Genomic DNA, 57,671 nt, shown 5'->3' on the forward strand with positions numbered 1-57,671 from the left:
GCTTCTCTACCGTAGGCTTTTCCAACACTTCCTTAGATGCCACAACGATAGGGCCAAACATATCGTAAAGAGTATAAGCCACCATGCCGCGCACGCATCTTACTTCGGCCTCATACCTCTTCTTCTTGGCTTCGCTTAGGAACGAGCAGTCGGCAATCTGCGACAATGCAGATGTGCAATGGCTTACATCGTTAACCCAACCATCGCTATAGCCATCGGTATTGGTGTAATAGAAACGGGTTAGGTCGGCAGTAGTCGGAAAGTAATTAAGGTCCGACATATTCTTCTGGAATCCCGACTTAGCCGTTAATATCTCAGTAGTAAGGTCGTTAACAGGCATAACACCACGCTCGCTGGTAGAGAACAGTCCGTCAAACCAACTTGAACGAACGCTGTAATAGCACGAATTGACAATTGACTCTATATCCGATTCCGACTTAGGAAAGTTGGATGGATTGATGTCTGAATAGTCAATGGGGTCGAGGTCGCTACAACTGCTCATGGTGAACCCACCCAGCATTGTAGCCGCCAATATGAATAATTTGATAGTTCGTTTCATAATAGATGTATTTAGCATAGATTCTGGATGTTAGAATGAAATGTCAATTCCGAAACTGAATGTTCGTGCATTTGGGTAAGCCGCTGCATAAGCATCAGTCTCTGGGTCAAGACCATCGTACGGAGTGATGACAAACAAATTGTTGACCGACGCATAGAGACGTACATTTGTCAATACACGTGTCTTTGCCAGTAACGACTTAGGCAATGTATAGCCTAAATTGATGTTCTGCATACGTATGAACCACGCCTTCTGATAGAAGAAGTCGCCCGCTGTATAGTTGTGCCCCTCAAGATAGTAAGACGACGGATGCTTTGTAGACGGATTGTCGAATGTCCAACGATCGCGCACCGAACGCAGAGCATTGTAGCCATTCTTGGCTATACCTGTTGCTCCAATACCGTAATCCATGTAAGTAGGATCCTGCATAATGCGGTCGAACATACCAGTAAATGCAAAGCTGAGGTCAAAGTTCTTGTACTTAAATGTATTGACCATACCAGCCATCCAACCTGGGTCTTGTGTACCAATAAGCTCGGTATCGGCTTCGTCAATTATACCGTCAGCATGTCCAAGAAGCATAAAGCGACCATTTTCGTCAACCTTCGGATTGCCATTCTCATCGCGTACATAACCATTGAGGTCCTTAATAACTATCTGACCAGGCAACAAGTCGGGTTGTGCAGCAGGTGCCTGCTCGCCCACCTGTAGTATATGGTCGGCTCTACGAGCGTAGATAGGACGTATAGGGTCTGTTTCCTTCTCGTATACATTAGGCTTCCAGTCGGGAGTGCGCTCCTTCCACTTATCCTTGTATTTAGTGAAGGTAAGAGTTGTTCCCCAGTTGAAGTCCTTAGTAACAATGTTGCGTGTGTTCAATGTCACTTCCATACCACGGCTCTGAGTCTTGCCTACATTGGCTATTACCTGCTTAACCTCCTGATAAGAGTTGAGAGGCTTGAAGTTGAGAAGGTCGGACACTTCGCGCTGATACAACTCTATGCTACCATTAATACGGTTTCTCAAGAAGCCAAAGTCGATACCGATATTCCACTCGCTTGTTGTTTCCCACTTAAGGTCAGGATTATCAATACGATTCGGCATAACACCGATGAGTGTATTGTGCGAACCATTGACCCAACTGCCATTGGCAGCATAGCTTGCAAAAGCATTGGTAGTGATGTCGGCATTACCGGTCTGACCCCAGCTAAGTCGCAGCTTAAGGTTTGACAACCAATCGACATTACGCAGGAAGTTTTCCTCGTTCATACGCCATCCAAGTGCAACAGACGGGAAGTAGCCCCACTTATGGTTCTTGGCAAAAACAGATGCGCCATCGGCACGCAACGTAGCTGTAACCATATAACGATCGTTGAACTCGTAATTGGCACGGAAGAAGTAAGACATCATCTTGTTCTCTGTTGACGACGATTTGGTGATTCTGTTGCCAGTTCCCTTATCCATATTGTTATAAAGGAAAGCATCTGTAGGGAAGTTGTTGTTGCCAAGCTCGGATGTATCGTGGTTGAACTTCTCGTACGACGTACCAGCCAAAAGATTCAAATCGTGCTTCTTGCCAAACACACGGTGGTATGTAGCTGTGGCTTCCATAAGATACTGATTGTTGGCAGTATTGTATATGTAGGCCACGCCATTCATCGTACTGCCGTACAATGTGGTTCGAGGCTGATAAGTCTTACGGTCGATATTGGCATGGTCGATACCTGCATTGACACGCAACACAAGACCAGCTAAAGGACGAGCCTCAACAAACACATTGCCAAGTAGTCGGTCGGTACGACCCTTATCGACATTGGTAAGCAACGAGTAAGGATTTGGCTGCTGTCCGAGCAGCGGGTTGATGGGATATGTACCCGTTTCCTCGTCGTAAGCCTTAACATTTGGATTCATCTGAATAGCCGAACGTATGATGCCCGAATTCTCGTATCTGCCCGAACCAAGTTGTGTATTGTCGTTGTCTATACGTGTGAGTGTAAGATTGAGTCCGGCCTTGAATATATCCAGGAATTTCTGATCAACATTCACCTTACCGGTATAGCGTGTCATTCCCGAATTGCGTACTATACCCTTGTGGTTGTAATAGTTGAACGAAACCATATATTGTGTCAACTCACTACCACCCTGAAGACTTACATTGTGTTCCTGTATCTGACCATTGCGTGTGATAAGACCGAGCCAGTCGGTACCGGCACCAGCAGCAGCAATCTGTTCTGCAGTATAAGGTTGTCTGTAATTAATGCCCTGTGCAGGATTGGCCTTAGCTTCCTCAAGAGTCTTTGTACCCCATGGTGCCACCTTATTGTTCCACAACCAATCTTCCCACGAAGCAGCATTACTCTCTTGCATCCACTCGCCAAGCGAGAGAAGATCGAACTTGTCGGTGTACTTTTGGAACGAATAATTGTACGAATAGTTGACAACCGCCTTGCCTTGCTTGCCTCGTTTTGTAGTAACAATAACCACACCATTGGCAGCACGAGCACCGTAGATAGCCGTTGCTGAAGCATCCTTTAACACCTCTATACTCTCGATATCGTTAGGATTGAGGAAGTTGAGCACACCTTGTGTACCCGGATCCATACGGCTTGTAGAGCCAGAAGGCTGGTCTATCTTAGCGATAGGAAATCCATCGACAATATAAAGAGGATCGTTGGAAGCATTGACCGAACCTGCGCCACGGATAAGAATATCGAGACCTCCACCAGGTTGTGCCGAATTCTGACGTACATACATACCCGCAGCTTTTCCTGCAAGTGCATGAGCAGCAGAAGCAACACCGGCTTGTGCCACGTCCTCACCCTTGACACTAGATATAGCTCCTGTCAGGTCGCGCTTCTTCATCGTACCATAACCTACCACTACCACATCGTCGAGAGTTTGTGAGTCGGGCTGCATGCGGCATGTCATACCGTCTGAAGCATTAGCATGCAATGTGTTGTAACCAAGATAGGTAACAGTAAGCACGTTGCCTCTTGGAACATTAATGGTAAAGTTGCCGTCAATATCGGTTATAGTACCTGTATTTGATGTCTTGTCGTAGACAGTGGCTCCGATAACAGGATTTCCATTTTCATCCACAACACGACCAGATGTCTTTACTGGTTGGCGCTTATTGTTAGAAGGCTCGGCATCTTCACGAGAGTCGTATACAACAATCGACTTGTCGGATACAACCTTCCATGTGAGGTCCTTGCGTCCAAGCACAACTTTCAACACATTGGCAACAGTAGTGTTGCTGCCATTGTAGGTAATGTCGGCCTTACTGTCTATCGTCTTGTTCATAAACGAGAAACGATAAGATGTCTGCCTTTCAATCGACTTGAACACCTGCTCAAGTGTGGCATTCTTGACGTTAATGCTGACTTTTTGGTTTTGAGCCGTGGCAGAGAGTCCACCAAGACAGAGTGCCAACGTCAAAAGGGCCCGGTTAAGATTGGGTTTTTGTTTCATGTTCAGTACTCTTTTGTTAATAGTTATTGATATAGTTAATAGAAATTCTTCGTGATATTAGTTAAGGCAAATTAAATTTGAAAAAGTACTTTAGATATAAGAGTATTAACATTTCTTTAACATTTAAAGGAGAGACAGTACATTAATACCCGTCTCTCCTCTATATAATATATGTATATCATTTAGCCTTATCCACATACACTTTCTTGCCTACAATGCGCGAACTTAGTCCGCATGACAGGTCTATTATCTCGAGATTGTTGTTAAGGTCTACCGAACTTAAGGTACCAGTAAAAAGTTCGTGTTGGTCAACCTGGGTGTTCACAACAAAGTCCTTGCGGAATTGTTTGCGCATTTGAGCAAACACTATTGACAGTGGCGTATTGCGGAACACAAGCTCCTTGCGCTGCCATGCCATCTCCGTATCACAATCGTCAAGATTCTCGATACTCATACGGCCAGTTGTTTTGTCGAGCACTATCTTCTGATGTGGCTTCACGATTTGCGACTCTTTCAGCATAAGCGATGTAAACGACACGCTACCTTCTACAAGCACCAGTTCGGCACTCTTGTCTTTGTCACGAGCCTTGAGATTAAACTTTGTTCCAAGTACCTTAACACACAAACCATCAGCATCTACATAGAAAGGTCTGCTCTCGTCGCGCGACACACTATAAAAACCTTCACCATCCATACTCACACGTCGTTCGCTACCACGAAACTTGCTGGGCACATATGTGAGACGAGTGTTTTGATTTACCGACACTTTAGAGCCGTCGGGCAGTGTAACTGTAGCTTGCTCGCCATGACCAGTGCTTACAACAATGGCATCAGTCGCCATCTGCCTATTCTCATAATAAAGCATGCCTATTGCCACCAAAGCTACAGGCAACAGCAATGCAGCCGCCATCTGAACTATGCGCAAGAAACGTAGTTTAGCAGATTGACGTTGTGTTGACTTTACATCATACTGCCGATGTATAATACTATCGCCAAAGATCCTATTTGCCACATTATTATATAATGTCGCACAGTGAGATTCGTACCTCAAATAACCATTGTCGTCATTAGCATCGTTCCATTCGGATTCGAGCAAAGCAGACAATTGCTCATCGTCTTTTGCCAATAGTTCGTCACGCATCTGCTGCAATTCGTCAGGCGTTAGGCTGTCAGTCTTGTATTTATGTATTATGTTGTCTGTCATATCTGTCTTTAGCTATTATATATTTATATTAAACAACACCTATTGTTGACAATAAACCACAATTATATATAAGGTGTATTATATATATATGTATAGGCAATTGTTAGTAGTAAGAATACCGAATCGCTACACGAAATTAACATAAAATAAGAAGAGAAACACTATCGACTGCTCGGCAAGCAACTTCTTAAGTGCCTTCAAACCAATACTAAGATTGTTCTTTACCGTCTGTTCACTGAGCGACAGCGTCTTTGCAATATCGCGCACTGAAAGATTGTCGAAACGCGAAAGTTCGATAACTCGCCTTTGTGTCTGCGGCAACTTGTCAAGCTGCTGATGCACCACACGCATGAATTCAGTATAATCAAAATCAGAATCGGTTGCACGGTCGCTACTAAGATGGTCTCGATATGTAATAAAGTCTTCGTACACAGGTGCTTTAGCATTACGTCGCCAAGCATTTATCAACTGATGACGTACGCTGATAAATAGCAAAGCCTTAAGCGAATTGCGTTGACGCAACTCGGTACGATGGTTCCACAACCATATAAAGGCATCTTGCACTATCTCGTCGGTCTCGTTGCGGCTCTTTGTATATTGCAAGCAGAAAGCATAAAGACGAGAGGCGTAAAGATCGTAAATATGCCTGAATGCAAGTTCGGAACCTTCGACAAGCCTTTCTATCATGTCAGCTTCCGAAGATTCGTCCAAATGGATGCCTTGTTTGTCTATTCTCATAATTACGTTCCTATATTAAAAAAAATTACGGGGTATGCAGACACACCGATTAAGTATGTCGACATACCCCGTCATTATATTTCTTATTGACTTTATTACAGCTGAGCCAACTCAACTACCTTGTCTACAGCAGCTGACAGACCATCCTTGTTCTTGCCACCTGCCTGGGCAAAGTGAGGCTGACCACCACCACCACCTTGGATAAGCTTGGCAGCCTCGCGAACCATCTGACCTGCGTTGAGTGAGTGTTCCTTAACAAGGTCGTCGCTCATTGCTACGTTAAGCATTGGCTTGTCGTTAGCTACAGTACCGATAACGGCAAGCAAGTTCTCGGTTACAGCCTGACGGAGCTTGAACATCAAGTCCTTGGCAGCAGCCGGCTCCATAGGCAACACGGCTGTTATAACCTTAACACCGTTCACCTCGCGAGCCTTCTGTATAAGCTCTGCTTTGGTGCGCTCCACAGCCTGAGCCTGGAACTGCTCGATGTTCTTCTTCATTGCATCGTGCTCCTCGATATACTTACCGATGACAGCCTGCAAGTCCTTAGCGTTGTTGAACAATGCACGGATGGCCTTCAATGCGTCCTCTACATTATACATCAACTCCTCGCACTCCTTACCTGTCTTTGCCTCAATACGGCGGATGCCTGCTGCAACGCTGCTCTCAGAGATAATCTTGAAGAATCCTATGCGACCTGTTGACTTTGCGTGAATACCACCACAGAACTCACAGCTCGGACCAAAGCGTACAACACGCACCTTGTCGCCATACTTCTCACCGAAGAGGGCAATAGCACCAAGCTTCTTAGCCTCCTCGAATGGAGTATCGCGATGCTCGTCAAGCGGAAGATCCTGACGGATGAGGTCGTTGACAAGACGCTCTACCTTGCGAAGATCCTCGTCAGACACCTTAGTGAAATGAGAGAAGTCGAAACGCAATGTTGTTGGCGATACGAACGAACCCTTCTGCTCAACATGGTCGCCAAGCACCTGCTTCAAGGCATAGTCGAGCAAGTGGGTAGCAGTGTGGTTTGCTGAAGAAGCCTCACGAGCGTCTACGTCAACACAAGCCATGAAGTCTGCCTCCGGATTCTTAGGCAGAGCCTTAACGATATGGATTGACTGACCATTCTCGCGCTTTGTGTCGGTGATGGTCACTGTCTCGTCCTCGCTTACGAGAACACCATTGTCGCCTACCTGACCACCCATCTCACCATAGAAAGGAGTGTTGTCGAGTACAAGCTCGAAATATGTGTTCTTTTTCTGTGTAACCTTGCGATAGCGCAGGATATGGCACTCGTACTCAGTGTAATCGTAGCCTACAAACTGCTGCTCACCCTCACGGAGGATTACCCAGTCGCTATTCTCTACAGCCGCAGCATTGCGGGCACGGTCTTTCTGCTTCTGCATCTCAGCATTAAACTCAGCCTCGTCAACAGTGAAGCCATTCTCACGGCAGATAAGCTCTGTAAGGTCGAGTGGAAAACCGTAAGTATCGAACAAGCGGAATGCCTGAACACCGTCGAGCTGTGTCTTGTTCTGCTTCTTAAGCTCTTCCATTGCCGAAGAAAGGAGGTTGATACCCTTCTCAAGTGTGCGTAGGAATGAGTCTTCCTCTTCCTTGATAACATGTAGAATAAGGTCGTGCTGAGCCTTGAGTTCTGGGAAAGCCTCGCCCATCTCACGTGTCAATACGGGGATGAGTTTATAGATAAATGCCTCCTTCTGTCCGAGGAATGTGTAAGCATAGCGCACGGCACGACGAAGGATACGACGAATTACGTAGCCTGCCTTGGCGTTAGAAGGCAACTGGCCATCGGCGATAGAGAAGGCTACAGCACGCAAGTGGTCGGCACATACGCGCATTGCCACATCGGTTTCTTCGCTTACACCATACTTAAGACCTGTGATAGCCTCCTCTTCCTTGATGATTGGCTGGAAGATGTCGGTGTCGTAGTTGGAGTGCTTGTCCTGCATAGCACGAACAAGACGCTCGAAGCCCATACCGGTATCAATAACGTGCATAGGCAGCGGAACGAGAGAGCCATTGGCCTTGCGCTCGTACTGCATGAACACGATGTTCCAAATCTCGATAACCTGTGGGTCGTCCTTGTTTACGAGTTCACGTCCTGGAGTCTTAGCTTTCTCCTCAGGTGTACGCGAGTCGAGATGAATCTCAGAGCATGGACCACAAGGACCTGTATCGCCCATCTCCCAGAAGTTGTCGTGCTTGTTGCCATTGATGATATGATCGGCAGGCACGTGCTTTGCCCAATATGATGCAGCCTCATCGTCGCGTGAAAGACCTTCCTCCTCGCAACCCTCGAATACTGTAACGTAGAGGTCGGCAGGGTTGAGCTTCAAAACATCAACGAGATATTCCCATGCATAGTCGATAGCACCTTCCTTGAAGTAGTCGCCAAACGACCAGTTGCCGAGCATCTCGAACATGGTGTGGTGATATGTGTCGTGGCCTACCTCTTCGAGGTCGTTGTGCTTGCCGCTAACACGGAGGCACTTCTGTGTGTCGGCACGGCGGCGAGGTTCAGGCTCGCGTGTACCGAGAATGATGTCCTTCCACTGGTTCATACCAGCATTGGTGAACATCAAAGTTGGGTCATCCTTTATTACCATCGGAGCACTTGGCACGATGGTGTGTCCTTTCGACTCAAAAAACTTCTTGAACGAGTCGCGGATTTCATTAGCTGTCATCATATTATATAATATTATATATTTTGTTTATTTCTTTCTAAAACATTTGCAAAGGTACGCCGTTTTGGTTATTTTTGCAAATAAATTAAACATTAAATATGGCACTGAACACTAACAAGAACGTGAAACTATACTATTCCATAAAGGAAGTGGCTCAGATGTTTGATGTGCGCGAGTCAACTCTGCGCTATTGGGAGACCGAATTTCCACATCTTAAGCCTAAAACCGTGGGGCAGAATGTGCGCCAATATACGGAGAAGGACATCGAACAAATTCGCGTTATACACAATCTCGTAAAAGTGCGTGGTTTCAAGCTTGCCGCCGCGCGCAAGATGCTGAACAAGAACAGAGCCGGTGTAGACAAAAACGCCGACATACTTGCCACACTCATCAATGTGCGCAACGAGTTGAAAGAACTGAAGAAGCATATTGACGGATTGGTTTAATTGGCATCTATTAATTTAAACTATAATAAAAAAAACAAATGAAACGAATCTTACTACTATCTGCCGCCACTATTATTTCGGCTGCACTATCGGCTCAAACAGTCGCTAATATGAACGACCTTAAGCCGGAAAAGAAAGCTATGGCAGTAAGCCTTAAGCTTACAGGCGAACTGTCTACCAAGGGCAATTCAGACTATAGACAAATGCGCGACCTGTGTTTTCAGACACGCACTATCGACCTAAGCGATGCTAACAGTACCGAACTGCCAAACAACGCGTTCCACTCACGCCATCAATTAGAGCATATCACACTACCTAAGATACTGAAGTCGATTGGCACCCAGGCTTTCTTTGCTTGCGACAAACTACATGACATCACTATACCGGCATCGGTAGAGAAAATAGGCGCCGCTGCCTTCTCGGGATGTAAAAGTCTTACAGAACTTACTATTGAGGGCCAGCCAGTAATAGGCGAATACGCCTTTGCACGACTCTCAGTCTTGAAGACAGTAAAACTCAACTCGAAAGTACCACCTAAGGCAGATGTGTCTTCATTCTATGGCATAGCTCCGGGCAGCGTAAGACTTATTGTTCCAAAAGGCAGCGAGAAGGCTTATATGAAGGCTACAGGATGGAGCCGTTTCTATGCAGAGCCAAAGATGGGCAACGAGGTGAGCGACCCGACACTATGCCTAACTCCTATGCCACAGGTGCTTAATGTACAAAAAAGCGCAAAGGCACTTAACGTGCATACAGCTTGGAATATCGTTGTTGCACACATGGACGGAAAAGGCACAATATTGAACAACGAGGTGGAACAGGCTCGCGAGATGCTAAGCAACCGCATAGGAAACATCGTAAACAGCCGCCAACGTGGTCTGCAACTTGTGCTCGACATCGACTCTTCGCTCGAAGATAACGAGGCTTACACACTTACAGTCGACGCAAAAGGTGTAAACATAAAGGGCAAGACACCGAGTGGTGTGTTCTGGGGATTGATGACTTTAGACCAAATACTGCGTGGTTCGGGCAATAAGGAATGTGTGGACGCTATTCCACAACTCACGATAAAGGATACTCCACGCACTCACGTTCGCGAACTTATGGTTGACCCAGCCCGTACCTTTATCCCATTCAACGAACTTAAGGCTTTCATACCTGAGATGGCCCGTTATAAGCTCAACGCCTTGCACCTGCACTTGGTTGACGACCAGGCTTGGCGTATAGAGATAAAGAAGTATCCACAGCTTACAGAACAGGCTTCTTATCGCTGGGGACAGGACGATATCCAAATGCCATATAAGGGATATTACACACAGGAGCAGATGCGCGAACTGGTGGCTTACGCCGCCAAGTATCACATCGATATTGTGCCTGAGATAGAGATGCCTGGACATGAGGTTGCCGCTATCAGCGTATTTCCCGAACTTACATGCCATCAGCGTCAGGTGCCTATACGCACCACATGTGGCGTATCCAACGAACTGCTATGTCCTGGCAACGAGTTTACATACGAATTTTTGGGTAATGTGTTCAAAGAACTTGCCGACATCTTCCCATCTAAGTATATCCACCTTGGTGGCGACGAGGCAGGCAATCCGGCTCTTGATTGCTGGACCGACTGTCCTAAATGCCAGGCTCTAAAGAAGAAGATAGGCATAACAACTACCGACCGTTCGGAGAACTGGAAGCTACAAGGCTACCTCTTCGACCGCATCATCGAACTCTTGCGCGACACTTATCACAAGACACCGATGTTTTGGTACGAAACAGACTTCAAAAAGATACAGCCAGGTTGTGTAACCTTTGCTTGGCGTCAAGGACTCACAAAAAAGGCTCTTGATGCAGCAGTAGAGAACAACGCACGCATTATGCTCTGCCCTGGAGAGCACTGCTACTTCGATTATCCTATGGCTAAGGGTGACATGCCGGAGGTAAACTGGGGTATGCCTGTAACATCGCTTAAGGCCACCTATTCGTTAGATCCTTCGTGGGGCAAGGGTGCCGACTTTGAGAAGAATAATCTCTTTGGTGTTGCCGGTACGCTTTGGAGCGAGTGCATTACCACTCCTGAACGTATATACTACCAAGCTTATCCACGTGCCATAGCACTTGCAGAGGCAGGTTGGACCAAGAACAAGCCATCGTACGACAACTTCCTTGTTCGCCTTAAGTCAACAGCCAAGGATATGATGCGTCGCGGCATAACATTCTCAATGGAATACTAAACAGTAGTAATTGCAATCGAGTAGGAGGAAAACGAAGCAGTTTTCTTCCTACTTTCGTTTTCCGACCTCTCACACCACCGTACGTGCGGTTCCGCATACGGCGGTTCCTATTTTGGATACCATTCGAGATACGCCTCCATTAAAGTAGCATACCCTGCGGAGCGTAGTTTATTGTTATCTATCGCCCTTTTTAGAACAGGGCTGTCAGCTATTCGCCAATAGCCCTTGCGAGTGTTACCCCATTCGTATGCTTGGTATTTATTGATACCGCATCTAATGAGGTTTGCCACTTTTGTCTTGACTTTCTTCCAAGCTTTCCATATACACATGCGTATTCTACGTCTTAACCATTCGTCTGTTACAAGCAAGAGACGCTTCATATTGGCAAAGTGATAATAGCCGACCCAACCTCGTATGTATTCTTTCAGCTTCTGCTTTCTCTTGGCATATCCCCATCCATTGCTGCGGTTTGTCAGTTCTTTCAACCTTGACTTCATCTTGGCTTTGGACTTTGGGTGCACCGTGAGTTGGCATTCGCCTTTCATCACATAAAAGGAGTAGCCGAGGTATTTCACTCCGCGCACATACGACACTACGGTCTTTTCCTTGTTGACTTTGAGATATAGAGTATTCTCTATAAATCGGGTTATAGACTCCTTCACTCGCATTGCAGCCCTTTTGGACTTGCAGAATATCATCGAGTCATCGGCATAGCGCACAAAGGGGAGTTCTCTGCGTTCAAGTTCCTTGTCCAATTCGTTGAGCATTATGTTACTCAACAATGGACTTAGCGGACCGCCTTGGGGAGTTCCTTCCTCGCTCGCTTCAAACAAACCTTTGTTCATTACACCACTTCGGAGATATTTGTGTATAAGACTGACCACTCTGCCGTCTTTTATCGTACGGCTGAGGATTTCTATGAGTTTGCTATGGCTCACCGTGTCGAAGAAGCGTTCAAGGTCAAGGTCGACTACATATATGTAGCCTTCGTTGACTATCCTTCGCGCTCCTCGTAGTGCGTCATGGCATCCTCTTCTCGGACGGAAGCCGTAGCTCGTCTTGGAGAATTGGTTCTCATAGATGGGAGTCAATACTTGGTTGATGGCTTGTTGCACCAGACGGTCTACTACTGTAGGTATTCCCAACAGGCGCATCTTGCCATTGTCCTTGGGTATTTCTACCCTTTTTACTGGGTTCGGACGGTAAGAACCGTCCATCAAGGAACGGGTGAGTTCATCCTTATTGGTCAGGAGCCATGGGAACAATTGCTCGCACGACATCTTGTCGATACCACCACAGCCCTTGTTTCTCATAACTGCTTTGTATGCTCGATTGAGATTTGTGGGACTAAGAATTTGCTCGAAAAGGTGTTCCTTGTCGAATGGTACTTCCACGATGTTGTCTTCACACATCCACATGAAGGTCTGCACTCCCCCATACCATTCGGTTTCCGACCTATTTCTTTGGGGGCAGCCATTAACTTGGGATAATGTTTTCTGCATTCTTTCCTTCATAAGGTATGTTTCAATTACTATCGTTTAATTGTTAGGTTCAGCCCTTCGTGCAACGTTATCGATTGTTGCACTACTATGACGTCTGCTGACTTCTCACGGCAAGCTTTACTCCACTTCTTTCGTAAAAACAACTATTTGAAGCGTCCGTGAGACCTCCTCGGATAAGGGCGTTGTCTTTCCATCTTATACCTACTTCATTTACACCGACCGTTCCGAATAGCTATTGGGCTTTGGTTTGAATAGCAACCTCACCCACGGTCACATGCCTTATATGAAGTTTCTGTCCGTTAGGTCAGATGTTTGTCTTGGGCTTCCTTCAGATTTCATCTCGCGATGAACACCCTTGCCTTTGACTATGCAATTCCCGCTATTAGGGCTTGCTCGGGACTTTCACCCGTTAGACAATGCTCATGCCGAGCGTACTACTATAAAAAATGAGGAGATGTTTAGACTACATCTCCTCATTTTTTATAATTTGACTTGCAACATAACAGTTATTTTCTCAATGTCCTCATTGCATTAAGAACAGCCAGCACCGTAACACCAACATCAGCAAACACTGCCATCCACATATTGCCGAGTCCTACGGTTGCAAGCAAGAGCACTGCCACCTTAACACCTATAGCGAACACCACATTCTCGCGGGCTATGTGTATTGTACGGCGTGCTATGTCTATGGCAGTGGATATCTTAGACGGCTTATCATCCATAAGCACCACATCGGCTGCCTCAATAGCAGCATCGCTACCAAGTGCTCCCATGGCTATACCCACATCGGCTCGCTTAAGTACCGGGGCATCATTAATACCATCGCCAACAAAAGCAAGGCTCTTTCCTTCGGCTTTTTCTCTTATCAATCGTTCCACATGAGCCACCTTGTCGGCAGGAAGGAGCTCGGCATGATATTCATCCAAGCCTAAACGCTCTGCCACATCCTTGCCTACGGCTTCACGGTCGCCAGTGAGCATAACCGTTTTCTCTACCCCAAGACGTTTCAGCGAGGTAATAGCCTCAGCACTGTCCTCTTTTATCTTGTCGTTGATGACAATATGTCCGGCATACTTGCCGTCGACAGCCACATGAATGATTGTGCCTGCCAAATGACAGTTGTGGGCTTCCAAACCTATATCCTCCATCATCTTTCCGTTGCCCACGCATACCGTGCGACCTGATACCTTGGCACGTATGCCACGACCGGTTATCTCTTCCACTTCTTCTATTTTGCAGCCATCGATTGCCTCCGAAGGGAAGGCATTGCGCAAGGCGGCTCCTATGGGATGAGTGGTGAAATGCTCCACATGGGCAGCAAGATGAAGCAGTTCATGTTCATCGAAATCGCTGGGATGCACTGCCTCTACAGCAAACTCGCCATGGGTAAGTGTGCCTGTCTTGTCGAACACTACTGTGCCAAGGTTGGCCAATGTGTCCATATATCCACTGCCCTTGATGAGTATTCCTCTGCGCGATGCCGCTCCGATGCCTCCGAAGAACGACAGCGGTACACTGATGACCAAGGCACAAGGACATGAGACTACGAGGAATATCAAAGCTCTATACAACCATGTGGAGAATGCTGTGGCATAGCCATCTGCCGAGAAGAATGGCGGAATGAAAGCCAATGCCAATGCCGCAAACACTACTATCGGGGTATAGACATGCGCAAAACGTGTGATGAACGACTCACTGCGCGACTTGTTCTCATTGGCACTCTCCACGAGTCGGATTATCTTGGATACTGTGCTCTCGCCGAATGTTTTTGTGGTCTTCACACGTATCACTCCCGTAAGATTGATGCAACCTGACACTACCTCGTCTTTTTCCTCTACATCGCGCGGACAGCTCTCACCTGTCAAGGCTATTGTGTTGAGCGATGTAGTGCCTTCAACAATTATTCCATCAAGAGGTATCTTCTCGCCTGGACACACTACGATAGTCTCGCCTACCCTTACATCCTCAGGTTTGACTGACTCTACCGTTCCGTCACGCTCCACGTTTGCCACATCAGGACGTATATCCATAAGATGAGAGATGCTCTCACGGCTTCTGCCCTCGGCATAACCCTCGAAAAGTTCGCCAACTTGGAAGAAAAGCATTACAAACACAGCCTCGGGAAACTGTGTCTCGGCTCCCGGCAAAAAGCCTATGCACAAGGCTCCGATTGTAGCTACCGACATAAGGAAGTCCTCGTTGAACATATCGCCCTTGGCTATTCCCTCCGAAGCCTCGCCAAGAGTGTCATGACCTATCAACAAATAAGGCACAAGATAAACAAGAAGCAACTGCCATGTGGCAAGACTCGTATTGTGCTCTACTATCACTGCTGCTATAAGCAAAAAAACTGTTGCTGCTATCAGCAACAGCTTTCCCCTCAATCCTCCATCGCCATGCTCATGATGGTGATGATGTTCGTGCTCATGATGATGGCCATGACTATGACCATGCTCATGAGTATGACAACATTTACATTTGCCCATAATCTTAATATTTTTGTAGTACATTATTAATTATGGTGCAAAGTTAAGGCTTATCTTCTGCAACTGGGTTGCAAACTATACAGCATCGTTTATAATACCTCAGCAGCTGCCTTCTGCGCAAACTCTACGGCGTCGCCCTGTGCCTCATACGGATAGACATTGTGCTTAAGCGTCCATGCCTCGTCCATAGCATAGAAGTCGATGTTCTTCATTGGCTTGCCATCGAAAGTATCGGCAAGAGCCTCGAAGTAAACCTTCCAACGTGGATAGTAGAAGTCGGCAAGCACACCATTCCATTCCTTATGGGCATACTCGCGCAGACCGCCTTTCTCGGCAGCGTCACGATTACCCCAAGTTGTTATCTGCACACGAGCGTTCCACTCATAATGGTTGCTCTCTTGGGTATTGGTTCCAAGATTGCGTGCGCTTCGAATCCAAGTACCCACCATAAAGTCGGGTATTGACGACAGAAGACGGTCTTGCTGTAATATTATATCAAGGAAACGTCGTGTGGTATAATCGAACATCTTGCGATCCTTTGCCCGATATGCAGCCACTATCTCGGCATATACGTAACGTGCTTTCTCGGCTATAGCCTGACGGGTAATGTCTACAAGGTCGTAGCGGAAGTTGGCATTTGCCTTTACCTCATGCGAAGCCTCAACCATAAGTTGTGCTGCACGTATAACATCATCTGGATTATAAAACTCTTCCATCTCCGACCACGACGACACCTGATATACATCCAATGCAGGTCGGGCACACAACACAGATTCATGACATCCCTGCTCTACTATCTTTGCTCCGGCACCATATACCGAACGTGCAAGCAGTAGCCAAGCATCATGCACCTTAGTGTTGTTGATGTTGCCGTAGCGTGCCTCCACATAATCATGAAGCCATTCCTTCCATGAAAACTTGTCATTGCGCCAAGGCAACTCACTCACCAATTCGTACATCACAGGATTATTCTCAATACCTTCCATTGTGAGTCCAACACCCTTCAGTGTAGAGGCAAACTTGCTCTGACGTGCCTTGTAGTACTCGTCTACCACATGCTGCAACTTGCCGTACAAGCCAACGTTGCCTCCGAAATTAAGCAACATACAGAAAGCCCAATCATGTCCGTTGAATCCTTCCTTGCGATACCATGTAGACTCAGGGTCGCCCCACTGCGGACGATTCTCCGAATATAAGTCAAGCACAAGCATATCACCATTCTGCAAATTCTTTATCATAGCAGGATAAGGGCATGCACCCCAAGCCTGTGCTACCCACACCGCCTTTGGATTGGCAGCCTTCATAGCAGACATAATAGCCTCGCCAGCCTTACCGAGGTCTACACCACGTGCGTTGCCACCCTCGTGGAAGGGATCCATACTATAATATTGTGCCTTGCCATAGAGTTTCTGCATCTCCTTATAATATATAGCGGCTATCTCGGCAAAACGTTTATCGGTAGGCAGAAGGAAGGCAGGACGCTTATAGTCGTTCCACTTGCCAGGGTCTGCCACGTTGAGACCAAGGCGCTGCTTGGCATCGTGCGGCACCATACCCGAGTAGCCAGGCAAACATGCGTTGATGCCAAGCTCCTTCATACGCTTCATTATCTGCTTCTGCAGACGCTCGCGCTGCAGGTACCAATTGTCCGAGTTTGGACCACCCCAACCCTCAAGATTGTTCATAAGCCACCATGCCTGGAACGCCGGACCAGCAATAAACTGATTAGCTTCTTCTTTCGTATAGCCCAACTTCAACAACACATTACGCCAAACGACATCAGTGCCCACAATATCAAGACAAAGGTTTATGCCGTGCAGAGCCATCCAGTCGAGTTCTTGTTCCCAACGCTTCCAATCCCAGAATGCCATTGAGTAAGACAGCGTACAATAGTTGAGGTAGTAGCGGTGCTTTATATCTGTTTCGTGTCGCTCCACTCCCTGCACCAATGGCAGCGTAGCTGGCAAAGTTGCGTGCATAGAGTTCCACGTAAGATGTACGCCCACGCTATACTTAAGATACCAGTTTATGCCCGAGGCAATGCTTACATAGTTGTTGCCACGAACGAGGGGCTTGCCCTCACGACTCGTAATCTCGAAGAAGTCTGCATCGCCACTAACCATCTCTGTCATAATCTTGCGAGACGCACCCTTGTCGATGCGCTCAAGCAAGCCCTCGATAGGTGTAGCAGCAAACAATTGCAATGCTATAAAAAGCATGAAAGCAATCAATAGATTTCGTTTTTGGGTCATTGTTATAATGGTTTTATTTAAATTAGTTCAAAAGTAATTGTATGGTGCAAAGTTACTTAAAACTAATGGTTATTCATACAATTACACTTTTTAGTTTCACTTTTTGCAACAAAAGCCTTACCTTTGCACTCCGAAAAAATAAGAGATAAAATAATATGGATTTCAATTTCATTGGGACAATCTGGTCTCTTCTTCCTCCCGTCGTAGCCATTGCACTGGCACTGAAGACCAAGGAGGTATACTCGTCGTTGTTCATCGGCATAGTGCTCGGTGCAGTACTTTACAGCATGTCGATGGGCACAGGATTTGAAGGTTTCTTGACACATCTGCTCAACGACACAGTAGGCACAGGATCTGACACCAAGCAGTACGGACTCATTTCATGCCTGTCCGATCCATGGAACGTTGGCATTATCGTGTTCCTTGTCGTACTGGGTTCTATAGTGTCGCTGATGAACAAGGCTGGAGGTTCGGCTGCATTCGGACGTTGGGCGTCAAAACACATCAAGACAAAGATAGGCGCACAGATTGCCACTATCATTCTCGGCATTCTCATATTCATTGACGACTATTTCAACTGTCTCACAGTAGGTTCTGTGATGCGTCCTATAACCGTACGCCACGGTGTGACAAAAGAAAAACTTGCCTATCTTATTGACTCTACAGCAGCACCGGTGTGCATCATATCGCCCATATCAAGTTGGGCGGCAGCAGTATCTGGATTTGTGTCTGGCGGAGAGAATGGATTGGCGTTGTTCTGCCAGGCAATACCGTTTAATTTCTACGCATTCTTCACTATTATATTCATGTTTATGATTGTAGTGTCGGGTTTCGACTTCAAAGCCATGAGCAAGTACGACGCACGCCTGCAGGAATGGTACGAGCGCACGGGCGGACAGGTAGACGAAGTGATTGACACCAAGCTACATATTGTAGAACACGGTGTGGGTGCCAAGCAGGATGAAAAGAAACCTGCAACGACAAACGGTTCGGTCGTAGACCTTGTAGTACCTATACTGATGCTCATAGTGTTCTGTATGGCAGGCATGGTTTACTCCGGAGGATATTTCGACACAACAAGCAATTGCTATCACAACTTCGTAGATGCCTTTGCAGCAAGCAACGCCTCAGTAGGATTGGTTATCGGTTCGCTTGCAGCATTGATTCTTACAATAACAATGTTTGTTGCACGTCGCACTTTGAAGTTCGACAATGCCATGAGCTGCCTCATCAAGGGTTTTGAAGCCATGGTGCCTGCCGTACTGATACTCACACTTGCATGGACACTGAAGAGCATGACCGACTCTCTTGGTGCAGCCGAATACGTATCGGGCGTAGTTGCAAGTAGTGCCTCAGGACTCCAGATGCTGCTACCGGCAATAATATTTATCGTGGCAGCATTGCTTGCCTTTGCAACCGGCACATCTTGGGGAACATTCGGTATACTCATACCAATATGCATAGCCGTATTCCCAGCTGCAGCACCGCTGCGCATCATATCCATATCAGCATGTATGGCAGGTGCAGTATGCGGCGACCATGTGTCTCCAATATCCGATACCACCATTATGGCATCGGCGGGCGCAGAATGCAAGCACGTACATCACGTGTCATCGCAATTGCCATACGCTCTGACTGTAGCCGCCGTGTCGTTCCTGACATTTGTCGTGGCAGGATTCACACAACAACTCGGTGTCGTAGCCAGTGCTGCTATCTCATGGATATTCGGCATAGCAATGATTTTCTCGGCATTATGGATATTGAAAAGGATTGGCTCAAGACAGCCTCATTAATACTGGGACACAAATATCTTGATAAGAATATTAAGTTCCGTCCGCAAGCCACGGAATGTGCGTTCACAAGTAATATAATGATACTTTATAGAGTTGATTCAGTTGACTATATAAATAATAGAGAAGCAAAAAAGTCTGCGTCAAAAGAACTGAACGCAGACTTTTTTTTAATTCCTTATTTTGCTTTTACTATGAATTTCTCCACCAGTGCACCCTTTGTATCATACATATCAAGATGTAGATTTTGTCCATCTGTCCATCCTGAAATGACGTGATCAAGAGAGTTGACAACAACTGGGAACTTCACTTCATCGTCAGGCTTATTGATAATGTGCCGATGCAAATGACCGCACAACATTACATCAACCTTAGCCTCGTTGAGTATTGGCACAAACTTGCGCAACACTTCATACTGACCATGCCACATATCTTTTACAGGACGAGGCGGTATATGACCAACCACAACATGCCACTTGGCACGACGATACTCTTCTGACTTAACTACTTGAGCCAGCCATTCGGCTTGTTCGTTACGATAATTGTCGTAATCAGTAATACCACTATATTCAAGGTCTGTATCAGGTTTATCCTCACCTGTATCCAGCATAATGAAACATACAGGTCCTTGTGAGAACATATAATACAGATGCGGTTCCTTTGGGGAAAAATACTTCTGACACATTGTAGCATATTCACCACGAGTTTCGTGATTGCCACGAACATAGTACAGAGGTTTCTCTTTTGCAAAGAGTTTAATGGATTCATCCATAAAACCTGTGAAAATCTGTTCCTCGCTAGTGAGATTAGAAAGCATATCACCATTGAATATTACCATGTCCTTTTGCTTGTAATTGGCAACATTCATCAGCTTTGTAATGTCACCAGCTCTGGCATGAATATCGTTAACAACGGCAAATGACGTTTCTGCCTTCTTAGTATCGTTAGTGCGGAACATTGGTGGCTGTCCATAAAACACGTCAATGGCGTCGGTACGACCATAGTTCACTATCCAACTCTTGTGTGAAAGCACTTCAGTAACATACACACGATAGCGATAGTTGGTGCCAGGCTTTAATCCCTTAACCTTGACAGAGTGAAGAGTCGAAGTATTCTTAACGCCATTTGTGGTGTCAAAATACTTAGGACGTTCTACGGCATAATAGTTAGTGCCGTCGTCAGGTGCCAGCTCTACCCATCCTATTGACGGTTTATTGGCAACCCATACGAATGTGGCTTCTGTCTCGCCTACATTCTGTAAGTATGGGCCATGGGTTATGTTTATACCATCGGCCAACGCCCCCATAACGGCCCATACAAACAACAAAATTGTCAAAGCAATTTTTCTCATCAATATAATCAATTAACAAATTATTAATTCTGTTCGTAACCTTCGGTCTGTGTAAGATTTGGATTGGTTGTGAGCTGTCCGTCAGGTATAGGCAGATAACGCATGTATGGCTTAAACACAAGTTTGTCAAGTGTGCGTTCTGACTCATTCTCCGCTGTAGGAGCCTTTATCACGGCACGACGGTCAGGATCAGGTTCATTATAATCTACAGTACCTACTGGATGATACCACTTGCCATTGAGCACAGTCTCTGCCAACATCTTGCCATCCTTATCATGCCAACGCAACAAGTCAGGACGACGCAGACCCTCACCAGCCAATTCAATGCAACGTTCGCGACGTATCAGTTCTCGGCGCTTGTCTTGAGTGTCGTACTTGCTGCGGTCTACCTTTATTTGTCCACCACGCTGACGCAACTCGTCAATATAGTCAAAGGCTTCGGCAATATTCTCATTCTTCTCTATATTTATCTCGGCAATGGTAAGCAGCACCTCGGCATAACGGAAAAGTATAGGACACAACTCGTCGTCGGTAAGCGATGCCGAATACTGTGATCTTGGAGTTGTATACTTTGCCCAAATCATACTGGTATGCGACGCATTGTTTTCCTTGTTCCAATAATCGTAATTGGTCTTGCCATCGATCTTCTTGTCGAGTCCGTTGAATATACGTGTCTGACCGTTAGATCCAACCCAATCCTGTCCAGAGTAGACAACTGTATTCTTCAGACGTGGGTCGCGATTGGCATATGGATGTGTTGGGTCGTAACCAGAACCTGGCTCATTAGGCATCAAGCCATTGTTCATCTCAAACATATCAACAAGATTCTGTGTAGGCACGAAAGAAGCCCAGCCACCATCGGCATTATTGAACAAACGAATGGTATTGTCAAATGCGTAAGTGGTAGTTACATGCTGCATCGAACAGATTATCTCCTTCGAGTCGCGTCCCTTTAGACTGAACAGCTCGAGGAAAGACATATCCTTCTCGATGTTGTACAAATTAAGAGCCTGAATATCACGGGCTGCCTTAAGTGCCAAGTCGAGATCGCCCCAATAAAGCGAGGCACGCATCTTTATGGCAAGAGCTGTGCCCTTGGCTATACGTCCACGCTTGGCAGGCTGCTTGTTCAATTCTGATGCAGCTTCGTCGAGTTCCTTGTATACAAACTGCTTAACCTTATCCTCACTGTCACGTGGCAGCTTTGCATCATCTGCAAGCTGAGGCAGGTCTGTGATAAGAGGTACACCGCCAAACCAGTAGTTCATCTGGAAATAACGGTAAGCACGTATTGTACGCACTTGTCCCATAAGATCTTTCTTGGCCTCGTCGCTCAAACCACTAACTTTGTCGATATTGGCAAAGAAGTTATTGCATCGGCGAATGGTTTTGTAGTCGTAATAAGCCACGGTCGACGAACGCGACATCGAGCCGTTGCCTACATATTTGTATTTGCTTGAGCCGGTATGGCTATAAGCAATATCCGACATACAATCGGCAAAGAACACTTCTGTAGAACCGGTTGCCGGACTATACCAGTTGGGATAGCAAGCCACAACAGCCTTTTCAGCATCGGTAGGTGTCTTCCAGAATGTAGAGGGCGAAAGCTCGTCCTTTGGATATGTGTCAAAAAAGTCAGAGCATGATGTCATTAAGCCTCCGGCAAGCATCAATGCTATAATTGAATATTTTAGTTTCATAGCGTCAGTTTTTTAGAAAGTTAGGTTTATACCGAATGAATGTGTGCCCACCTGCGGATAGTGTGATCCACGTCCTGAAGGCGATTCTGGGTCGATGTTTATAGGCAGATTGTCTACCTTGAAGAGGTTTTCGCCCGAATAGAATACACGCATATTACTTATACCGAGGTGCGATAGCCATTGCTTAGGCAATGTGTATCCCACCTGAATGTTCTTAAAGCGCAGATAGTTGGTGCGCTTTACCCAGTAAGAAGATACCGTGTTAGGATAGCTGGCTGTCTTGCTGGTTTCGGCTATACGTGGGAACTTGCCATTAGGATTGGTCTTCTCGTCGAAGGCGTCAAACCATGCTGTACATGGGTGCTTTGAGTCGCCACTAAAGTCGCCATATACTTCTTCGTTAAAGTAGCGGTATACACCAAGCGCTCCCTGCAATAGTACAGACGCGTCAATATTCTTCCACGATGCAGCAAGATTAAGACCATAGGTAAACTTTGGCTGCGATGTACCAATTGTGGTGCGGTCCTTTACTGTCAGCTTGCCGTCGCCGTCAACATCCTTGTAGCGCAAGTCACCAGCCTTGAACTTCTTCGAACTTCCAAATGGATTGCCATACTGCTCGGTAAAGGCATCTGCCTCCTCCTGTGTGCGGAACATTCCATCGCATACATATCCGTAGAACGACTGATATGGCTCGCCTACACGATTGATGAGATACGAGCTAATCTGCTCTGTCACACCACCAAGGTCGAGCACTTCGTTCTTGTTATAGGCAAAATTGCCGGTAGTGTTGAATGTCCAATCGCCCCAACGCTTATGGAAAGCAAGCGACATCTCGATACCGCTATTGCGCATGGCACCCACATTGTACTTATATGCACTCAAACCAAACGAGCCAGGAACCGGTACCGACATTATGATACCTGTTGTCTTGCGGTTGTAGTAATCGATGGTGAAGTCGATGCAATCGAGCAACGACAAGTCAAGACCTATGCCCCATGTTGTAGATTTCTCCCAAGAGATGGTTGACAGTTTCTGCGCTGTCTGAGCTACACCCGATGCCATATTGCCACCAAAAGGATAGTCAACACCTACGCTGTAGGTTACAAGCCATGGATAAAAGTCGGTCAAGGCATCCTGGTTGCCAAGCTGTCCCCACGATGCACGCAACTTAAGATTCTGCAACCACGAGCGTGTAGGTTCCATGAAACTTTCTTCGCTGACGCGCCATCCTGCCGAGAACGAAGGATAGTAGCCCCAACGGTTGCTTGGGGCAAAGCGTGACGAGGCATCGGCACGGAAGTTTGCCTCAAACAGATAACGTCCGGCATAATCGTAGTTTATACGTCCAAAGTAAGACATCATTGCCAATTCGCGTGTATATCCGCTATTGGTTTGGGTAGACTCCTTACCGGCGTTCATGTCGGTAATGTCGTTGGTTGGGAAATCGTTGCGGTAGGCTTGCAACTCGTCATAGTTGTATTTCTCGAGGTGGTAGCCTGCAAGACCTTTCAAGTTGTGCTTGCCAAAGTTCTTGTTGTAATTGAGAAGAAGGTCGAGCGACGGACGGTTCCATGCATAACGGCGTGAGCTGAGCGATGCCGGTCCGTGATACTTGCTCGAGTTGTATTGTATGTCCTTCATAAAGTCGTCGGTAGCCTCCCATTGCGATGTGAATGCGCCCTTGGCTGTAAACTTAAGTTCCTTAAGTATCTGATAGTCGATAGCCAATATACCTGTAAAATTCTGGCGGCGACGCTTTATTGTTTGGTCAAGGTCAAGCCATGCTATCGGGTTGCCATCACCAAGAGTACCATATGTACCATCTTCGTTCTTGTAAGGCACCCATGGTGCAAATAGGTTAACCTGACGTATAATCTGGTCGGAACCACCACCTACATACGAGTTGGTTGGATCTTCGTATTTATTATTTATATACGATAAACTTGTATGCACAGCAAACTTATCTGACAACTTTACGTCAACATTAGAGCGCAAGTTGAACTGTTCGCGATTGCTGTGAACCATAATGCCATTCTGGTTTAGATAGCCAGCCGACACCATATAGCTTGCGTTGTCGTTGCCACCATTCACGCTTGCGCTATGCTGATGCATAAAGCCATTGCCCTGATAGGCAAGGTCCTGCCAGTCGGTATCTGGATGTCCGTAAGGATCGCTGCCGTCACGGAACTTCTGTATATCCTCTGGTGTAAATCTTATTGGCTTGTCGCTTGCCTGCAAAGCCTTATTGAGATAATCGGCAGCATCAGCAGAATGCATACGCTCTACATGTCCGGTTGCTACTTGCCAGCCGAATGTACCGTTATAGCTGATTGTTGGTTTGCCCGACTTACCACGCTTAGTTGTGATAAGAATTACGCCGTTGGCTGCCTTAGAACCATAAATGGCTGCCGAAGCGGCATCTTTCAATACAGAAATCGACTCGATATCATTAGGGTCGATATTGTTCATGGTTCCACTCTCAATACCGTCAATAAGAATATATGGTGAAGAATTGTTGAGTGTTCCTACGCCACGCACGGTCATTGAGGCATTGTCCTCACCTGGTCTACCCTGACTGTTGGTTACCTGCAAACCTGGTACAAGTCCCTGTATACCAGCCTTAACCGATGTTATAGGACGTGCTGCCAACTCCTTGCTCGATACAGAAGAAACCGAACCAGTAAGGTTTTCCTTCTTCATTGTACCGTAACCCACAACCACGAGTTCTTCGAGGTTCTGTGCGTTTTCCTTCATTGTTATTTTGTTCGTAGCACCACTACGTGCCTTAATCTGCAGCGACGAGAATCCTATATACGAAATATCAAGTGTTGGTGTCTCCTTGCTGCTGTTAAGGTTGAAATATCCGTCCACATCAGTAACTGTTCCATTCTTTGTACCTTCTTCCATTACTGATGCACCAATGATAGGGTCGCCATTTGCATCGAGCACACGTCCCGACACTTTATACTTGCCTTTGCCTTGCTGAACAGCTTGTGCTCCCTGATTGTCGGCCTTCACAATAATGATGTGACGGTCTACAATCTTGTAGGTAAGGTTGCCGTTGTCCTTAAGAATTTGTGCCATAAGCTGTCCGAGCGACTCGCTCTTCGACTTAAGGCTTACTGTTTTGTTTAGGTTGATGGTGTTCTGCGAAAAGTCCACCGACATCTGCGTCTGCTTCTCAATAGCCTTGATAATTGTCGAAACCGAGGCCTTGGTTTGCGGCAGATGAATCACCTGGTTTTGTCCGAACGCTGCCACCGACATCGACAAACATAGCGCGAGTGTTGCGGCAGTCTTTTTGTTCATTAAGGTTTTCATTGTTGTTTTAGGTTTATTAATAATATAGGTTTTATGTATTGTTGTTTTTTATTCAATATAGTTTGATAATATTATGTTTCCTCTCGTATTGTATATTGCCAGAGGTCATCGACAATACTTTAAGTACACGATCTATGGGCTCGCCCTTGCGGAAATTCATTGTATATCGACAATTTAGGTCAATATTTTTCGACACATCGAAGCGTACATTGTAGTGACGCTCTATTGTCTTAAGTATCTGTCCAAGGGTCTGTGCCGTAAAGGTAATGTTACCATTAACCCAGGAGCCAACTATCACAGCGTCTACACGATGCTTGCGCATACTTCCGTTGCTGCGGCAGTATACTAACTGCTCATTCGGGCGCAACAAAACAGACTGACGTTTGTCAAAGGCTTCAACTAAACCTTCCTCAAGCGTTACATATATACTGTCTTCTTCGTTGTACGAGTTTACACTGAAGTGTGTACCCAACACCTTGACCTTAAGATTGCCCATGTTTACCACAAATGGATGCAATGGGTCTTTGGCTACAGCAAAGTGGCAGTTGCCGTTGACGTATACGTTGCGGTTGTAGTTGTGCTTGTTGAAGCGTGCGGGGTATATCACGGATGTACCGGCATTAACAATAAGCTTGGTATTGTCCGACAGCACTACACTGTCTATCTTGCCATCAGGCACATACAGTTCCACAAGAGCGTTGTCGTCGGCATAGTATTGTGCCGAATAGTTCCAGGCGGCAAGAGCTGTGAGCAATGGCGTTACAATGATTGCCGCATATTTAAGTATGGAGCCGAACAACTTCTTACGGCGGTTGGAACTTATATGCAAACAACGATTGCGGCGGAAGGTTTCAAGAGCTTCTGCTATCTGGCGCTCATCGATGTTGGGCTGCGGTGCACCCCACAATGCGCGCAAGTTGTCGTCTTTATTATCTTTCTGCATAAATGTTTTTGTTCGATTCTTGTAATAAAGAGTAAGAAAGTGGGAGACACACGTAATGCGAAAAGGTTAAGTAATGTTAAAGAAAATAGATATCGTATACGAATAAGATAAATACTAACATAACACTTGAATGCTAAAAAGCCAAGTATATGGTAAGTAAACTATAATGCCATAATGCTCAACAGTCCTATAATTGGCAATAGTTTTTTTAACTGTGCCAAAGCAAGGGAGATATGTGTCTCTACAGTACGTTTGCTAATACCAAGACGTTGCGCTATCTCAGAATTGTTTAGTCCATCCACACGACTCATTACAAACACACGGCGGCGCTGCTCGGGCATAGAGCCAATCTCGTTCATTATAAAACTATAAAGTTCTTCATAACACAACTTCATTTCACCGGAAATATAATTGCTCTGAACGTTACATGCCGACTTTTCATCGCTGCACACAAGCGACTGCTTAACATAATGTATAGCTGAATTGCGTGCAGATATAAACAAATAGTTATCAAGATTTTCAATTTTTATAAAGCGCTCACGCTTTATCCATAATTCCATAAAAAGCTCCTGAACTATGTTCTCTGCCTCACTCTTGTCATGGCAAAAACACATGACAAACCGCAATACCTTGGGATAATAATCCACAAACAATGCGTCAAAAGCCTTCTCATTGCCTTCGGCAAGGGCTGACATAAAAAAAGAATTGTTTGTAAACTTATCCATAACTATATTACTTCAATAAATATAAACGGCTGCAAAGATAAACATTTTTTTAAACATGCCAAAGAACGCATGCTATATATATAATATAAGGTACGTATATAATAATGTGTAATGCGTGTAAAAGGAAGAATAAGGACATAAAAAAAGGTCTCCAAAGTCGTTAGACCTTGAAGACCTCAAGTAAAGAAGGCAGCCACCTACTCTCCCGCATTGCATTGCAGTACCATCGGCGCAAGCGGGCTTAACTTCTCTGTTCGGAATGGGAAGAGGTGGGACACCGCCGCAATAACCGCCTAAAGTTCGTTCGCTACGCTAACTCACAATTTTGAATTTTGAGTCTTGAATTTTGAATTCGTTGCGTGCGTATAAGATAGACACGTTGATTAAGCAAAACCTATGTTAAAGTTGTACAACAACTGAAAGCACGACTACTTATGAAGAAAGTCTCGGGCAATTAGTACTGCTCGGCTTTGACATCGCTGTCTTTACACCTGCAGCCTATCTACGTCGTCGTCTACAACGACCCTCAATGGAGTTCTCATCTTGCGGATGGCTTCGCACTTAGATGCTTTCAGCGCTTATCCTAACCAGACTCGGATACCCAGCGGTGCGCCTGGCGGCACAACTGGCAAACCGGAGGTCTGTCCATCACGGTCCTCTCGTACTAGTGACGGCACCACTCAAAACTCCTGCGCCCACGATAGATAGAGACCGAACTGTCTCACGACGTTCTGAACCCAGCTCGCGTGCCACTTTAATGGGCGAACAGCCCAACCCTTGGGACCTTCTCCAGCCCCAGGATGTGACGAGCCGACATCGAGGTGCCAAACCACCCCGTCGATATGAGCTCTTGGGGGGGATCAGCCTGTTATCCCCGGAGTACCTTTTATCCTTTGAGCGACGGAGTTTCCATACACATCCGCCGGATCACTATGCCCCAGTTTCCTGCCTGCTCGGCATGTCTGCCTCCCAGTCAAGCGCCCTTATGCCATTGCACTCTATTAGGCCGGTTACCAATCGGCCCGAGGGCACCTTTGGAAGCCTCCGTTACGCTTTTGGAGGCGACCACCCCAGTCAAACTACCCACCAAACAGTGTCCTCGCATTAGCGAGTTAGACCTCAGACAGCCAAAGGGCCGTATTTCAAGGATGGCTCAACCACGCCTGGCGACGCAGCTTCGAAGCCTCCGGCCTATCCTACACATCGGATGACCAAGGTCAATGCTAAGCTGTAGTAAAGGTTCACGGGGTCTTTTCGTCCCATCGCGGGTAATCGGCATCTTCACCGATACTACAATTTCACTGAGCTCATGGTTGAGACAGCGTCCGGATCATTACACCATTCGTGCAGGTCGGAACTTACCCGACAAGGAATTTCGCTACCTTAGGACCGTTATAGTTACGGCCGCCGTTTACCGGGGCTTCAATTCAATGCTTCCTATTGCTAGTGACATCTCCTCTTAACCTTCCGGCACCGGGCAGGTGTCAGGCTGTATACCTCATCTTTCGAGTTTGCACAGCCCTGTGTTTTTGTTAAACAGTTGCCTGGACCTATTCTCTGCGCCTCGCTATTCACGAGGACCCCTTATCCCGAAGTTACGGGGTCAGTTTGCCTAGTTCCTTAACCATGAATCTCTCAACGCCTTAGTATGTTCTACCCGACTACGTGTGTCCGTTTACGGTACGGGTACCCTTAAGATTGCTTAGCGGATTTTCTCGGGAGTATGCTTACCCTCGCTGTCAAGTTCTTCCGAAGAAGACCCTGTACTTTCAAGTTCGGCTCTGACTGCGGATTTGCCTGCAGTCATCAACACCTACACTCTTTAACGAGCCATTCCGTCGGCTCGCGGAAGTTTCACTGCTCCGTCTCCGCATCGCTCCTAAAGGTAGTCACGGAATATTAACCGTGTCTGCCATCGCCCTCGCCGTTCGGCTGAGACTTAGGACCCGACTAACCCCGGGGTGATTGACATTGCCCGGGAAACCTTAGTCTTGCGGCGGGAGGGAATCTTACCCTCCTTATCGTTACTTATACCTACATTTGCTTTTCCATATCCTCCAGGATAGGTTACCCGCACCATTCGACGGATATGGAATGCTCCCCTACCGATACTTTTTATTATGCTATCCCGCGCCTTCGGTATCTGCCTTATACCCGATTATTATCCATGCAGGGACTCTCGACCAGTGAGCTGTTACGCACTCTTTGAATGAATGGCTGCTTCCAAGCCAACATCCTGGCTGTCACTGAGACCCCACTTCGTTAGACTAACTTAGACAGAATTCCGGGACCTTAGACGGCGGTCTGGATTCTTCTCCTCTCGGGGACGGACCTTAGCACCCGCCCCCTTACTGCCGGACTGCGAACCGTGAGCATTCGGAGTTCGTCAGGACTCGATAGGCGGTGAAGCCCTCTTGTCCTATCGGTCGCTCTACCTCTCACGGTGACCATCCGACGCGGCACCTAAATGCCTTTCGGGGAGTACGAGCTATCTCCAAGTTTGATTGGCCTTTCACTCCTACACTCATCTCATCCAGAAGCTTTTCAACGCTTATTGGTTCGGTCCTCCATCCCGTGTTACCGGGACTTCAACCTGGACAAGTGTAGATCACTTGGTTTCGCGTCTACCCCCTCTGACTAAACGGCCTCTTCAGCCTCGCTTTCACTGCGGTTGCGCTCCTCGTGGAGCTTAACCTCGCCAGAGATGGTAACTCGTAGGTTCATTATGCAAAAGGCACGCCGTCACTGCCATAAGCAGCTCCGACCGCTTGTAGGCGCAAGGTTTCAGGATCTCTTTCACTCCCCTGCTCGGGGTTCTTTTCACCTTTCCTTCACAGTACTGGTTCGCTATCGGTCTCACGGGAGTATTTAGCCTTACCGGATGGTCCCGGCGGATTCGCGCAGAATTCCTCGTGTTCCGCGTTACTCAGGATACCACTAGGCTTCAACTTGCTTCGAGTACCGGACTGTCACCGTCTATGGTCGTTCTTTCCAGAACGTTCCTCTCACAAGCATCGTGCCACAGCGTGGTCCTACAACCCCATGGTTGCGTTGCCACAATCATGGTTTGGGCTCTTCCCCGTTCGCTCGCCACTACTAGGGGAATCATTAATTTATTTTCTCTTCCTGCAGGTACTAAGATGTTTCAGTTCCCTGCGTTAGCTCTATCTTAAGATAGTGACTGTCCTTCAGACAGACGGGTTGTCCCATTCGGAAATCCTCGGATCAAAGATTATTTGCACCTACCCGAGGCTTATCGCAGCTTATCACGTCCTTCATCGCCTCCGTGAGCCAAGGCATCCACCTTGCGCCCTTTTCTACTTTCTTCGAATCTTCATTCTGATTGCTCAGAACGAAAACCGTAGCTCATACTTTCAGCTGTTGTTATTTTTTTAACTTACAGTTTTGCTTGTATCAATATGTCAAAGATCGTTGTAAAGTGAAGAGTGAAGAACGAAGAGTGAAGAATCCATGTGATTTTCCACTTCCATTTTCCCTTTTCGCTTACTGTGTGAGAAACCAGGACTTGAACCTTTTTGTACTCCGACAATTATTAATTATAATTGTATAGTTATTTCCCTATTTAGTAAGACAGTGCGCCAAGAAGCGTGGGAGAAGTCAACCAAACCATTTGAATGACCATCTCTTGTTTGTTGTCCTGTGATTAGTAAAGCAATCGGATTTTTCACTTTTCACTTTTACCTTTTCACTTTCACGACTTGCTCGTACTCCAGAAAGGAGGTGTTCCAGCCGCACCTTCCGGTACGGCTACCTTGTTACGACTTAGCCCCAATCACCGGTTTCACCCTAGGCCGATCCTTGCGGTTACGGACTTCAGGCGCCCCCGGCTTTCATGGCTTGACGGGCGGTGTGTACAAGGCCCGGGAACGTATTCACCGCGCCATGGCTGATGCGCGATTACTAGCGAATCCAGCTTCGTGGGGTCGGGTTGCAGACCCCAGTCCGAACTGAGACATGTTTTAGGGATTAGACCGTATTTGCATACGGCCAGCTTTCTGTACATGCCATTGTAACACGTGTGTAGCCCCGGACGTAAGGGCCGTGCTGATTTGACGTCATCCCCACCTTCCTCACTCCTTGCGGAGGCAGTCCTCACAGAGTGCCCGGCTTTAACCGATGGCAACTGAGAGCAAGGGTTGCGCTCGTTATGGCACTTAAGCCGACACCTCACGGCACGAGCTGACGACAACCATGCAGCACCTCCACAGGCGCCCCGAAGGGCCTCATCATCTCTGAATCGTTCGCCTGCAGTTCAAGCCCGGGTAAGGTTCCTCGCGTATCATCGAATTAAACCACATGTTCCTCCGCTTGTGCGGGCCCCCGTCAATTCCTTTGAGTTTCACCGTTGCCGGCGTACTCCCCAGGTGGGATGCTTAACGCTTTCGCTTGGCCGCTTACGTCAGACGCAAACAGCGAGCATCCATCGTTTACCGCGTGGACTACCAGGGTATCTAATCCTGTTCGATACCCACGCTTTCGAGCTTCAGCGTCAGTTACGCTACAGCAGGCTGCCTTCGCAATCGGAGTTCTTCGTCATATCTAAGCATTTCACCGCTACACGACGAATTCCGCCTACTTCCCGCGCACTCAAGTCTGCCAGTTCGCGCTGCAATGCCCAGGTTGAGCCCCGACATTTCACAACACGCTTAACAAACGGCCTACGCTCCCTTTAAACCCAATAAATCCGGATAACGCCCGGACCTTCCGTATTACCGCGGCTGCTGGCACGGAATTAGCCGGTCCTTATTCATACGGTACCTGCAATAAGCCACACGTGGCTCACTTTATCCCCGTATAAAAGCAGTTTACAACCCATAGGGCCGTCTTCCTGCACGCTACTTGGCTGGTTCAGACTTCCGTCCATTGACCAATATTCCTCACTGCTGCCTCCCGTAGGAGTTTGGACCGTGTCTCAGTTCCAATGTGGGGGACCTTCCTCTCAGAACCCCTACTGATCGTCGCCTTGGTGGGCCGTTACCCCGCCAACAAGCTAATCAGACGCATCCCCATCCTTCTCCTTCACATTTCGTTCTCGTTAGATGCCTGCTGAGAACTGCATATCGTGTTAGGCCGCCTTTCGACGGGTTATCCGATGGACAAGGGCAGGTTGGATACGCGTTACTCACCCGTGCGCCGGTCGCCATCAACAATAGCAAGCTATCGTCATGCTGCCCCTCGACTTGCATGTGTTAAGCCTGTAGCTAGCGTTCATCCTGAGCCAGGATCAAACTCTACATTGTAAAATATCTTTTACCAACTCTTGCCGAAGCAAGCGTTGCTTGTTTGTATCTGTTTCAGAACGAGCTTCCAAATTAGAGTCTAAAGTCAAACAAACTTGACGGTTCGTTTTTCTTCTACCCAAGAATGAGTGTTTCATCATTCTCGCTTCTTGTACTACTTTATCTGTCTTATATAAATCTTTTCAAAGAACTCTTTTTCTTTATCCGCCTACGGAAATACAACTAATTCTCGTTTTGCTTGAGGTATTGTTGTTTCTCGTAAGCGGATGCAAAGGTACGACTTTTTCTTGAACCGCCAAAACTTTCACGAGAAAACTTTGCATTTTTATTACATTTCCGTTAATAATTGATTTGAGTCAACACAAGTAGTGTGTGCGATAACAGTTACACATTATATAATATATAAGAGGCAGACAAAATATAAAACAGACAGGCAATGTAATACTATTGTAACACTCTTGACACAGCGTGACAAAAGGAAAGCATTAATTTTGCAGCGCAAAACAATAACAAAACAAAGAAACTATGATAAGAATGAGAACTGCACTCGCAGCATCTGCCCTGTTGTGTCTCTGCTGCACAACCGCAAAAGCGCAGCAAGCAACCGACACCAACGAGGACAACTTCAAGCCAACACCAGTAAACATCCACGGAACAATACGTTCAAAGTACGAATATCAGACCGAAGAGGGTGAAGGTCGTTTCGAGGTACGCAATGCCCGCATCAGCGTTGACGGTCGGCTTTCGCCCATTGTCTTCTACAAGGCAGAAATAGACCTGTGCGACGAGGGCAAGATAAAGATGCTTGACGCATATACCCGACTGAAACCAGTAAACGGGCTTCAGTTCACTATCGGTCAGATGCGTGTGCCGTTCACCATCGATGCTCACCGCTCGCCCCACCAGCAATACTTTGCCAACCGTTCGTTCATAGCCAAGCAAGTAGGCAATGTGCGCGATGTTGGTGCCGCGCTTGGATACACAGCCAATGTAGGATTCCCCATCATTCTTGAGGCAGGATTGTTCAATGGATCAGGCCTTACCAACCAGAAAGACTACTGGACAAAGAGTGTGAACTTCTCTGCCAAGGCACAGTTTCTCTTTCCACACGGTTTCAACATTACGCTTAGTATGCAAAAGATAAAGCCCGACAACGTAGACGTTATGATGTACGATGGCGGAATGTACTGGCACCATAAGGGTCTGCACCTCGAAGCCGAGTACCTGTACAAGCACTATGCACACGATGCCTTCAAGGCTGTACACGCCGTGGATGCCTTTGCAAGCTACGACATACCTACAAGCAAGAAGAGCGCAATACGCTATGTCACCCCTCTAATACGCTATGATTTCATGAGCGACCATAGTGATGGTACACGCTATCTCGACGGCAAAGCCAACGAAGCCGGTAAGCTGATGATAAACGATTACCAGCGTTCGCGCCTTACTGGTGGTGTAACACTTAGTCTGCGCAAGCCATTCGTCAGCGACATACGCCTTAACTACGAGAAATACTTCTATCGCAAGTCGGGCATAGCCAAGACATCCGAGAAGGACAAGATTGTTGTAGAGTTTATGACAAGATTCTAAAAAAAAATATCTATTAACCTTAGGAGCTTATCAATTAAATCTAAAAAACAGTTAGTATCACTCCAAATATAGGATGAGCAAAAAAAAAAATAGTTCGCCCCTTCGTGGAAGGGACGAACTATGAATATCTCGGCAAAAAAACTTATTTCTTAACAAACTTGAGTGTCTTAGAGCTGCCGTCGGCATACTTGGCTATGCCTACATATACGCTAGGCTGCAAGCCAGCGAGCTTAGCAGAGCTGCTATTAACACTGAGAACTGTGCGTCCACTTAGGTCGACAATAGCCACCGACTTGGCATTAACAGCACTAAAGTTGTCGTTGTCGACAATGAACATTCCGCTTGCGTCACCGTTGACATTGCTGATGCCTGTAGTGGTAGCGTCGCCATATACACCGATATTGTCAAGACAGAGCACCTCGCCCTTCTTTGTAACAAGGTTGAAAGCAATGTAGATGTCCTTGCCTTTATACTTGTCAAGACTGATACCACGTGTCTTAGGAACAGTTGTCTCGCCCTTCACCTCTGTGGCCTTAGAATACCACCAGTCGGCAGGATTGCCCGAACCATCAGATATTTTAACACTGTATTCCTCAAGCAACAACTGGTTGAACGACATTGCATCCCATACAAAGCTTGCGTTGTCGCCATTGACATGAACCTGTGGCAAGATAAGCCAGCGGTTTGGAGTATCTCCGTCTATCCAGCTTGTTCCAGCAAGCACCTGGCTGCCCAACATGGCATGCTGCACGATACTAAACAATCCCCATCCCTCTTCATTGAATTCCTCACCAGCATTCGGGTTGACTGTACCATTGTCGCCAACATAGAAGCTGAGATCGGAAGGTATCTTCTCTGCCTCGAAGTCGTAGAACAAGCTTGGATTGCCGAGCACATTGACTTCCTTCTCTACAACATTGTTCTCAGGCATATTGTCGTCATCGCTTTCAATAGTCACCTTAACAGTGTGCTTGCCCTCAGCAAGTCCCTTGAGTGCGTTTTTAGCTGTGAGGTTCTTTATCTCCTGAGCCTTGAGGTTGAGAGTTACCTCAGCCTTCTTCTCACCATCTACAGTTACAATCACCTTGCCGTCGGCGTCCTTGATGCCCACGTTTTGGATGACAAATTCCACATCTGTATTGTTAGGAGAGCGCACAAAGTCATAAGGCTTTACAATCTCACTTGCTACGAGATCGACAGCATCGTTGGATGCCTTATAGAACTGCACGTCATCTACAGTGAGCCAGTTCTCGTTCTTGTCGCTATGAGCATAGAATCCAAGGTAGATGGTCTGAGGCTTGTCGAAGTTGATCACCTTGAACGACTCCTGGTATCTGCCCTGCTTGACAACCTGCTCGTCAATATGATTTGTCATATACGCTGGCGTGTTGCCATTGCCCCAATACACACCAAGTTTCTCTGTATGACCATCAGAACCCGAATACCAATAACGCAATACATAGTTGCCAGCCTCAACCTTAATAGGATCGAGCATTACCCAATCGTCTGCATCATTCTGCTTATCATAGTTATATGCCAAACAACCATAACCAGTGCGTGCCATATTCATGTAGGGTGACATGTAAACTTCCCAGTCGCCTTTATCGCTATTGAGATTGTATATTCTGAAGTCTGCGGCATCATCGCCTGGCTCAAATCCCCATGTGTACGGAAGAGTAACGGGACCGCCATGACGCACGGTAGTTGTAGTGGCATCATTGTCGGGATTGATGTCGTCAGGGTCGATGGTGTAAGCCTTGACAGTATACTTATGACGCACATTAGAAAAGTCGGCTTTGGTCTTGAATGTATACTCCATCTCCTCGCCAGGCGCAAGCGAACGACCCACTTCCTCGGTGACAACTTCTTTGTCATCTATTTGATAAGCCACCTTGAAATTATTCGAAGCATCTATTCCCTTATTCACGATGTGTACTTTCACCGTCTCGGCATTACCAAGATTGTCGCTCGACACAGGACTCAACACATTGTCCACCATTAGGTCAACTGCCTTGTTCACCTGCACGACATTGAAGTCGCACATGTAGAAACGCCACTGATCCTTAGGACTGGTGGTGTGGAATCCCACACGGAATGGCACACCAGCTGTGGCATCATAAAAGAAAGACTCCGAAGTGCGCTCGCCAATCACCTTGTCGTTCTTAGCTTGCAACTTGGTCATGCCCTCCACTGTAGGAGTGCTACCTGTATACACCGCAAGTTTTTCGCCATACGATGTGCCGTATGTGGTGTACTTCACCATCAACTTGCCTGTGACAGAAGGTGTAATCTCGGGAGAGATAAACCAATCGTCTGCTGCATTGACTGAAGAATAAGCGTAAAAGACCTTAGATTGCGAACCTTCTGCATTAAACACCCATGTTACACCATCGTTGTTGGCATCGATGACTGTCCATTTTGCAAACTCGCTCTCTGTGGCAAAGTCAGTAGAGTACAACGACTGTGCATTGACAGCTGTCGTAGCCGCGAGAGATACTAAAGTGAGTAGAAAATTTCTCATATATTAAAAATTTTAATTATATGCTGCAAAAATACTATAAAAAGGATTTCGTAAGTTATAAATCGTAAATTCTTTAAAATATTTTAACTATTAATTAGTAAGATAAAATACTATAAAGTTTCAAATCGAAACTATTGAAACAACATTGTAACTTCTTTGACATGGAGTGACAATGTAAAATAAGGACTTTTGCTAACGAAAAGGAAAACGATATAAAAAGCGTAAAGGAAATATTCAAAAAATGAGCTATAATAAATTTTGTAAACGTTTACACACACCTATATTTCTTTTTCCTCCTCCCCCATTCCTATCCGTTTGATTTTTATTAGTAAATTCGCATCACCAAAACATCCTTAATCATAAAAATCAAACATTAAGCAATATGTACATCAAGAGTATCGCTGCTATGCTTGCGCTCATTCCTGCGTTCGCATCGGCACAAACCGTCAGCTCGCCCAACGGTAATGTGAGCCTCACTTTCTCGCTCACAGAGGGTGGCAAACCCACATACGAAATGACTTACAAGGGAAAGAAAGTTGTTAACCCCTCGCATCTCGGACTCGAGCTTGCCAAGGACAAGCATGCGTCAAAAGGTATGCAGGAGACCGACCTTATGGACGGATTCAAACAGACTAACTCTAAGACCTCTTCGTTCGACGAAACTTGGACACCTGTTTGGGGAGAAACAAAGACCATCCGAAACAATTACAACGAACTGGAGGTTGACCTTAACCAGCCATCTTCCAACCGCAACATCACATTGCGATTCCGCGTATACGATTACGGAATGGGCTTGCGTTACGAGTTTCCGCAGCAAAACGACCTCAACTATTTCGTGATAAAAGAGGAGCACACCCAGTTTGCCATGACCGGCAACCATACTGCCTACTGGATTCCTGGCGACTACGACACCCAGGAATATGAATATCAGATTACTCCACTTACCGGAATTCGTCAGGTTATAGCAAAGAACCGCGAGACATATAAAGCCAATTCGTCTACAACAGTATTCTCAGATACCGGTGTACAGACCTCACTTCAGCTTAAGACCAAGGACGGATTGTACATCAACATACACGAGGCTGCATGTCTCGACTATCCTACAATGCACCTCAACCTCGACGAAAAGACCCTTACCTTTGAGTCGTGGCTCACACCCGACGCAGTAGGACGCAAGGGATTTATACAAACTCCTTTCAACACACCATGGCGAACCATCCTCGTTAGCGATGATGCACGCGACATGCTCTCAAAGAAGCTTACACTCAACCTCAACGAGCCTTGCAAGATAGAGGATACATCATGGATTCACCCTACAAAATACTGTGGAGTATGGTGGAACATGATTGTGGGCACCAAGACATGGGCCTACACCAACGACCTGCCCTCGGTACGCCTGGGCCAGACCGACTATTCTAAGTGCAAGCCTAACGGAACACACGGCGCCACAACAGCCGAGGTTAAGCGTTATATCGACTTTGCAGCCAAGAACGGACTGCAAGAAGTGCTTGTAGAGGGTTGGAACGAAGGCTGGGAAGACTGGTTCGGACACCAAAAGCTCGACGTATTCGACTTCGTTACACCATATCCCGACTTCGACATCAAGTACCTTAACGAGTATGCCCACTCTAAAGGCGTGCGCCTGATGATGCACCACGAGACATCAAGTGCAGCACTCAACTACGAGCGCCACCTTGAAGACGCCTTCAACCTGATGAACAAATACGGCTACGATGCCGTAAAGACAGGATACGTAGGCGACATTATCCCACGCGGCGAATACCATTACTCACAGCTGATGAACAACCACTACCAGCGCGTTATCGAGCAAGCAGCCAAACACCATATAATGGTAAACGCACACGAAGCTACACGTCCTACAGGCATTTGCCGCACATGGCCTAACCTCGTAGGCAACGAGTCGGCACGTGGAACCGAATACGAAGCCTTTGGCGGATCTGTGCCCTACCACACCGTAATGCTTCCGTTTACACGTCTGCAGGGTGGTCCGATGGACTACACACCGGGTATCTTCGAAACAAAATTATCGGAGTGGAGCGACAACAAGTCGTATGTACACAGCACATTATGCGGACAGCTGTCGCTATACCTCGTAATGTACTCGCCACTACAAATGGCAGCCGACCTGCCCGAACATTACGAAAAGTACGATGATGCATTCCAGTTTATACGCGATGTAGCATGCGATTGGGACGACTCACGCTACCTTGAGGCAGAGCCAGCAGAATATATCACCGTGGCTCGCAAGGCAAAAGGCACCGACAATTGGTTTGTAGGAGGCAAGACAAACAACGCACGCCAGACAACAGTGAAGCTCGACTTCCTTGACAAGGGAGCTAAGTACAAGTGTGCTATCTATCAGGACGGCAAGGATGCCGACTACGAAACCAATCCTAAAGCATATACCATCATACATCGCACAGTAAAGAAGGGCGACGTGATAAAGGTAAAGCAGGCACGAGGTGGTGGCTTCGCCGTTTCGCTGATAAAGCAATAGAAATTGACTGTTGTATTGTTCACACAGGCAGGGCTTTAACAAAAAACTGACAAAACACCCTATTGTGGACAAAGTGCAGCAAGCTGCACTTTGCCCACAATAGGGCGATAAACATAAAAAACATTAGGCTGCAACTACCGGTAGGAGGTACGGTCTCCGAAGAGGGCACTGAAAAAGTTAGCCCTTTAAGACTTTATTCCACTCTTTTAAATAAAAAAGCAGATTGCATTAAACATTATGTCGGTTTTGCAATCTGCTTTTAATTTGCTTTGATATGGTCTAATATACAGCCTTATAGAGGATGTAGGGCACTTATGTCACAAGTGTATAATTCTTCTAATTATTCTTAGCTTAGTCTCAATATTCTTTTGATATTTACGGCAAATATTGTCATTGCACCTTGCATTTGCATACAATCTAGCCCATACGACAATGCCTTATCATAGCCGTATACCTGTTTTAACTCCGAATTTTTTGCCTCTATCTTGTATCTCTGGCGGGCTATTTCTTTAAATTCTTGTGTCTTCTGAAACTCCAGTTGTCTTTTATGTTCTCCTTTCTTGATAGGTACACTATAGGTCTTGCTTTTAGCTCCATCCTTGTAGCATCCGTTTCTTCGTGAGCAAGTCTTGCATTTATCCACATCAAAGAAATAAGTCATGGATTGATTCCAGTTCCTATTCTTTCCCATTATTACTTTTCTGATTGCCATATGGCCAGCAGGACAAACAAACATGCCTGCATCCTTGTTGTAATCAAAATTGTCTTCACTCTTTCTAAATCCACTACTAATAGACGGATGTAATTTGGACACCAAACGAAATCCCCTCTCTTCATCTTCTGCCAGTTTGAGGTTCTTGCAGCCAGAATATGCGGTATCACCAACAACCGTGTCAACCTCCATTCCGTTCTTTCTGCTTTGCTCAACAAGCTCTTCCAACTGAGGCCCGTCACCCTTCTCGCCAGATGTGACTGTGGCAGCAGTTATGATACGCTCATCACTCATTGCGATGTGAGTCTTGTAACCGAAGAACGACGTGTCTTCTGTCTTATGCCCAACACGTGCGTCTGTATCCTTTGAGGTTGTATAGTGGTCTTCTATGTCCGCAAGCGTCTCCTTTAGCATATTTAGTCGCTGTTTTACTGCGGGCACTTCCGAAAGGCAGGAATCCGAGGTGATATGATTTAGAAGGTCCTTGGTATAATCCAACTCATGAACAAGGTCATCGTCTTCATTCTTAGCCGGAAGTGTTTCCTTTATATTATCATCCATGGCATAAAGCGCCTTGCGGAGTTGCTTCGAACGGAGTTTCAGTATCTCAACTGGTGAATACGGATTTGACCTGGCTTTTGTATGAGTCGAATCTACAATAATAGTCTTTGATGTGATGATTCCTTTCTCTATTGCTATCTCTACAGTTTTTTTGATAAGCAGGTTCATAAGATCCGTGTCTTTCAGGCGTAATCTGCGAAACTTACAAAGACTGCTTGGATTGATAACGCCTTCCTCAGGAGTCATATCAAGAAAATACTTAAACGACATGTCATAACGGGAACGCTCTACAACATCCACGTCAGATATATCGTATATTGTCTTCAATAGAAGATATTTGAACATACGAATGGGCGATTCAGCTGTACGGCCGTTATCAGGACAATATTTATTGACCAGTTCCTGATAGACAAAGCTGAAGTCTATCAGGTTATTAATACGGCGGAGAAGGTTGTCCTGGGGGACGACTATATCATAAAGTGAGCTATATTCACTGAGTGGAAGTTGTTGTTGTGACAGCATAAGTACCTTGGATTTTATTCCTTAAAGGTACAAAAAAATCTGCACATAGCCAAATTATGTGCAGATTATAATTGATAAATATATCGCAAGGGACTTTTTCAGTGCCCTCGTCTCCGAACCGTACCATGCAAGTAACGCTCTACCAAATGTTTTTTATGTTTATAGCCGTATATATTTTCCGGCACATCGTGCCACTGCTTTACATTCAGATAAAGCTGTCGAGAGCTTGCTCTCGTAAGGCTTTATCTGAATGTAAAGCAAGTCGAAGACTCGGAAAATATATACGTGGTTTTAATTGTTATTGTAAAAGACCAGCAGCGACAGCTATTGTATAAATAAGTTAAAAATAAGTACCTAATTGTAGGTATTACATAGAAAATTATTATCTTTGCATCGTTCGAAAGTAGGTAGCGAGCACTAAACCCCGTTGCTACTTAACGACATAGGAATTAACATTTATAACAAATAAAACTTATTTTAATTATGGCTTACGTAATTGGTGACGACTGCATCGCATGCGGTACATGTATTGGCGAGTGCCCAGTAGAGGCAATCTCAGAAGGCGAAAAGTATTCTATCAACCCTGATCTCTGCACAGAGTGCGGTACATGCGCAAGCGTATGTCCTCAGGAGGCTATCAGCCTTGCTGAATAATAAGCATAATTCAAGGCTTAACGGCTGGGAGCGTTGCTCTCAGCCGTTTTTTTTTGGCGACATAAAGACAGGATTGGATGGAGAACATGGTTCTTTTTGGGGAAAGACAGAAGAACATGTTGTTTTTGAAAGACAAGAGAACATGAGAACATTTTGTTTTTGAAAAGACAGAAGAACAGAAGAACATGTTTTTGTTTTGAAGACATGAGAACATGAGAACATGTTGTTGTTTGAAAAGACAGAAGAACATGAGAACATGTTGCTTTTGAAAAGACAGAAGAACAGGTTTTTTAAAAAAAGAAGAATGGGTATCTGTAGGAGGGTATGGCATCCCTGCCATACCCACACAGACATGAGTATACAAGCCGATTGAGTGGTGGCAATCACACTGACAATATGAGTGTACAGCCGATTGAGTGGGTATGGCAGGGATGCCATACCCTCCTACAATATCTGAACTTTTTACTCTTTTACTTTTAAATAGCCTTTTTACTCTTTTACTTTTTTACTCTTTTACTCTTAAATAGCTCTTTTACTATTAAATAGCCTTTTTACTCTTTTACTCTTTTACTTTTTTACTTTTAAATAGCTCTTTTACTTGTCTTTTTGTAAATATGGTTGACTCCCTAAAATGTAAGTGAAATGAAAAAATCATTAGAAGAGACATTAAAGGAAGTTGAATTAAGCAAGGAGATTTATCGTCTTTATGCTTTAGAACACCTTACAATGATTGAAATTTCTGAAAACGTTGGTATTGCTCCTAGCAGCGTTCACCGTAAAATTCGTACTTTTGAAGCCGAAAACTCAGAATTGGCAGAAAAAATGAGTAAAAAAGGTAAAGAAATCATTCCTGAGGACTATAAGCAACTGCTTCAGGAAATAGCAGAGCTGAAGAAGCAAGTAAAATCGGAGCGCCTTCGTGCAGACTTCTATGAAGAAATGGTAGCCTTTGGCAAGGAAGTCTATGGTATTGACTTAAAAAAAGCTGGCACCAAGTAGCAAACAGGCTTCACACACGAGATGGCAAACTCTATCCAGTCATCTCGATGTGTCGGTTACTTGGTGTAACCAAGCAAGCCTATTACAAACATGGTGACAGTTCCATGTTAAAGGTTGCGCAAGAGGCGCTCGTTGTAGAGTTCATCAAAGGCGTTCGCAAGAAAGACCCAGGTATTGGCGGCAATAAGCTTTGGTTCATGTACCAAAGGCAATTTGGCGTATCCAGAAGTGTTGGCTACAACCGCTTTTATGACATTGTCGAGAAATACAACCTTAAGGTACGAAAGGTAAAACGTAGGGTGAAGACAACAGACTCCGCCCATGACCTTCCATTGTATCCTAATATTGTTAAGGATTTGCTTCCCAGCCGTCCATGCCAACTGATTGTCAGTGACATAACGTATATACCATATTATCTCGACCCCGAGAGCGGTGAGTACAAGTTCTGTTATCTTGCCCTCATTACGGACTATTATACAAAGGAGATAGTCGGGTATAGTGTCGCTCCAACGCTAGAGTCTATTCATGCCATAGAAGCCCTTAAGATGGCTTTGGATTACTACAAAGGAAATGACCTTAGCCAACTGATTCATCATTCTGACCGTGGGGTTCAGTATGCAAGTTACCAATATACTGGTTTGCTCAAGCAATACAACATACAAATCAGCATGACGGAAACAGGCAATCCCAAGGACAATGCCGTTGCAGAAAGAGTCAACAATACTATCAAGAACGAGCTTTTGAAAGGCATGTCGTTTACTTCTATATCAGAGGTCTTGGTGGCAGTAAAGGCTGCCATCCGCTTCTATAACGAAGAACGTCCACATTTGAGTCTTGACGGCTTGACCCCTCGTGAGGCTGCAAAGAAAAGAGGCGAGATTGATAAAAGATGGATAAGTTACAGAGAAAAAGCGATAAAAGCTAAGGTTGCTTAGAATCTTTTTGTATCTTTGCACCACCAAGGAACTACGTGATGGTTTAAGCCACCAACGTAAAAAGTTTGAGTTGGGCATCGAGCCCAACCCAAACTTACCAAGGAAGCTACGCTCAGGATTATCCCCCAACATGTTTCTTTGCGGAGATATGAAGGGTAATTTTATTTGTGACTATAGGCATAAGTAGTCAACTATAAGTATGACTAAAATTAAATAAGTCAACGTGAATTATAAATAAGTAATAACTGAGTCAACTTGTATTATCAATAATACTTAGAGTGGTCAACTAAAATCGTTAAACCACACAAAGAGTGATAGGCTAAAACAATTAAACCACATAGATTATTGGAATAAACACATTATCCCCCAACATGTTTCTTTGCGGAGATATGAAGGGTAATTTTATTTGTGACTATAGGCATAAGTAGTCAACTATAAGTATGACTAAAATTAAATAAGTCAACGTGAATTATAAATAAGTAATAACTGAGTCAACTTGTATTATCAATAATACTTAGAGTGGTCAACTAAAATCGTTAAACCACAACTTTTAATATGCGAGAATAACTGAAATCTCTATTCCGTGACACGGAATGGCCGTTCGGTGACACGGAATGGCCATTCTGTGACACGGAACGGACGTTCGGTGACACGGAACAGAGATTTATATTAGGACAAAGATATAAAAGAATGAATTAAAACATGAATTATCCATGAATTTTCTATTGTTCAATTCGTGGGTTAATTCGTGGATAATTTACGGTAGTTCGTGTTCCTATAATGAATAATATTCTTACAGAATATGGAGCGATGGTATGGCTTGCGTGGTACGGTTCGGAGACCGTACCTCCTACAGATACTTCTGTCTTAAAAAAACATGTTCTCTTGTTCTCATGTCTTAAAAAAAACATGTTCTCTTGTCCTCATGTCTTAAAAAAAACATGTTCTCTTGTCCTCATGTCTTCAAAAAAAAACATGTTCTCTTGTTCTCATGTCTTAAAATAAACATGTTCTCTTGTTCTCATGTCTTAAAAAAAACATGTTCTCATGTCCTCATGTCTTCAAAAAAAACATGTTCTCTTGTTCTCATGTCTTAAAATAAACATGTTCTCTTGTCAAACAGATGGCTTGCGTGGTACGGTTCGGAGACCGTACCTCCTACTATATTAGTTATTTGAAGAGCGTAATCATAAAGAATCAACGAAAGATTTAAAGTTGTCTAAGTCAAGCGTTTCAAGTTCTTTTCCAGACCTTGCCTCCTCTATTGCCGCAATCGTTGTTTCATTGGGTTCATAGTATAATGTTGCTGTTTCCATATCCGTAATTTGTATTAGTTTGTATGCTGATATACTTTAAGCAATTACGCCCTGAATCCGACTTAAGCCAAATTCAGGGCGTAACGCTACTTTATATTACATGTATCCCAAGACATTTCTTGTTTAGGCAAGCGGCATAACCGAGAAGCCCTGGGCTATATGATTCGATTATTCATCTTCCCATACGTCGAAGTATGCACCTGACTCAAACTCGCCGTTGGTGTTAACACTACCCATTGTACCATTATTGGTATTGATTGTAGGACCATCTGCGCCACCATCGTTAATGATGTTGTCACCACCCGAAGTAGCAGAAAGCACTACCTCGCCCTGCAACTCAACTACATCAATATTAGGGGCTGTATATATTTTCTTATTCATTGCTATAAATGTTTTTTATAATTGTTATGTAAATAGATCTCTCGTATTATTTTACTACGAACTTCTTGCCAGCCTTAACGTAGATACCTGGTGTAAGGTTGTTACCGTCTACACGCTGACCCTGAAGGTTGTATACAGGAGCGTTAACCACAACATCTGCACCATTGATAGAGTTGATTGATGTGGCTGTGCCATCTATCTTAAGCATATAAGACGACTGTGCACCAGCACCTTCAGGTATGATGAAGAATGCACGGAAGCCCTTCATGTTAGAGCCACTAACCGCCTTCTTAACAACATTGCCTACAATACCTGCAGCGAATGTGTTTTCAGAAAGACCTACAGTTATATCGGTCGGGTTGTATATACCTCTGAAATCAATAGCGCCATTTTCTACTGTTTCCTTTGTTGGCGCAAGAGCTGTGATGTTGACATTACTGAAAGTATATCCTTCTGTTGCAGCCTCCTTAGTAGGCTTTACAAGATATGCCTTGCCAGCAACAATAGCATTTGATTGTACAGTAGCGAAAGCAATCTCATCATCTACAGAAGCAGAATACTCTGCAATCTGTGTGCCTTCACCAAACTGGCTTGTAACCTGATTTGCATCGATAGAGAATGGTACACAGAATGTATTCCATCGACCTACATTCATAGGACGCTTGAGAGTTACATTCACACCTTTCTTTGCCTCAATGGTGTTAGACTCTGAATTTTCGTCGAGTTCAACCAACTTAACCAAATTAACAGTCATATTCTTTAAGAACACCTGATCATTATCAACCGTCATTGTCAAGTTCTTAGCCAATCCTGTCCAAGTCTTTAATTTAAGTTCTCCGGTTGAGAAAGTGAAATTGTCTACAGTCGTCTGTGAGCCATTATCCGTGAAGTCAATTCTATTGATTGCAAATCCTGCAGGAGCTTCTATAGTTAATATTGCACCAGTATAAGCACGGAATGTGATAACATTATTATTATTAAAGAAACGTGTTTTGGTTGATCCATTCTTCACATTTGTTATAGTGACTTCGCTTGATTCCAATTTATCACCATTAGAAAGATCTGTTTTTTTTGTAGTAGTCGTAGGCTTTTTATAACCATATTTCTCCGGATCCGTAAAATCAAATGTAACATCCGTCTTGTTCGGGTCTATCACATTCAAAGTATATTCAGCAGAAGTCGCTTCATAGGTATCATCACCAGCGAATGTAGCAGTAATTTTAGTTGAGCCAGCCTTTTCCATAGGGAGTACATAGCCAGTCTCGTCAATCATTGCAACGTTCTCATCCGAGCTGTTATACTGTATTGTCTTACCCTCAAGGATATTCTTATCATGAGCAGTAAATGTCAAAGTAGGAGCTGTGAATGTCTCACCAAGATTTACACTTACGCTGCTCTGCGACCAAGCCATAACGGTTAGTATCTTGCTGTATTTAATAGTATAAGAGCTTTCAGCAGGCTTGTGGGTGTCGTCGCCAGCATAGCTTGCAGTAATAGTAGCAGTACCAAATTCAGAACCAAAAGTTACTTTGCCGTTTTCGTTTACGCTTGCTATATTAGAATTACTACTTGCGTATGTAATCTTTGCGCCTTCAACAACTTTACCATCAGCATCCTTTACAGTAGCCGTAGGAGCAGTGAAAGAAGCCTCACTGAGCTTCTCTACACTAAATTCTGTTTCATTAGTGTTAAAAGAGAGCTTTGTGGCCGTCTTTGTATCACCAGAATCAACTAACTTATAAATCTGAGATGTTGTGGTATTATCCTTTTTATAATTACCAAACAATTTAGTGGTAGTATTATAAAAAATATATCGACCTGATTCTGAAGATGGAAAACTAATAGAGGCATTATTATTTGTTATGGTAATAACTGCAACTGCAGCATTATTAGTGACAGAAGCTAAATCACTCGCAGTGTTGATATTGGTACTACTTTCACTATATATATAACCAGCTTCAGAATGTAAATACCAAGCAGAAGCAGCACCCTCTAACGTAATAACATCAAAGCCTTCTTGCCAAGCAACAACACCATCATTTGAAAATGTTGCGGATACAGCCAATCTTTTAGGTTTTTTGGCACCATTATCAGCACCTAAAACTACCTTTGAAGCCTTCGAACCAATAATGATTTTATCTCCAGCCTTCAAGTCTTTAGCATCTGTAACCAATTTGAAATTATCGCCTACAGCAGCCCAACCAGCCGACCAAATCATAGCCAGCAGCATAACAAATAGAAATCGTAAATGTTTTGTCATAATAATAAGTATTTAAAGATTGATTAGTATCCAGTTAGTGCAGTCTTTAGTTAGTTGACATACATTAAGTATTTACAAATGCAAAAGTAGGACTTTTATATTACATAGGGGTTACGGGGAGATTAAATAAAGTTAAAAAAGGAAAATAGAAGAAGCACGGAAATCATTTTCGTCTTCTGGAACAGGCATAAGTACGAGTTCATATTTATCTTTATATATGAGTGGCAACCTGTAGGAGGGTATGGCATCCTTGCCATACCCACTCTGACATAATTGTTCAGCAGATTTAGTGGGTATGGCAGGGATGCCATACCCTCCTACTCTTTGCCTGACAATGTCTTCATACGTGCCAAGGAATGATGATTGATTGCTTCCTTACGTGCTTTTACAAGTTCTTCTTGCATCCTTTTATCCAGCTCTCTTTTACGCTGAATCATACGTCGCAAAGCTGTAACAGCCTCTTCACGACTATTGTACTTTACTGGTTCGTATTTCATAATCAATCCTTTCTTTATTCCTTGTTTGTGGCAAAAATACTACTTTTATCTGGTAGTTCCAAGAGATTTGGATTCTTTTTGGTGTACAATTGGTATCTACAAATATGTTCATAGTTTGTATTTTGCTTCAATCAATGCATTTAAATCATTTTCGTCTTCTGGAACAGGCATACCTCCTTTGCCTGACAATATCTTCATACGTGCCAAGGCATGATTGATTGCTTCCTTACGTGCTTTTACAAGTTCTTCTTGCATCCTTTTATCCTTCGTCAAAATCATATTTTAGGTCTAATACATCAATCCGAAGCCCCAAAGCGGAATAATATCGCCCGAAGCATACTCAATATCATCTCTAACAATAAACGAGTTTTCAACGTCCTTCACCTGTCTATGACTCTTCTTTGCCCCTCCAACCTCAAATGTAAACTTACCTATAGAGAAGTCGGACACCTTTGACGACGTTACATCCTGGGTAAGACGTGTCTGGTTGTAGAAGAACGTCTCTCTTATATTTCCTATATTGGCATTGTCGTTAGCCAAGGCATAAATAAAGTTGGTGTTATCCAGAAACACCTTCTCCACCTTACCTAATCCACGCATTCCCCCCGTCTCGTCACGCAGTTGACCTATCATTCCCGCTTTCTCCATATAAAGCAAGAAGGTTGATATGTCGTTACGACTAACCTTTATCTCATTGGCAAGAGCAGTGGCCTCTGGCTTATACGGCACATTACCAGCAATGATTGTCAACATTCTACGCAACTTCTTGCCAGTTGCAGGCGACATATTAGCATACTGCGGAATGTCTACCTCCATCGTAAGCCGTATCACCTGCTGAAGACGTTGCAATACATATCCCTCTTTAGCGAACGGAAAATAGCCCTCACGCAGATAATGACCGAACAATGGAATAGGGTGCTGCACTCCATCTATCTGTATATTGCCACTTAACACATCCTCGAGGCTTCGCACCGGAGTAATTATGCCATGAAACAATTCGAGATATTCACGGAACGACAGCCCCTGCATATTAAACAGCAGAGACCTTCTACTTAAGTCGGCCTCACCTTCAAGAATGTCAAGAACCGACGAACCTGTAAAGAATGTATGTAGTGCCGGATGCGAATCGTATATCTGCTTCAATTCCTTAGACCACCCATTATACTTATGGACCTCGTCAATATACAACCACTCGCCTCCTTCACGCACAAACTGAGAAGCCAATTCGGTGAGTGTGTGTATCGTGAAATAGCTATGATCAGCAGAAACATAAAGTGTTTTCTTTCTGTCTTCCGCTGCCATTTCCTTTATATGCTGCATTATAATGGTTGACTTGCCCACTCCACGAGGTCCCGTCAAACCTACAAGCCTTGACTCCCAAGGCAATTTGTCGTACATATAACGCTTGAAGCCTAAGTCCACCAAGTCAAGCTGCTCATTCATAAAGTTGATAAGTGTTATATCCATATATTTATGCTTTAAAAAGAGGTTATTATTGAGATACATGTGCAATATGCACTTTTGAAAGTGCATATTTAACGAGAATGTGCACCTTTGAAAGTGCATATTTGATAAGAATGTGCACTTTTCAAAGTGCAAATCTATAAAAAATAAATGAGATGGCGATGGATTGAAGGGAAATAAAAAAGTATATAAACAAAAAAATCCCCGCAGCCTCTCCGAAGAGAAAGCCACGAGGAAACACCCCTGTGGGCGTTGACGGATTCGAACCGCCGACCCTCTGCTTGTAAGGCAGATGCTCTAAACCAGCTGAGCTAAACGCCCGATAAAACCTATCGGTATTGCTTTAGTAACATTGCTTAGTTCTTTAAAGCGAGTGCAAAGGTAAGGGTTTTATTTGTAACCGCCAAACATTTTGGCAGTTTTTTTCAATAAAACTGTAAAAAAGTTGTTTTTAGACGGGAGAACATGTTTTTTTTAAGACAGGAGAACAGAAGAACATGTTTTTTGGGGAAAAGACAAGAGAACATATAATTCCCCTCCCTAAAGGGGGAGGGGTTGGGGGTATGGCTTTTATTTTACAATAAGTACAGTGGCGTATGCCGATATTCCCTCCATACGTCCAGTGAAGCCGAGTTTCTCGGTTGTGGTAGCCTTAATGGATACATTATCTACATCTGTCTGCATAACGTCGGCAAGACAGCGCTGCATATCGGGGATATGCGGATTGAGCTTGGGACGCTCGGCACATACAGTGGCGTCGATATTGCCAAGACGATAGCCTTTGGTCGCAATAAGATCGATGGTCTTACGCAGCAATATCTTGCTGTCTACGTTGAGAGTCTCGGCAGCAGTATCGGGAAAATGATAGCCTATATCGCGCATATTGGCAGCTCCAAGCAAAGCATCGCATATGGCGTGAATAAGCACATCGGCATCGCTATGACCAAGCAAACCAAGAGGATAATCGAGACGTATGCCTCCGAGCCACAGTTCGCGGCCCTCTACAAGTTTATGGACGTCGTATCCAAATCCGGTACGAATTATCATGAATTTTGAATTTTGAGTTTTGAATTTTGAATTGTGCGCTTCGCGCATTTTGAGTTTTTGAGTTTTGAATTTTGAGTTTTGAATTCTTAATTCCTAATTCAAAATTGAATAATTCAACATCGGCTCTGCCGATAATTCAAAACTCAAAATTCAAAACTCAAAACTCCACTTATCTTCTTTTGAACAAATCCTTCAAGCCATCCATATCGAACGACAGCGAGAAGCGAAGGGTTTGGTCGAGCGGGTTTGACTTGGCTGTGGCTATAACATATCCGGCATCGAGCGAGAAGACATTCATCTTGAAACCAGCACCTACAGTGAAGTACTTACGGTTGCCCTTGTTCTCAGACTCATGATGATAACCGGCACGCAGCGAGAACTTGTCGTTGTATACATACTCGGCACCAACACTCCAACGTATCTCTTGCATCTCTTCCTTGAAACCGCCAGGAGCATCGCCAAAGCTCTTGAATATACCGCTGATAGGCGATACGTCATAGTAATCGTTTTGCTTGCGTGTGATGAAATCCTCGTCCGACTCGCCGTCCATCTTAACTGGCATAGTGGGCACAAGAGGTTTATTGGCATCGACAGCTATAGAGAAACGGTTGTACTCGTCAACCGGAACCATGAGCGAAGCACCAAGACGAAGGTTGGCAGGAAGAAACTCTGAGTTCTCGTCGCCACCAAAGTTTATCTTCGAACCTACGTTGGATATGTCGAGACCAATACCAAGCTGACACTCGCGTTGCCCTATATTTACGTAGTTCTGATAATATGCAGCAAGGTCCACCGCAAAAGCACTACCCGGCGATGAGGTGTCGTCGTAGTTGTAAGTAAGGTCGGAGTATATCCAGCGCACACCAGCTGCGATAGAGAATTTCTCGCTAAGCATGATGGAGTAAGCCACATCAAACGACATTTCATACGGGTTGAGTGTCATCTGAGTATCGTTTGTATCGCCGTAGAACACCTCACCAAGGGAGAAATAGCGCAACGAACCCGACACTGCCGAATAGTCACCTATGCGGTAGTAGCCCACAAGGTAGGCAAGGTCGATGTCGCTAACGAGCTGGCGCAGCCAAGGTGTGTAGTTGAGAGACACACCAGCACGCGATATTGTAAAAGGATACTTGGCAGGGTTCCAGAATTGAGATGCCACATCAGGGTCGGTAGCCGCACCCACATCACCCATACCACCAGCACGGGCATCGGGAGCTATCGACTGCGATGTTACAGAGTTCTTCTCAGGGTTGAACATATCCACCTTCTCCTGAGCAGTGGCTGTGAGCGGCGAGATGCCCATAAGGGTGAGAGCCGCAAGATGTATCTTCTTCATTTATTATTATATTATCATTATAAAAAACGCAGCAATGTGCTATTTATTGCCTGTAATGATGAGTTTCTTGGCCTTGGATGTCTTTACGGCATTGTCGGCACCAAGCTTTACACGATAGAGATAGATGCCGCTGTCAAGGCTGGCACCTCCATCGGTAGTAAGATTCCACGTTACGGTGTAAGCAGAACCGTTGCCCACCCCACTCTCGTTATGCGACCATAAGCGTCGGCCACTAAGGTCGAACACCTCAACAGTGACATCGAGGTTGGAGCCCTGTCGGTCGTGAGATATTATAAATGTAGTAGACTCGCGAGCCGGATTATCGGTGCAAGATATAGAGAACGTAGGCTTAAGACTCTTGGCTACACAGAAGCGCAGTTCGGATACAGTGGCGTTGTTCTGAATGTCCCACGCACGGAACCTTAGCGAATGCCACCCCTCGTCGAGTTGCGGCAGACTGTAATAGGTAGAGCCAGAGGTGTAGGAGCCGAAATCGAAGAGGAAGTTGTCGTTGAGCGAATAGGTCATATCGGCTCGTCCGTCAATACATAGTTGCATGTCGTGGCCAATACCCGCGCCTGAGGCGTTGATGCCATCGCGGTCGGTTATCTCGGCAACAAAATATGGCGTGCTGTTTACGGTGCCTCCATTTTGGAACGAGGGCGAATTGAGATAGCAATATACCGAAGGCCCAATAGAGTCGTTGGCAGCAAGCTGGCTCTCGCCTACCGTGAAACTCTCGCTATAACCTTGAGCCATAATGCTATGGTCGTCGGATATAGCCCATGCCGTGATAAGACCAGTATCGTCAGAATAGTTGATGTCCTTGGGCACTGCAAATTCTACACTGAACTGTCCGTCAACAATGCGGTTGCGTCCATTATATATGGTCTTGGTGCGATCGGTATAAGTAAAGGCCGTAGAAGCATCGTTGGGCTGATTGAGACGGCAGACTATAGTCTCGCGACTATCGCGCACGCAGAGAGAGAGATTGCCGTTGAACGCATCGGCACCCTCGATATGTCCTGCCACCTTAACAAGAGCACCCGCCTTCATCTTAGGCAGCGAGGCAGTCTGACTGACATTAACGCCACAGATAGAATCGATAACAATCTGTGCGGTAGGCAGATTAAGACGCATGGCAGGGTCGCCAAGCAGCGAGAACTGCAAGGAGTTGTTGGCATATCTCTCGGTATTGGCGGCGTTCTTGGCACGTCGCAGCGCCTCGCCTACAGCCATAGGCTTGCCGTCGTCGTCGGTAGAAAGCAGATAACGCATAAGAGCCTTGTTCAGATAAGCATTATAGTTGGAGTAGACGGTACGTGTAGAACCTATGAGCGCAACGGCACCTCCATTGGGGTTGAGCACAGCTTTCATGCCGATGTTATCGGCAAGACGGTCGAAAGGCATAAAGTCGCAACCAATCGTTATCCAAAGCGGAAGGTTGGTGTTGGTGAAGTTTTGGAAGTCGGCAATGCGCAATACATTCTCATGGGAGAACTGCCACTCGGAGCCATGACCCACATAGTTCATGATGAGAGCCCCCTGGCTTTGCTGCTTCTTTATAGCTGTGCTGACATCTGGATACGAATTGCCCGTAGCTGTGCTCTCCATGTTGTAGGCATCCCACATAAGCTTCTTTACAAGATATCCTGGGTACGAGCTTATAACCAGGTCGGCAACAGTGTTGGCATCGGTCATATGCGTGTTTTGGTCACCGTCGTCGCCCATAAAGAACACCGTATTAAGCCAAGCGTCGCGATTGGCATTGTCGACATACGAAAGCAACTTGTCAACCATTGCCTTGGCATCAGAAGCATTAACAACCGGCATACGTCCAACGGCAACATCCACCTTGTCGCGGTAGAGAGGATTAGCTCCCTCGCCATCGTCCAACATACCGTAGAAGCCATCGTTGACATAACTATTGATAAGATCGAACGATTCCTCGCTCTCAAAAGCAAGCAGATAGTCGTCGGCATTGTACTGTCGGCAAAGCGAAGTTTTGAATCGGTTGTCCCATACACTGCCACCAAGCAGCAAGAGATACTTAGGCTGTTCGGCCTGCGAAGAGGCTCGGTCGTACAGCATCTTGAGATAGTGGCGATAGGCAGAGGCATCAGGTGTGCCACTTGAAAACTCGTTGTACAGCTCGTCGGCAGGCACAATGTTGACACTCATACCGTCTCGCTCCTCATGCATCTTCTTTATGCGCTGCGCCTGAGCAAGGAGTTTTTGGGATGTAGGTATAATTATAACCATGTCGGCTTGCGGGTCGGCATGATGGTTCTGGTTGGTTATGTTGTACACATACTCGGGTGCGGGAAAGGCGGTAGCTGAAAGAGAAGGAACGGATTGCGGAGAACCCCAAGAGAGCGACACATAATCGAGACGTGTGTATCCGCTCATGACACGCAACACAATGCGCTCGCGACCAGACGCGCTGCGCGTTTGCAACTGTGAGAATGTTACGGTTTGACTCTGTGCCTTGATAGATCCCGATGCCGAGCTGTATATAGAGGCATACGTCGGAAAGGTGTAGCCGTTGTGAGTGACAGACATAAGAGTAGGCGCATCAGACACAATGCTTACTGTGAGAGCAGAGCTTGATGAAGAAAAACGCAGAGAACTGTCGAACTCGACAACAAGCGAATCGCCTGCATAAAGTAGCTTGGAGCCACATAAGTTGCGACCCAACTGTGCATAGGCATAATCGTCGACCTCGTAGAGATCGTGGTACAAATCGGCTTGAGGAATAGTGGCGACAAACTGTATAGAGTCTGCATAGTAGGTGGGATCGGCATCGCTTTCGGTAAGAAAATAGTAGCCGTAATCGGAGTATGGATTGCGTATACGCACATGATTGTTGGTACCGGCCGACCAAGACACCGGTCCACGACCGTAGAACAGTCGGCGTCCGTCTGCAGTATTGTATGTTGGAAGTTCGCGAAGGTCGTCGCAACTGATAAGATCGTCGGCATGGAGCACCTCGTTTTGCAGGTTTCCACCATATCCATAAACCTTAACCTTGGCAAGATTGCTGAATCCAGCCTTGCGCACAACGGCATCGGTAAGCTGGTAGATGCCAGAAGAAGGTACACGAATCTTAGCCCACTTGCCACTGCGCAATACGCTCTTCTTGGCGTATCTATCGGCTGGAGCAACATTTTCTGTCAACTGAGACGACTGCATAGGCGAGTTGACCCGGGCAAGGCGCGTCGTAATAGAAGCAGCCTTGGCTTGGGCTACACGGCGAAGCATAAAACTTGCGAGCACCTGATATTTGCCATTACGCATAACGACAGGGCTGAATTCGGCATGGAGCATAGGCAGCTTGCGGTCGAACGACACGTAGCTGCGTACCTGCGGCAATGCAGGAGGCAAAGCTGTAGCGAGACGGCTATAGGCTGCAATATCGGCAGAGGGCATATCTACAAACTCGGGATATACTATCTCGAACATGTATGTGGAGTCGCGATAGGCAGCAGGCAAGCTCTCGGTATGGGCAAAGAGAGGCAAAACAGAGTCGACCTTCACTTCCTGCGAAGTAAGGTTGTAGAACTTCTGCGCCATAGCCGACACGGACGTCATGCACAGACACATTATTATATATATGGCTCGCAAGTTTATTTTCATAATTAGTTACATTGTTAGTATTTTGTTTTAGGGGTGACAGTCAGTGGCGTGACTATTTGCAGTTGAACTCAAGCACCTTGCGGTCCTCAATATATCCCTCGAAATGGTCGTCGATATTAACGGGTCCTACGCCAGCCGGAGTTCCGGTATAGAGAATATCGCCAGTCTTAAGAGTGAAGTACTGCGAGATGTAAGCAATAAGCTCGTCTACCTTGTAGAGCATATCTGAGGAGCATCCCTCCTGAACGGTATTGCCATTGATGTCGAGATGGAAATGAATAGCTTGTATATCGCGGAACTTGTCAATAGACACCCACTCGCCCAAAGCAGCCGAACCGTCGAAGCCCTTGCACAAGTCCCAAGGCTTGCCCTCGGCACGTAGTTTAGACTGTAGTTCGCGGGCAGTGAAGTCGATACCTACGGTTACAGCATCGTAATAGCGATGAGCAAAACGCTGTGGAATAGTCTTGCCCAATCGGCAGATGCGCACAACAAGCTCGGTTTCATAGTCGATACGTCCGAGGTGATCGGGGATGAAGAAAGGCTTGTGATCCTTAAGCAAGGCAGTGTCGGCCTTAGTGAAAATCACAGGACTCTCTGGTTTATATAACGAGCCATGAAGCTCTTTATTGTGTTCGAGGTAGTTCATACCTACAGCAAATATCTTCATAATGCAATGATATATGGTGGCAAAAACAAAAAAGGAGTTGCGAAAGAGCTTTCACTCCTCGCAACTCCCAATATAATAATATGCGTAATTGATTGCTCTAATTACTCAGCAGCAAGAGTGAAGCGCTTGTAAGCAACAATCTTCAGATCCTTGTCCTGCTTCTTGAGGTAGTCGGCAACGCTCTGCTTGTCGCCATCGCCGAACTGGAACTCCTGGCAAACGAGGCAGTTCTCCTTAAGGAACTTGCCAACACGACCCTTAGCAATGTTCTGGATCATGTTCTCGTTGAGGTTAGCAGCCTTCTCAGCAGAAACGGTCTCCTTGATCTCGCGGAACTTAACAACGTCCTCTGCGGTGATCCATCCCTTGCCCTGGTTAGACTCGATGTGGTCCTCAGAGTCGAAGTGATTAGGATTGAGACCAGCCTTCTTAAGGGCAACCTCAACAGCCTTCTCAATCTGCTCTTCCTTAGTCTTCTGAACAGCAACCTTGTGCTCTTCCTCCTTAACAGCCTCAGGTACAGAAGCCTCGTCGAGAGCGATAGGCTTCATAGCAGCAACCTGCATAGCGATCTTATGACCTGCCTCCTCGTTGTTCTGGTTGAGCTGAACCATAGTACAGAGAGTATGCTTCTTCATGTGGTCATAAACCTCGATGTTCTCACCCTCGAGAACGTTGTAGCCATCAAGCTCCATCTTCTCGCCAGTGATACCCGAACGCTGTGTAACAGCAGCCTGAACGTCAGCCTCGCCAAGCTTAAGAGCCTTAACCTCGTCAAGAGTCTGAGCCTTAGCTGCGATAGCAGCGTCGAGGATATCCTGTGTCAACTTGATGAAGTCGGCACCATTAGCAACGAAGTCGGTCTCGCACTTAAGAGCGATCATAGCAGCAAAATTGCCTTCCTTCTTAACAAGAACACAACCGTTAGAAGTCTCACGGTCAGAACGCTTAGCAGCAATAGCGAGTCCACGCTCACGGAGCAACTCCTTTGCCTTATCGAAATCGCCTTCAGCCTCAGTGAGAGCCTTCTTAACGTCAGCAAGACCAGCACCTGTCATGGCGCGAAGCTTCTTGATATCTTCAATTGAAATAGCCATTGTTTTTTATTTATTAGTTATTAATTAATAATGTTCTTAATAAACGCTTATGCCATTAACCCAAAAATCGGAAATTCTCCATTCCTGATAAAGAATTTCCGATTTTGTATAATAGTCTATTGATTACTCGGCAGCGGCCTCTTCCTTGCGAGCCTTACGGGGAGCCTTGCCCTCCTTCTGCTCAGCAGCAGCCTTCTCATCAGCCTTCTCTACCTTGCGCTCCTCAAGACCCTCTGCGATAGCACCGCAGCAAGCTGA

At 45.6% G+C, this 57,671-nt stretch carries 34 protein-coding genes, 1 tRNA gene, 3 rRNA genes and 1 pseudogene (2 of these 39 running past the window's edge); 8 read left to right on the forward strand and 31 right to left on the reverse strand.

Going from position 1 to position 57,671, the window contains the following annotated elements; translation table 11 throughout:
- The 5 genes from C9991_RS01185 to alaS all read right to left on the reverse strand — a co-directional run.
- Positions 1 to 559, reverse strand: partial view of a RagB/SusD family nutrient uptake outer membrane protein gene (locus tag C9991_RS01185; protein ID WP_106811711.1) — the 5' end (the start) only. 989 nt of this gene lie to the left of the window's left edge; 559 of the gene's 1,548 nt are visible here — the first part of the coding sequence; it begins with the start codon at positions 557 to 559; the stop codon falls past the left edge of the window.
- Between the two features lie 30 nt (positions 560 to 589).
- Positions 590 to 4,030 carry a TonB-dependent receptor gene (locus C9991_RS01190; RefSeq protein ID WP_106810818.1) on the reverse strand — a complete coding sequence of 1,147 codons (3,441 nt, stop codon included), beginning with the start codon at positions 4,028 to 4,030 and terminating at the stop codon, positions 590 to 592.
- Positions 4,031 to 4,208: 178 nt separating this feature from the next.
- A complete protein-coding gene (locus tag C9991_RS01195) occupies positions 4,209 to 5,234 on the reverse strand; it encodes a FecR family protein (protein WP_106810819.1) in 1,026 nt (341 codons plus the stop codon).
- Between the two features lie 126 nt (positions 5,235 to 5,360).
- Positions 5,361 to 5,972 (reverse strand): RNA polymerase sigma factor, encoded by a 612-nt coding sequence (locus C9991_RS01200; protein ID WP_106810820.1) that lies wholly within the window; start codon positions 5,970 to 5,972, stop codon positions 5,361 to 5,363.
- 95 nt (positions 5,973 to 6,067) lie between these two features.
- Positions 6,068 to 8,689 carry an alanine--tRNA ligase gene (gene alaS / locus C9991_RS01205; protein ID WP_106810821.1) on the reverse strand — a complete coding sequence of 874 codons (2,622 nt, stop codon included), beginning with the start codon at positions 8,687 to 8,689 and terminating at the stop codon, positions 6,068 to 6,070.
- Between the two features lie 95 nt (positions 8,690 to 8,784).
- Here alaS and C9991_RS01210 point away from each other — a divergent pair, with 95 nt between their 5' ends.
- Together C9991_RS01210 and C9991_RS01215 are read left to right on the forward strand one after the other, a co-directional pair.
- Positions 8,785 to 9,132 carry a MerR family transcriptional regulator gene (locus C9991_RS01210; RefSeq protein ID WP_106810822.1) on the forward strand — a complete coding sequence of 116 codons (348 nt, stop codon included), beginning with the start codon at positions 8,785 to 8,787 and terminating at the stop codon, positions 9,130 to 9,132.
- Positions 9,133 to 9,170: 38 nt separating this feature from the next.
- A complete protein-coding gene (locus C9991_RS01215; protein WP_106810823.1) occupies positions 9,171 to 11,360 on the forward strand; it encodes a family 20 glycosylhydrolase in 2,190 nt (729 codons plus the stop codon).
- Positions 11,361 to 11,467: 107 nt separating this feature from the next.
- Here C9991_RS01215 and ltrA read toward each other — a convergent pair whose 3' ends face one another.
- The 3 genes from ltrA to C9991_RS01230 form a co-directional block, all read right to left on the reverse strand.
- On the reverse strand, positions 11,468 to 12,874 hold the full coding sequence (gene ltrA / locus C9991_RS01220; RefSeq protein ID WP_106810824.1) for a group II intron reverse transcriptase/maturase: 1,407 nt from the start codon (positions 12,872 to 12,874) through the stop codon (positions 11,468 to 11,470).
- Positions 12,875 to 13,368: 494 nt separating this feature from the next.
- The gene (locus C9991_RS01225) at positions 13,369 to 15,246 is read right to left on the reverse strand and encodes a heavy metal translocating P-type ATPase (protein WP_106811712.1); all 1,878 of its coding nucleotides are present in this window, start codon (positions 15,244 to 15,246) and stop codon (positions 13,369 to 13,371) included.
- Between the two features lie 191 nt (positions 15,247 to 15,437).
- Positions 15,438 to 17,600 carry an alpha-N-acetylglucosaminidase gene (locus C9991_RS01230; RefSeq protein WP_232823217.1) on the reverse strand — a complete coding sequence of 721 codons (2,163 nt, stop codon included), beginning with the start codon at positions 17,598 to 17,600 and terminating at the stop codon, positions 15,438 to 15,440.
- A 155-nt stretch (positions 17,601 to 17,755) separates the two neighbouring features.
- Between C9991_RS01230 and C9991_RS01235 the strand changes: the two genes are divergently transcribed.
- Positions 17,756 to 19,393: a Na+/H+ antiporter NhaC family protein gene (locus tag C9991_RS01235; protein ID WP_106810825.1), complete on the forward strand. Its 1,638-nt coding sequence runs from the start codon at positions 17,756 to 17,758 to the stop codon at positions 19,391 to 19,393.
- Between the two features lie 175 nt (positions 19,394 to 19,568).
- On the opposite strand, the gene C9991_RS01240 is transcribed toward C9991_RS01235, so the two are convergent.
- The 8 genes from C9991_RS01240 to C9991_RS01275 all read right to left on the reverse strand — a co-directional run bounded on the left by C9991_RS01240 (position 19,569) and on the right by C9991_RS01275 (position 32,694).
- Positions 19,569 to 20,741 (reverse strand): purple acid phosphatase family protein, encoded by a 1,173-nt coding sequence (locus tag C9991_RS01240; RefSeq protein WP_106810826.1) that lies wholly within the window; start codon positions 20,739 to 20,741, stop codon positions 19,569 to 19,571.
- Positions 20,742 to 20,764: 23 nt separating this feature from the next.
- Entirely contained in the window at positions 20,765 to 22,441 is a 1,677-nt protein-coding gene (locus C9991_RS01245) for a RagB/SusD family nutrient uptake outer membrane protein (RefSeq protein WP_106810827.1), read from the reverse strand.
- A 12-nt stretch (positions 22,442 to 22,453) separates the two neighbouring features.
- A complete protein-coding gene (locus C9991_RS01250; protein ID WP_232823218.1) occupies positions 22,454 to 25,765 on the reverse strand; it encodes a TonB-dependent receptor in 3,312 nt (1,103 codons plus the stop codon).
- 52 nt (positions 25,766 to 25,817) lie between these two features.
- Positions 25,818 to 26,708 (reverse strand): FecR family protein, encoded by an 891-nt coding sequence (locus C9991_RS01255; RefSeq protein WP_106810829.1) that lies wholly within the window; start codon positions 26,706 to 26,708, stop codon positions 25,818 to 25,820.
- A gap of 161 nt (positions 26,709 to 26,869) precedes the next feature.
- Entirely contained in the window at positions 26,870 to 27,433 is a 564-nt protein-coding gene (locus C9991_RS01260; RefSeq protein WP_106810830.1) for an RNA polymerase sigma-70 factor, read from the reverse strand.
- Between the two features lie 184 nt (positions 27,434 to 27,617).
- Positions 27,618 to 27,730: ribosomal RNA gene (gene rrf / locus C9991_RS01265) — 5S ribosomal RNA — on the reverse strand.
- A 138-nt stretch (positions 27,731 to 27,868) separates the two neighbouring features.
- A 23S ribosomal RNA gene (locus tag C9991_RS01270) occupies positions 27,869 to 30,760 on the reverse strand.
- A 407-nt stretch (positions 30,761 to 31,167) separates the two neighbouring features.
- Positions 31,168 to 32,694, reverse strand: a 16S ribosomal RNA gene (locus C9991_RS01275).
- The 16S, 23S and 5S rRNA genes sit together here, the layout of an rRNA operon.
- A 534-nt stretch (positions 32,695 to 33,228) precedes the next feature.
- Between C9991_RS01275 and C9991_RS01280 the strand changes: the two genes are divergently transcribed.
- Positions 33,229 to 34,284, forward strand: coding sequence for a porin (locus C9991_RS01280; protein ID WP_106811714.1), 1,056 nt, complete (start codon positions 33,229 to 33,231; stop codon positions 34,282 to 34,284).
- Positions 34,285 to 34,426: 142 nt separating this feature from the next.
- Here C9991_RS01280 and C9991_RS01285 read toward each other — a convergent pair whose 3' ends face one another.
- Positions 34,427 to 36,805, reverse strand: a complete 2,379-nt coding sequence (locus C9991_RS01285; protein ID WP_106810831.1) for a choice-of-anchor J domain-containing protein — start codon at positions 36,803 to 36,805, stop codon at positions 34,427 to 34,429.
- 382 nt (positions 36,806 to 37,187) lie between these two features.
- Here C9991_RS01285 and C9991_RS01290 point away from each other — a divergent pair, with 382 nt between their 5' ends.
- Positions 37,188 to 39,323, forward strand: coding sequence for a glycoside hydrolase family 97 protein (locus C9991_RS01290; RefSeq protein ID WP_106810832.1), 2,136 nt, complete (start codon positions 37,188 to 37,190; stop codon positions 39,321 to 39,323).
- A 346-nt stretch (positions 39,324 to 39,669) separates the two neighbouring features.
- Here the strand turns inward: C9991_RS01290 and C9991_RS01295 are convergent, their stop codons facing one another.
- Positions 39,670 to 41,118 carry an IS1182 family transposase gene (locus tag C9991_RS01295; protein ID WP_106810833.1) on the reverse strand — a complete coding sequence of 483 codons (1,449 nt, stop codon included), beginning with the start codon at positions 41,116 to 41,118 and terminating at the stop codon, positions 39,670 to 39,672.
- 483 nt (positions 41,119 to 41,601) lie between these two features.
- On the opposite strand from C9991_RS01295, the gene fdxA reads away from it, so the two are divergent.
- From fdxA to C9991_RS01310, 3 genes and pseudogenes are all read left to right on the forward strand, one after another.
- Positions 41,602 to 41,772 (forward strand): 4Fe-4S ferredoxin, encoded by a 171-nt coding sequence (fdxA, locus tag C9991_RS01300; protein ID WP_106810834.1) that lies wholly within the window; start codon positions 41,602 to 41,604, stop codon positions 41,770 to 41,772.
- 642 nt (positions 41,773 to 42,414) lie between these two features.
- A complete protein-coding gene (locus C9991_RS01305; protein WP_106810835.1) occupies positions 42,415 to 42,771 on the forward strand; it encodes a helix-turn-helix domain-containing protein in 357 nt (118 codons plus the stop codon).
- A 38-nt stretch (positions 42,772 to 42,809) separates the two neighbouring features.
- Positions 42,810 to 43,706 (forward strand): annotated as a pseudogene (locus tag C9991_RS01310) (IS3 family transposase); the annotation flags it as partial.
- A 1,187-nt stretch (positions 43,707 to 44,893) separates the two neighbouring features.
- Here C9991_RS01310 and C9991_RS17150 read toward each other — a convergent pair.
- The 13 genes from C9991_RS17150 to rpsB all read right to left on the reverse strand — a co-directional run.
- A complete protein-coding gene (locus C9991_RS17150; protein ID WP_255414777.1) occupies positions 44,894 to 45,022 on the reverse strand; it encodes a hypothetical protein in 129 nt (42 codons plus the stop codon).
- Positions 45,023 to 45,190: 168 nt separating this feature from the next.
- Positions 45,191 to 45,403 carry a hypothetical protein gene (locus tag C9991_RS01315; RefSeq protein WP_106810837.1) on the reverse strand — a complete coding sequence of 71 codons (213 nt, stop codon included), beginning with the start codon at positions 45,401 to 45,403 and terminating at the stop codon, positions 45,191 to 45,193.
- A gap of 46 nt (positions 45,404 to 45,449) precedes the next feature.
- The gene (locus C9991_RS01320; protein WP_106810838.1) at positions 45,450 to 47,663 is read right to left on the reverse strand and encodes an Ig-like domain-containing protein; all 2,214 of its coding nucleotides are present in this window, start codon (positions 47,661 to 47,663) and stop codon (positions 45,450 to 45,452) included.
- Positions 47,664 to 47,980: 317 nt separating this feature from the next.
- Positions 47,981 to 48,160 (reverse strand): hypothetical protein, encoded by a 180-nt coding sequence (locus C9991_RS01325; protein WP_106810839.1) that lies wholly within the window; start codon positions 48,158 to 48,160, stop codon positions 47,981 to 47,983.
- A gap of 108 nt (positions 48,161 to 48,268) precedes the next feature.
- Complete coding sequence (locus C9991_RS16580) at positions 48,269 to 48,415, reverse strand: hypothetical protein (protein ID WP_157949332.1); 147 nt, start codon at positions 48,413 to 48,415, stop codon at positions 48,269 to 48,271.
- 33 nt (positions 48,416 to 48,448) lie between these two features.
- On the reverse strand, positions 48,449 to 49,627 hold the full coding sequence (locus C9991_RS01330) for an ATP-binding protein (RefSeq protein WP_106811715.1): 1,179 nt from the start codon (positions 49,625 to 49,627) through the stop codon (positions 48,449 to 48,451).
- A gap of 243 nt (positions 49,628 to 49,870) precedes the next feature.
- A tRNA-Val gene (locus C9991_RS01335) sits at positions 49,871 to 49,945 on the reverse strand.
- Between the two features lie 249 nt (positions 49,946 to 50,194).
- Entirely contained in the window at positions 50,195 to 50,671 is a 477-nt protein-coding gene (ispF, locus tag C9991_RS01340) for a 2-C-methyl-D-erythritol 2,4-cyclodiphosphate synthase (protein ID WP_106810840.1), read from the reverse strand.
- A gap of 169 nt (positions 50,672 to 50,840) precedes the next feature.
- Complete coding sequence (porV, locus tag C9991_RS01345) at positions 50,841 to 52,010, reverse strand: type IX secretion system outer membrane channel protein PorV (RefSeq protein WP_106810841.1); 1,170 nt, start codon at positions 52,008 to 52,010, stop codon at positions 50,841 to 50,843.
- 39 nt (positions 52,011 to 52,049) lie between these two features.
- The gene (gene porU, locus C9991_RS01350) at positions 52,050 to 55,646 is read right to left on the reverse strand and encodes a type IX secretion system sortase PorU (RefSeq protein WP_106810842.1); all 3,597 of its coding nucleotides are present in this window, start codon (positions 55,644 to 55,646) and stop codon (positions 52,050 to 52,052) included.
- 52 nt (positions 55,647 to 55,698) lie between these two features.
- Positions 55,699 to 56,316: a fumarylacetoacetate hydrolase family protein gene (locus C9991_RS01355; protein ID WP_106810843.1), complete on the reverse strand. Its 618-nt coding sequence runs from the start codon at positions 56,314 to 56,316 to the stop codon at positions 55,699 to 55,701.
- Between the two features lie 101 nt (positions 56,317 to 56,417).
- Positions 56,418 to 57,413, reverse strand: coding sequence for a translation elongation factor Ts (gene tsf, locus C9991_RS01360; protein WP_106810844.1), 996 nt, complete (start codon positions 57,411 to 57,413; stop codon positions 56,418 to 56,420).
- 123 nt (positions 57,414 to 57,536) lie between these two features.
- Positions 57,537 to 57,671: the 3' end of a 30S ribosomal protein S2 gene (rpsB, locus tag C9991_RS01365; protein WP_106810845.1), read on the reverse strand. Its footprint extends 642 nt past the window's final position; only the last 135 of its 777 coding nucleotides appear in the window; its start codon lies off the right edge, out of view — the gene reads right to left on this strand; it ends in the stop codon at positions 57,537 to 57,539.

The sequence above is a fragment of the Prevotella merdae genome (assembly GCF_900290275.1).
Lineage (GTDB): Bacteria > Bacteroidota > Bacteroidia > Bacteroidales > Bacteroidaceae > Prevotella > Prevotella merdae.

Bases quoted from the DNA above. Each gene is read 5' to 3' on its own strand.
- C9991_RS01190 (WP_106810818.1), bottom strand. From the start codon at position 4,030: ATGAAACAAAAACCCAATCTTAACCGGGCCCTTTTGACGTTGGCACTC.
- C9991_RS01195 (WP_106810819.1), bottom strand. From the start codon at position 5,234: ATGACAGACAACATAATACATAAATACAAGACTGACAGCCTAACGCCT.
- C9991_RS01200 (WP_106810820.1), bottom strand. From the start codon at position 5,972: ATGAGAATAGACAAACAAGGCATCCATTTGGACGAATCTTCGGAAGCT.
- alaS (WP_106810821.1), bottom strand. From the start codon at position 8,689: ATGATGACAGCTAATGAAATCCGCGACTCGTTCAAGAAGTTTTTTGAG.
- C9991_RS01210 (WP_106810822.1), top strand. From the start codon at position 8,785: ATGGCACTGAACACTAACAAGAACGTGAAACTATACTATTCCATAAAG.
- C9991_RS01215 (WP_106810823.1), top strand. From the start codon at position 9,171: ATGAAACGAATCTTACTACTATCTGCCGCCACTATTATTTCGGCTGCA.
- ltrA (WP_106810824.1), bottom strand. From the start codon at position 12,874: ATGAAGGAAAGAATGCAGAAAACATTATCCCAAGTTAATGGCTGCCCC.
- C9991_RS01230 (WP_232823217.1), bottom strand. From the start codon at position 17,600: ATGACCCAAAAACGAAATCTATTGATTGCTTTCATGCTTTTTATAGCA.
- C9991_RS01235 (WP_106810825.1), top strand. From the start codon at position 17,756: ATGGATTTCAATTTCATTGGGACAATCTGGTCTCTTCTTCCTCCCGTC.
- C9991_RS01240 (WP_106810826.1), bottom strand. From the start codon at position 20,741: ATGAGAAAAATTGCTTTGACAATTTTGTTGTTTGTATGGGCCGTTATG.
- C9991_RS01245 (WP_106810827.1), bottom strand. From the start codon at position 22,441: ATGAAACTAAAATATTCAATTATAGCATTGATGCTTGCCGGAGGCTTA.
- C9991_RS01250 (WP_232823218.1), bottom strand. From the start codon at position 25,765: ATGAAAACCTTAATGAACAAAAAGACTGCCGCAACACTCGCGCTATGT.
- C9991_RS01255 (WP_106810829.1), bottom strand. From the start codon at position 26,708: ATGCAGAAAGATAATAAAGACGACAACTTGCGCGCATTGTGGGGTGCA.
- C9991_RS01260 (WP_106810830.1), bottom strand. From the start codon at position 27,433: ATGGATAAGTTTACAAACAATTCTTTTTTTATGTCAGCCCTTGCCGAA.
- C9991_RS01280 (WP_106811714.1), top strand. From the start codon at position 33,229: ATGAGAACTGCACTCGCAGCATCTGCCCTGTTGTGTCTCTGCTGCACA.
- C9991_RS01285 (WP_106810831.1), bottom strand. From the start codon at position 36,805: ATGAGAAATTTTCTACTCACTTTAGTATCTCTCGCGGCTACGACAGCT.
- C9991_RS01290 (WP_106810832.1), top strand. From the start codon at position 37,188: ATGTACATCAAGAGTATCGCTGCTATGCTTGCGCTCATTCCTGCGTTC.
- C9991_RS01295 (WP_106810833.1), bottom strand. From the start codon at position 41,118: ATGCTGTCACAACAACAACTTCCACTCAGTGAATATAGCTCACTTTAT.
- fdxA (WP_106810834.1), top strand. From the start codon at position 41,602: ATGGCTTACGTAATTGGTGACGACTGCATCGCATGCGGTACATGTATT.
- C9991_RS01305 (WP_106810835.1), top strand. From the start codon at position 42,415: ATGAAAAAATCATTAGAAGAGACATTAAAGGAAGTTGAATTAAGCAAG.
- C9991_RS17150 (WP_255414777.1), bottom strand. From the start codon at position 45,022: ATGGAAACAGCAACATTATACTATGAACCCAATGAAACAACGATTGCG.
- C9991_RS01315 (WP_106810837.1), bottom strand. From the start codon at position 45,403: ATGAATAAGAAAATATATACAGCCCCTAATATTGATGTAGTTGAGTTG.
- C9991_RS01320 (WP_106810838.1), bottom strand. From the start codon at position 47,663: ATGACAAAACATTTACGATTTCTATTTGTTATGCTGCTGGCTATGATT.
- C9991_RS01325 (WP_106810839.1), bottom strand. From the start codon at position 48,160: ATGAAATACGAACCAGTAAAGTACAATAGTCGTGAAGAGGCTGTTACA.
- C9991_RS16580 (WP_157949332.1), bottom strand. From the start codon at position 48,415: ATGCAAGAAGAACTTGTAAAAGCACGTAAGGAAGCAATCAATCATGCC.
- C9991_RS01330 (WP_106811715.1), bottom strand. From the start codon at position 49,627: ATGGATATAACACTTATCAACTTTATGAATGAGCAGCTTGACTTGGTG.
- ispF (WP_106810840.1), bottom strand. From the start codon at position 50,671: ATGATAATTCGTACCGGATTTGGATACGACGTCCATAAACTTGTAGAG.
- porV (WP_106810841.1), bottom strand. From the start codon at position 52,010: ATGAAGAAGATACATCTTGCGGCTCTCACCCTTATGGGCATCTCGCCG.
- porU (WP_106810842.1), bottom strand. From the start codon at position 55,646: ATGAAAATAAACTTGCGAGCCATATATATAATAATGTGTCTGTGCATG.
- C9991_RS01355 (WP_106810843.1), bottom strand. From the start codon at position 56,316: ATGAAGATATTTGCTGTAGGTATGAACTACCTCGAACACAATAAAGAG.
- tsf (WP_106810844.1), bottom strand. From the start codon at position 57,413: ATGGCTATTTCAATTGAAGATATCAAGAAGCTTCGCGCCATGACAGGT.